Origin of the sequence: Colwellia sp. BRX10-1 (genome assembly GCF_014077545.1) — a bacterium.
GTDB lineage: Bacteria > Pseudomonadota > Gammaproteobacteria > Enterobacterales > Alteromonadaceae > Colwellia_A.
The window spans coordinates 1-41787 of the sequence record NZ_JACGWC010000030.1 but is presented as its reverse complement, the minus strand read 5'-3'; the positions used below and the strand labels follow the sequence as shown (position 1 = coordinate 41787).

Annotated in this window: 34 protein-coding genes and 1 riboswitch; of the genes, 21 read left to right on the top strand and 13 right to left on the bottom strand. The window is 39.2% G+C overall.

Annotation, left to right across the window (positions count from 1 at the left end; genetic code table 11):
- The first annotated feature begins 119 nt into the window (after nucleotides 1-119).
- The 14 genes from H4J75_RS17445 (at nucleotide 120) to H4J75_RS17380 (ending at nucleotide 15594) form a co-directional block, all read left to right on the top strand.
- A complete protein-coding gene (locus H4J75_RS17445; protein WP_182245235.1) occupies nucleotides 120-458 on the top strand; it encodes a hypothetical protein in 339 nt (112 codons plus the stop codon).
- Nucleotides 459-770: 312 nt separating this feature from the next.
- The gene (locus H4J75_RS17440) at nucleotides 771-2003 is read left to right on the top strand and encodes a serine hydrolase (protein ID WP_182222811.1); all 1233 of its coding nucleotides are present in this window, start codon (nucleotides 771-773) and stop codon (nucleotides 2001-2003) included.
- A gap of 496 nt (nucleotides 2004-2499) precedes the next feature.
- On the top strand, nucleotides 2500-3153 hold the full coding sequence (locus H4J75_RS17435; protein WP_182222810.1) for a helix-turn-helix domain-containing protein: 654 nt from the start codon (nucleotides 2500-2502) through the stop codon (nucleotides 3151-3153).
- Nucleotides 3154-3627: 474 nt separating this feature from the next.
- On the top strand, nucleotides 3628-4419 hold the full coding sequence (locus H4J75_RS17430) for a DUF3450 domain-containing protein (protein ID WP_182222809.1): 792 nt from the start codon (nucleotides 3628-3630) through the stop codon (nucleotides 4417-4419).
- A gap of 10 nt (nucleotides 4420-4429) precedes the next feature.
- Entirely contained in the window at nucleotides 4430-5824 is a 1395-nt protein-coding gene (locus tag H4J75_RS17425) for a MotA/TolQ/ExbB proton channel family protein (protein WP_182222808.1), read from the top strand.
- A 3-nt stretch (nucleotides 5825-5827) separates the two neighbouring features.
- Nucleotides 5828-6358, top strand: a complete 531-nt coding sequence (locus H4J75_RS17420; protein WP_182222807.1) for a MotA/TolQ/ExbB proton channel family protein — start codon at nucleotides 5828-5830, stop codon at nucleotides 6356-6358.
- 27 nt (nucleotides 6359-6385) lie between these two features.
- Nucleotides 6386-6799 carry a biopolymer transporter ExbD gene (locus H4J75_RS17415; RefSeq protein WP_070376341.1) on the top strand — a complete coding sequence of 138 codons (414 nt, stop codon included), beginning with the start codon at nucleotides 6386-6388 and terminating at the stop codon, nucleotides 6797-6799.
- A 15-nt stretch (nucleotides 6800-6814) separates the two neighbouring features.
- Nucleotides 6815-7432, top strand: coding sequence for an energy transducer TonB (locus tag H4J75_RS17410; RefSeq protein WP_070377222.1), 618 nt, complete (start codon nucleotides 6815-6817; stop codon nucleotides 7430-7432).
- 10 nt (nucleotides 7433-7442) lie between these two features.
- The gene (locus H4J75_RS17405) at nucleotides 7443-8780 is read left to right on the top strand and encodes a lipopolysaccharide assembly protein LapB (RefSeq protein ID WP_182222806.1); all 1338 of its coding nucleotides are present in this window, start codon (nucleotides 7443-7445) and stop codon (nucleotides 8778-8780) included.
- Between the two features lie 233 nt (nucleotides 8781-9013).
- Nucleotides 9014-10549 carry a Re/Si-specific NAD(P)(+) transhydrogenase subunit alpha gene (locus tag H4J75_RS17400; RefSeq protein WP_182222805.1) on the top strand — a complete coding sequence of 512 codons (1536 nt, stop codon included), beginning with the start codon at nucleotides 9014-9016 and terminating at the stop codon, nucleotides 10547-10549.
- An 11-nt stretch (nucleotides 10550-10560) separates the two neighbouring features.
- The gene (pntB, locus tag H4J75_RS17395) at nucleotides 10561-11964 is read left to right on the top strand and encodes a Re/Si-specific NAD(P)(+) transhydrogenase subunit beta (RefSeq protein ID WP_182222804.1); all 1404 of its coding nucleotides are present in this window, start codon (nucleotides 10561-10563) and stop codon (nucleotides 11962-11964) included.
- Nucleotides 11965-12117: 153 nt separating this feature from the next.
- Entirely contained in the window at nucleotides 12118-13521 is a 1404-nt protein-coding gene (locus tag H4J75_RS17390; protein ID WP_220465352.1) for a sodium:alanine symporter family protein, read from the top strand.
- A gap of 79 nt (nucleotides 13522-13600) precedes the next feature.
- A complete protein-coding gene (locus H4J75_RS17385; RefSeq protein ID WP_182217431.1) occupies nucleotides 13601-14920 on the top strand; it encodes a DEAD/DEAH box helicase in 1320 nt (439 codons plus the stop codon).
- Nucleotides 14921-14940: 20 nt separating this feature from the next.
- Nucleotides 14941-15594, top strand: a complete 654-nt coding sequence (locus H4J75_RS17380) for a hypothetical protein (RefSeq protein WP_070376346.1) — start codon at nucleotides 14941-14943, stop codon at nucleotides 15592-15594.
- A 10-nt stretch (nucleotides 15595-15604) separates the two neighbouring features.
- On the opposite strand, the gene H4J75_RS17375 is transcribed toward H4J75_RS17380, so the two are convergent.
- Nucleotides 15605-16495, bottom strand: a complete 891-nt coding sequence (locus H4J75_RS17375; RefSeq protein ID WP_182222803.1) for a GGDEF domain-containing protein — start codon at nucleotides 16493-16495, stop codon at nucleotides 15605-15607.
- Nucleotides 16496-16745: 250 nt separating this feature from the next.
- Here H4J75_RS17375 and H4J75_RS17370 point away from each other — a divergent pair, with 250 nt between their 5' ends.
- Nucleotides 16746-18713, top strand: coding sequence for a monovalent cation:proton antiporter family protein (locus H4J75_RS17370; RefSeq protein WP_182222802.1), 1968 nt, complete (start codon nucleotides 16746-16748; stop codon nucleotides 18711-18713).
- A 165-nt stretch (nucleotides 18714-18878) separates the two neighbouring features.
- On the opposite strand, the gene H4J75_RS17365 is transcribed toward H4J75_RS17370, so the two are convergent.
- The 10 genes from H4J75_RS17365 to H4J75_RS17320 all read right to left on the bottom strand — a co-directional run bounded on the left by H4J75_RS17365 (nucleotide 18879) and on the right by H4J75_RS17320 (nucleotide 29613).
- Complete coding sequence (locus H4J75_RS17365) at nucleotides 18879-20033, bottom strand: patatin-like phospholipase family protein (RefSeq protein ID WP_182217439.1); 1155 nt, start codon at nucleotides 20031-20033, stop codon at nucleotides 18879-18881.
- Nucleotides 20034-20231: 198 nt separating this feature from the next.
- Complete coding sequence (locus tag H4J75_RS17360) at nucleotides 20232-20591, bottom strand: DUF3718 domain-containing protein (RefSeq protein ID WP_220465351.1); 360 nt, start codon at nucleotides 20589-20591, stop codon at nucleotides 20232-20234.
- A gap of 63 nt (nucleotides 20592-20654) precedes the next feature.
- Nucleotides 20655-20754: riboswitch (cyclic di-GMP riboswitch) on the bottom strand.
- Between the two features lie 252 nt (nucleotides 20755-21006).
- Nucleotides 21007-21663, bottom strand: a complete 657-nt coding sequence (locus H4J75_RS17355; RefSeq protein ID WP_182217441.1) for a 3-oxoacid CoA-transferase subunit B — start codon at nucleotides 21661-21663, stop codon at nucleotides 21007-21009.
- Nucleotides 21664-21683: 20 nt separating this feature from the next.
- Nucleotides 21684-22391: a CoA transferase subunit A gene (locus H4J75_RS17350; RefSeq protein ID WP_182217443.1), complete on the bottom strand. Its 708-nt coding sequence runs from the start codon at nucleotides 22389-22391 to the stop codon at nucleotides 21684-21686.
- A 68-nt stretch (nucleotides 22392-22459) separates the two neighbouring features.
- Complete coding sequence (locus H4J75_RS17345; protein WP_182217445.1) at nucleotides 22460-23377, bottom strand: hydroxymethylglutaryl-CoA lyase; 918 nt, start codon at nucleotides 23375-23377, stop codon at nucleotides 22460-22462.
- Complete coding sequence (locus H4J75_RS17340) at nucleotides 23377-25401, bottom strand: acetyl/propionyl/methylcrotonyl-CoA carboxylase subunit alpha (RefSeq protein ID WP_070377225.1); 2025 nt, start codon at nucleotides 25399-25401, stop codon at nucleotides 23377-23379. Before H4J75_RS17340 ends, H4J75_RS17345 begins: the two co-directional genes overlap by 1 nt.
- 34 nt (nucleotides 25402-25435) lie before the next feature.
- A complete protein-coding gene (locus H4J75_RS17335; protein WP_182217447.1) occupies nucleotides 25436-26260 on the bottom strand; it encodes an enoyl-CoA hydratase/isomerase family protein in 825 nt (274 codons plus the stop codon).
- 11 nt (nucleotides 26261-26271) lie between these two features.
- Entirely contained in the window at nucleotides 26272-27879 is a 1608-nt protein-coding gene (locus tag H4J75_RS17330) for a carboxyl transferase domain-containing protein (protein ID WP_182217449.1), read from the bottom strand.
- A 123-nt stretch (nucleotides 27880-28002) separates the two neighbouring features.
- Complete coding sequence (locus tag H4J75_RS17325; RefSeq protein ID WP_182217451.1) at nucleotides 28003-29172, bottom strand: isovaleryl-CoA dehydrogenase; 1170 nt, start codon at nucleotides 29170-29172, stop codon at nucleotides 28003-28005.
- A 39-nt stretch (nucleotides 29173-29211) separates the two neighbouring features.
- On the bottom strand, nucleotides 29212-29613 hold the full coding sequence (locus H4J75_RS17320; RefSeq protein WP_070376356.1) for a MerR family DNA-binding transcriptional regulator: 402 nt from the start codon (nucleotides 29611-29613) through the stop codon (nucleotides 29212-29214).
- Nucleotides 29614-29864: 251 nt separating this feature from the next.
- Between H4J75_RS17320 and H4J75_RS17315 the strand changes: the two genes are divergently transcribed.
- Nucleotides 29865-31049 carry an acetyl-CoA C-acyltransferase gene (locus H4J75_RS17315; protein WP_182222801.1) on the top strand — a complete coding sequence of 395 codons (1185 nt, stop codon included), beginning with the start codon at nucleotides 29865-29867 and terminating at the stop codon, nucleotides 31047-31049.
- A gap of 139 nt (nucleotides 31050-31188) precedes the next feature.
- Here the strand turns inward: H4J75_RS17315 and recQ are convergent, their stop codons facing one another.
- Both recQ and H4J75_RS17305 read right to left on the bottom strand, forming a co-directional pair.
- Nucleotides 31189-32985: a DNA helicase RecQ gene (gene recQ, locus H4J75_RS17310; protein ID WP_182222800.1), complete on the bottom strand. Its 1797-nt coding sequence runs from the start codon at nucleotides 32983-32985 to the stop codon at nucleotides 31189-31191.
- A gap of 305 nt (nucleotides 32986-33290) precedes the next feature.
- The gene (locus H4J75_RS17305) at nucleotides 33291-34214 is read right to left on the bottom strand and encodes an AraC family transcriptional regulator (RefSeq protein WP_182217457.1); all 924 of its coding nucleotides are present in this window, start codon (nucleotides 34212-34214) and stop codon (nucleotides 33291-33293) included.
- Between the two features lie 192 nt (nucleotides 34215-34406).
- Between H4J75_RS17305 and H4J75_RS17300 the strand changes: the two genes are divergently transcribed.
- The 5 genes from H4J75_RS17300 (at nucleotide 34407) to gmhB (ending at nucleotide 41587) form a co-directional block, all read left to right on the top strand.
- Nucleotides 34407-37787: a methylmalonyl-CoA mutase family protein gene (locus H4J75_RS17300; protein WP_182217459.1), complete on the top strand. Its 3381-nt coding sequence runs from the start codon at nucleotides 34407-34409 to the stop codon at nucleotides 37785-37787.
- Nucleotides 37788-37900: 113 nt separating this feature from the next.
- Nucleotides 37901-38944, top strand: a complete 1044-nt coding sequence (locus tag H4J75_RS17295; protein WP_182217460.1) for an oxidoreductase — start codon at nucleotides 37901-37903, stop codon at nucleotides 38942-38944.
- A gap of 49 nt (nucleotides 38945-38993) precedes the next feature.
- Nucleotides 38994-40100: an enoyl-CoA hydratase/isomerase family protein gene (locus tag H4J75_RS17290; protein WP_182217462.1), complete on the top strand. Its 1107-nt coding sequence runs from the start codon at nucleotides 38994-38996 to the stop codon at nucleotides 40098-40100.
- Nucleotides 40101-40119: 19 nt separating this feature from the next.
- Nucleotides 40120-40881: an SDR family oxidoreductase gene (locus H4J75_RS17285; RefSeq protein WP_182217464.1), complete on the top strand. Its 762-nt coding sequence runs from the start codon at nucleotides 40120-40122 to the stop codon at nucleotides 40879-40881.
- Nucleotides 40882-41050: 169 nt separating this feature from the next.
- Nucleotides 41051-41587: a D-glycero-beta-D-manno-heptose 1,7-bisphosphate 7-phosphatase gene (gene gmhB / locus H4J75_RS17280; protein WP_182217466.1), complete on the top strand. Its 537-nt coding sequence runs from the start codon at nucleotides 41051-41053 to the stop codon at nucleotides 41585-41587.
- The last annotated feature ends 200 nt before the right edge of the window (nucleotides 41588-41787 follow it).

The following is a 41787-nucleotide window of genomic DNA, read 5'->3' as shown; positions in this document are numbered from 1 at the left end:
TTCGAACGGTTTGACTGCAAATATGATAATACGGCGTATCAGATAAACTAATTTGTTGTGAACGAGGCTTGGGCATAACAATCACCACACTTATAAGAGGGTAAATTAAGTGTAGTTTATTGTTGAAAAAACAAACAAGTTATTATGGGTGGCTTGATTGCGGTATTAAAACATATTTTAGATTACATGGTCATAAACGTGTAATTACTATTAATGTTAAATCTATGATTTTTACTGAGTTGGGTGATTCTTTAAAAGTCATCGATCTTAAATTTTCAGAGATTACCGAAGTGTACTTTACCGAAGGTAGGCAAGGGATACCTAGCAATTTGATTATCAAGTATGGTTACGATGGTCACGCCTACATTGCTAAAGATTATTTAAAACATCAATATTTTGAAGCTATTAGTTCAGCTTTTAAAAAAATCCTAAAAATAAATGAGATAAGTGTAAAATAAAATATAGCCAGCTGCTTAAACGGACACAAGCAGCTGGCTATGCTCGTACTTCGGTATTATAGCCAGCCATTTTTAGCCGCTTAGCAAAGCGTTATATGCAGGTTTAAGCCTAAGTAATATGACGAAGTCTATGTTTATTACCTGATGTTTATCGTATTGAAAATTAATTTTTTAGTGTTTTATTTGGATGTTCTCGGCATGATGCTCGCGGGGGAACTAGTTGGATGAATGAGTTGAAAAAAGCTTCATTCAGAATAGCTACAATGGAATTATTTTTCTAATACATAATATTATTTAATAAAGGAACTATCATTGAAATATAAAACTAAAACCACCGACTTTCTCTTTTCTTCGCTTATTTCACTCACTGTATTAATATTTACAAGTGCAGTTTATGCGAGCAGCGAAGCCATTGAGGTCATTGAGAATAATTTAAAAAGTAATATAAAGACTAACAGCGAAACCGAATCGAGTGATTCAATCGTAAATCTTATGAAGCAGTTAAATGTACCTGGCCTTAGTATTGCGGTAATTCATAAAGGAAAAATTGATTGGTCAAAAGGTTACGGTATTGCTACTGGTACAAGAAAGGTAGACTCGACTACGTTATTTCAAGCGGGGTCAATTAGTAAACCAGTTGCAGCACTTGCTGCGCTAAAATTGGTTGAAAAAGGAGAGTTAGATCTTAATGTTGATGTTAATCAATATCTAAAAGGTTGGCAAGTTAAGGGGGACTTATTAACTAAAGAAAACCCCGTTACCTTACGTCACCTCCTTACCCACACTGGCGGTATTAGTGTTCACGGCTTTCCCGGATATGCAACAGGTAGTGAAATACCAAGTACAACTGATGTGCTAAGTGGTAAAGGAAATACCGATAAAGTTGAGGTCAATGAAGCGCCGGGAAGTAAATGGCGGTATTCAGGTGGTGGCTATACTATAATGCAAAAAATAGTAGAAGATGTCACAGGAATGCCATTTTCTGAATATGCTGACAATCAAATTCTTAAACCTATGGGCATGTTCAATAGTACCTTTCAACATGTGTTACCCAAAAAATTAAAACAACATACCAGTGCAGCTTATGACTCTAATGGTGAAATGTATCCAGCAATATACAATGACTACGCAGAGAAGGCCGCAGCGGGATTATGGACTACCCCGTCAGATCTAGCGATTTATGCTATTCATATGCAAGAAATAATGGCAGGAAAGAATGACGGAATAGTAAAAAAATCGACAGTAACCGCTATGTTCAGTATGCATCAAGGAAATTGGGGGCTAGGGCCAGCGATGAGTGAAGTTAACAATCAACTTGTTTTTTCTCATTCTGGAAAAAACCTTGGTTTTACTAATGAATTTAAAGCCTTCGTGAATAGAGGCGAAGGGATGGTAGTAATGAGTAATGGTGATAATGCGCGGCAAATTAATCAAAAAATTATGAGCGCTATCTCCAAATATTATAAAATGGGCTTTCACTCACGAAAGAGTATAGAACCGTTAACTTTATTTATGAACAATCTCAAGGGCTTTATAGGAGAGTAGAAACTGATAACTGGTGGCTTCATTGTGGAGGTCAAAATTATTGATGGGCTGCCTAAAGTTAAAGAAAAACATGAAGCGCTGTTTTCACGACTAATACCTTCCAATAAGGTGACATTTATTAATGTTGAATCTGAAATGAACCCGTTTGTATTCCATCGGGATCAAGCTGATAATGTCAGTGGTTTATTGGTAGCTGAAAGGTTTAGACTTTATAAAATTAAATAACGAGCTTTGCTCTATGGTGTTTAATACGGATATGGCTGCAAATAACAAGTTGCTTAAACGGATAATAACAGTTGGCTATCGCTTCGCGATTATAGCCAACCCTTTTTACCGGCTTAATGGAGCGTTATGTCAGATACACCACTCAATATTCGATTATTACTAATTATCAGTTAGATAGTGAAGTAGGCGGGGTATTGGCGGTGAAGTGGCGTAACAGAAATTGATAATATTAGGGTAGTTTCATTCCTCTATTTAACTGAGGTTATGAATTATGGATATGAAAGTAAAATCATCACTTATTAGAAAATACAGAACGGAAAGACTCTGGTCGCAAGAGCATTTATCAAAAGTAAGTGGGCTTGGCTTAAGAACTATTCAAAGGTTGGAGTCTCGCGGAAGTTGTTCATCCGAAACAATAATGTCACTAGCATCTGTTTTTGAAGTAGATGCAGCTACTCTTGTCTGGCGTGATGGGTGTTACCAAGCATATAAGCACAAGCAATGGGGAATTGTTACATTCACCGCTATAGTTATTTTAGCGGCTGCAATACTAGGAATAAATGACTTATATAAATTTTTACCATCGGAAGCTCTAGGGATTATTTTCGGTGTGCTAACTATAGTTGCTATTATATTTAGCTCCATGACAATTGAAGTTAATGAAAGTGAAGTAAGGTGGTATTTTGGTCCGGGAGTATTTAAAAAACAAATATCACTGGAAGAAATTGCGAATTGCAATAATGTGAAAAACCCAATATGGATGGGATTCGGTATACACTCATTTGGAACTGGTTGGATTTATAATGTTTCGGGGCTTTTAGGTATAGAAATTGAACTAAAGGGTGGTTCATTTATTAGGTTAGGAACGAATCAGCCAAACTATCTTATTCAAGCTATTGTCGATGCTAAAGATAATGTAGAGTAATTTTAAAGTAACAATTACTTAGTATCAAGGTTGAAGTACGACAAAATAGCGATGCAAAACCTGAATCGAATCAACTTTAACCTACAAGAGTTAATGACCCCAGTTGAGGTAATAATAACCGTACGCTTGCCTGCTTAATCGTCCGCTGCTCGCGCAAGGTTGTCGTTTAAATGACAAGTACCAACGCCAGCTATTATCTTGAAGCAGTCATTAACTCAAGCATCGTGTGCAATGATAAAATTCTGATTTATTGACACGATTTTAATTTTAATGACTCCTCCGCATTCCCTCAAGATAAATTATTAATATCAATCTGAATTTCCACAGTAAGAAAAATGTCACAACCTTGTCATTTAATAAATCGGCAATATTCCTGAAACTTAATTGTCATATTTAGCCATTAATATTATCGACATTAATTTTAGGGGTAATCAAATAAGATCTGATTAGCTCAAACAAAGGCAAAAGGTTTTTATGACTCTTTCGAAAATTGCACAAGCTTGTTTATTACTGAGCTTAAGCACAACTAGCTTAATTAGCGATGCAACACCCACACTAGCGGATAATGATAAACAGCTCAGCCAAGTCGTTGATGCTGGTAAAGAAATTAACCAATCGGCCAGTCAGTCTCAACAGCGCGTTAATGCTATTAACGAGCAAATACAAACGAAGTCACAACAGTTTAAAACCATTAACAAGGAAATTGATGGCTTAACTGTTTATAACCAGCAAATGAAAACCCAAGTGGCGAACCAATTGAAAGAGCTTGACCAAATAGCCGTGTCAATGGAACAAGTGAGTATTATAGAACGACAAGTTTCACCGTTAATGGCGCGTATGATTGAAACCTTAGCAAACTTTATTACCTTGGATGTGCAGTTTTTAACAACCGAGCGTAATAAACGTATTGCTGATTTACACAGTATGATGGAACGCGCTGATGTTGCTATTTCTGAAAAGTTTCGCCGAGTACTCGCCGCTTATCAAATTGAAGTTGATTATGGGCGAACAATAGAGGCGTATTCTGGCTTAATTGATATTGACGGTAGTGAGCAAAATGTTGATTTCCTCAGAATTGGCCGCGTAAGTCTAGTGTATCAAACACGTGATGGTCAAAAGTTAGGTTTGTGGGATAACGCTTCTAAATCATGGCAGCCTCTTTCAGCGCAATATCGTTTAGATATTAATAAAGGTTTACGCATTGCTCGTAAACAACTTGCCCCCGATTTAATTATTGTCCCCGTAACGCAAAACTCGGCCGAATAAGGAATAACCCATGAAAAAATTACTTCTATTAATATCGGCAATAACTTTGTCAGCTTTTTCAGTATTCAGTGGCAATGCCATCGCGCAACAAGCAACGAGTTTAGATGACTTACTGTCACAATTAGCGCAAGGAAAAATTGCACAAAGTAAGCAAAATCAAGATAGAGAAGCAGAGTTCAATGCGAAAAAAAGCCAACAAACCCAATTGTTAAACCAAGCAAGACAGCAGCGAGATCAAGCGATTAACTTAAGTACACAACTTGAAAAAAACTTTCAAGATAACGATGTAACCTTAGGTAATAATACCGATGCGCTCAATAAGCGTATGGGTGAATTAAAAGAATTGTTTGGTGTATTACAACAAGTCGCTGGTGATACGCGCAGTAAATTTCAAACTTCTGTTATTTCGGCACAAATTCCTGGTCGAGGTCAGTTTCTTGATGAGTTTGCGCAAAGTATGGGCTCCTCATCAAAATTAGCCTCGATTGAAGAAATTGAACGTTTGTGGTTTGAATTACAACGTGAAATGACACAAAGTGGAAAAGTACATAAATTTAGCCGAGAAATTGTGTTAGCAAACGGTGAGAAAAGCCAAGCAGATGTGGTGCGTGTTGGTGGTTTTAATCTAGTTTCACAAGGAAAGTATCTTGAATATATTGATGAAACAGCTTCTGTTGCACAATTAATGAGACAACCATCGAGTCGTTATTTATCAAGTGCTAATGCACTCACCTCAAGCACTAATCAAGTCGTTCCTTTTGCTTTAGACCCAACAGGTGGTTCAATCTTAGGATTGTTAGTACAAGCACCTGACTTACAAGAACGCGTTGAACAAGGTGGTGCGGTTGGTTATGTTATTTTAGCGATTGGTCTCATTGGTTTACTGATTGCGATTGAACGTTTTATCACACTCTTTTTCATTGGCAGTAAAGTCAATCGTCAATTAAAGAGCGATCAAGCATCAAATGACAATCCACTGGGTCGGGTTATGTTAGTCCAAGATAAAAATCCCCTTGATAACGTTGAAACCTTAGAGTTAAAGCTCTCTGAAAGTATTTTAAAAGAAGTCCCTGTATTAACAACTCGGCTCACTTTCATCAAAATCATTTCAGTAGTTGCGCCTTTAATTGGTTTGTTAGGCACAGTTACAGGGATGATCAATACCTTTCAAGCGATTACCTTATTTGGCACAGGTGACCCTAAACTAATGGCAGGTGGTATTTCTCAAGCATTAGTAACAACGGTACTGGGCTTAGTTGTTGCTATTCCCATGGTCTTTATTTCTACACTGCTCAACACCCGAAGTCGCGGTATTATTAATATTTTACAACAACAAAGTGCAGGGATTTTAGCTGAACGCTCAGAAAGCTCTGAAAAACCGCTGACATCAAAGCAAGGAGCATAAACCATGATCCTCTTCATCGAAATGATGAATCGTATCCAAGAATTTTTGGATACGGGGGGGCTAGTGTTAAGCGTTATCGCCGCGGTTATTTGTTTAATGTGGTTACTTATTTTTGAACGATTGTTTTTTTACTTGCACAGTTATAAAACGGTGAAAGAAAACATCATTAAAAGTTGGTTTAAACGCCCAGAACGAAATTCGTGGAATGCCCAGCATATAAGAATTGCTCATATATCAAGAGCCACTGAAATGCTTAAAACTAACGTTACCTTAATTCAATGTTTAGTTGTCTTGTGTCCACTGCTTGGTTTGATGGGCACGGTAACCGGTATGATTGAAGTGTTTGACGTTATGGCAATTTCGGGCAGTGGTAATGCACGGTCAATGGCTTCAGGCGTTTCGCGCGCGACTATTCCAACAATGGCTGGCATGGTCGGCTCTTTGTCTGGTGTATTTATGGTGACATGGTTACAGCGTAAAACTAAACGTAGAACTGAGCAAATGGAAGACAGTCTTCCGATGGCTCACCAATAATTAGCAGTTTAATTAAGGAGTAACGCTATGCGTTCTCAACTATCAAATATTTTACAAGAACAAGAAGAAGCTGAAGAAATTAACATGACGCCTATGTTAGACGTGGTCTTCATTTTATTGATATTTTTTATTGTTACCGCCTCGTTTGTTAAAGAAGCGGGTATTGAAGTGAATCGACCAGAAGCGGCTACTGCCGTTAAAAAGGAACGAGCCAATATTTTAGTGGCAATTAGTGATAAAGGCGATATTTGGATCAATAAGCGTCGTATTGATATTCGAGCCGTACAAGCCAATATTGAGCGCTTAAAGGCAGAAAATCCACAGGGTACTGTTGTTATTCAAGCCGATAAAGCATCGACAACTGATACGTTAATTAAAGTGATGGACGCTGCTCGTTCAGCGGGTGTTTTTGATGTTTCAATTGCTGCTCAAGAGGGCTAAGTCATGGCAACCGTGATGAATACTCCTGCCCGTTACAGCATAGGTTTATTACTTGCTGTGGTGATGACTTTCTTTCTTTTATGGGGGATGCAAGCGCTTATTTCTGGTGGTAATAATGCCTTAACTGAAGCGCCTCGCGGTAATGTGCTCGATTTTATTAGATTGAAAAAAGAGCAGCAACTTACAAAAAAAGAACGTAAACCGCAAAAACCACCAGCACCTAAAGCACCTCCACCGCAAATGCAGCAACCACAAATGCAGCAAGCTAATCCCAATGCATTAAGCACTGCTAGTGGGTTTGGTGCTGATATTCAAACCGATTTAAGTTTAGCTGGGGGGTTAAGTTTAAGTGGCGGTGATGGCGACTATTTGCCCATAGTGAAAGTCTCACCTATTTACCCACGTCGTGCTCAATCTCGGGGCATTGAAGGGTATGTTATTGTTGAATTTATTGTCACTAAAAATGGTTCAGTGCGAGACGCTATAGTTGTTGAAGCTAAACCTGAAGGGATTTTTGATCAAGCGGCAATGGCGGCAGCATTAAAATTTAAGTACAAACCACGGGTAGTTGATGGTGTCGCTATGGAAGTTGCTGGCGTGCAGAATAAAATTTCTTTCCAAATAGAAGGTTAAGGAGTCGGAGATGACTAAAATGACAATATTAAAAAGAAAAGCGCTATCTTGCCTTTCAATCGCGTTTCTCTTTAGCGCTCCGGTAATACTTAACCAAAATATGGGTGGCAGTATTGCAAATGCGCAATCATCAGCACAGTTGGGTAAAGAAACAACCTCAGTGAAAGTACCCGCGATGCGTAACCGTGTTTATACGCAATTGGCAAGAGCACAAAAACTTGCTGATGAGGGTAACGGTTTAGAGGGCTTTGATGTACTTGATGAAGTGCAAGACCGCATTGATAGTTTAAACAGTTACGAACGTGCGATGTTATGGAATTTTTATGGCTTTATGTATTATGGTAATGACGATGTCGCTTCAGCCATTGATAGCTTTGAAAAAGTTATCGATGAAAAGGCGATCCCTGAAACATTAAGGCTGTCGACACTTTACTCTTTAGCGCAATTATCAATGCAAATGCAAAACTTTCCGCAATCTTTAAAGTTTTTAGTTTTGTGGCAAGCAACTAACGACAAAGCCATTACCGATACTCAACAAGTCTTATTTGCCCAAGTTCATTATCAAAATAAACAATATCAGCAGTCTCTGCACTATGTTTCACAGGCTATTGAACAAAGTATCGCAGCCAATGAAATTCCTAAAGAAAATTGGTTGATTTTACAACGTGCAAATTACTTTGAATTAAAGCAGCCAATTGAAGTAACCGCTGTGATAGAAAACCTGGTTCGTTATTACAATAAACCTAAATATTGGTTACAGCTTTCAGCAATGTATGGTGAAATTGGCCAAGAAGATAAGCAGCTTGCGGTGATGGAAAGCGCTTGGCAAGCGGGCTATGTGACTCAGTCAACTGACATTATCACCTTAGTACAGCTGTATCGCTTTCATAACGTGCCAATTAAAGCGGCAAACTTACTCGCTGAAGCAATAGACAGTGGTCAAGTTATCGCCCAAGAAAAATATTTAGAGATGCTGGCTAATGCATACATAGCGGCAAAAGATGATGAAAAATCAATTCCGGTATTAATTAAAGCAGCAGAAATTTCTGAAACAGGTAAGTTTGATGCTGCTTTAGCACAAGCTTATTTAAACTTAGAAAAATGGCAACTTGCTATTAATTCAGCTAATGAAGCACTAAGTCGTGGTGACTTAGCTTCAGAAGTTAGCCTAGGTAATATGTATTTAGCCAAAGGTATGGCGGAATTTAATCTGCAAAAATTTGGCGAATCTTTATCTGCCTTTGAACAAGCCAAAAAAATTAAAAGTTCGGCTAAAACAGCGAAACAATGGTTTCAGTATGTTGAAAAAGAGCAAGTTGCTAAGCAAAATTTGGCGATGTTAAATTAATTATTCCGTAGTTTTACCTTATTCTCCTCTGCGAACATCCCCTTGACGGACAAAAAGTTAGTTCAGGGGGAGCTGGCTATATTTATTATGAAAATAGCCGTTATTATTTTTAGGTGTATGAAATTCATTCAATTGATGGTAAAACATTAATTATAAAACCCATAAGAAAAGTAATATGTTGCAGCTTTATCTTAATTTACGTTGAAGTTGCAACCTTTTAAAAAAGGTGGCTTATGAATATTGGAATACCTAAAGAAACACTAACAGGGGAAAACCGAGTAGCAGCATCGCCAAGCTCGGTAGTTGCTCTACTTAAGCTTGGCTTTAGTGTCCAAGTACAAAAAGGAGCTGGCACAAAAGCCAGTTTTACTGATGAAGAGTTTGCCGACGCAGAAGCTTCATTAGTCACTAAAAAAATATGCTGGCAGTCAGATATTATTTTTAAAGTAAATGCACCTTCACTTGATGAAGTTGCACAAATGAAAGATGGCGCACATTTAGTCAGTTTTATTGCACCAGCGCAAAGTCCAGAGTTACTCGAAGCCTTACGCGAAAAATCAATTACGACCTTTGCCATGGAAATGGTGCCACGTATGACTCGCTCTCAGTCAATGGATGCACTAAGTTCAATGGCAAATATTGCCGGCTATCGCGCTGTTATTGAAGCAACCCATCTTTTTGGACGCTTCTTAACAGGACAAATTACAGCTGCGGGTAAAATGCCTCCTGCAAAAGTAATGATCATTGGTGCGGGTGTTGCAGGTCTTGCTGCTATTGGTACCGCTGGAAGTTTAGGCGCTGTGGTTCGCGCTTTTGATACGCGCCCCGAAGTAAAGGAACAAATTGAAAGTATGGGCGCAGAGTTTCTTGAGCTTGACTACGAAGAACCCGAAGATACGGGATCAGGCGATGGTTATGCAAAAGAAATGAGTAAAGCATTTATTGATGCTGAAATGGCACTCTTTGCAGAACAAGCCAAAGATGTTGATATTATTATTACCACAGCGATGATCCCAGGCAAACCAGCGCCTAAGTTAATTACAGAAGCCATGGTTCATTCAATGAAACCCGGTTCAATTATTGTTGATTTAGCGGCCGCGGGTGGTGGTAATTGTGCCTTAACCGTTCCGGGTAAAGTTTCTAATGTTGGTGGTGTTAAAATTATTGGTTACACAGATTTAGTTTCTCGTTTACCCAATCAAGCATCACAGCTCTATTCAAATAATTTGGTTAATTTAACTAAATTAGTGTGTCCAAATAAAGACGGTACCATTACGGTTGATTTTGAAGATCAAGTGGTTCGAAATATGACCGTCGTTAATCATGATGAAATTACCTTTCCGCCACCACCAATTCAAGTCAGTGCGGCACCCACTAAACCTGCTCCAGTAAAAATTAAAGCAGTCGATGTGAAAGAAGAACCCGCATCACAAACTAAAAAGCATCTGTTTATGGCAATAGGCGCGTTATTGTTTGCTTGGGTGGCCAGTGTTGCTCCCGCGGATTTTCTCTCTCATTTCACTGTTTTTGTGCTTTCTTGTGTTATTGGTTACAACGTGGTGTGGAATGTCAGTCATTCGCTGCATACGCCTTTAATGAGTGTTACTAATGCCATTTCGGGCATTATTATTGTTGGCGCTTTGTTACAAATAGGGCAAGACAATATATTGATACAAATACTTGCGGGGATTGCGGTGCTCATTGCCACAATAAATATTGTTGGTGGCTTTGTAGTGACCAAACGTATGTTAAAAATGTTTAGAAGATAAGGGGCGCATTGATGGAATTTTCTCAAGGGTTAATTAGCGCAGCTTATATTGTTGCTGCATTATTATTTATTTTTAGTCTTTCAGGGTTAAGTAAGCAAGAAACGGCTGAAACAGGTAATTGGTATGGCATCACGGGTATGGCCGTTGCTTTAATCGCAACCATTGCCGACCCACGTGTCGATAATGTTTTAGTGATATTTATTACCATGTCAGTTGGCGCTTTTATTGGTTTACATTTAGCCAAAAAAGTTGAAATGACGCAGATGCCAGAGCTGGTCGCTATTTTACATAGTTTTGTTGGCCTAGCGGCGGTACTTGTTGGCTTTAACAGTTATTTTGAAATGGACCACTCTTTAGCGTTAAACCTAACCGATACCCAACAAATGGAGACCAACATTCATTTAGTTGAAGTATTCTTAGGTGTTTTTATTGGCGCGGTAACCTTTACCGGTTCAATTGTCGCTTTTGCTAAATTACGCGGTGTTATTAGCTCTTCAGCATTGATGTTGCCACATCGCCATAAGTTAAATTTAGTCGCAGGTATTGTTACTTTAGTTTTACTTATTAGCTTTGTTCAAAGTGATGGCGCTATTAATCCATTGTACATGATGACTTTTATTGCACTTGTCTTTGGTTGGCATTTAGTCGCTTCAATTGGCGGTGCTGATATGCCTGTTGTTGTCTCTATGCTCAATTCATATTCTGGATGGGCAGCCGCAGCCGCAGGTTTTATGCTTAACAACGATTTGTTAATTGTAACCGGCGCTTTGGTGGGGTCATCAGGGGCAATACTGTCATACATTATGTGTAAGGCGATGAATCGTTCTTTTATTAGTGTTATTGCTGGAGGTTTTGGTACCGATGTTGTTATTGATAACGATACTGATTATGGCGATCACATTGAAATAAATGCCGAGGCTGTTGCTGATCTGTTGCGCGGAGCTAAATCCGTTATTATTACGCCAGGTTATGGTATGGCTGTAGCGCAAGCTCAATATCCTGTTTATGAAATGACTCAAGCGTTAAAAGCGAAAGGGATCGATGTGCGCTTTGCTATTCATCCGGTTGCAGGGCGCTTGCCTGGACATATGAATGTTTTATTAGCGGAAGCAAAAGTTCCATATGATATTGTTTTTAGTATGGATGAAATTAATGATGACTTCCCTACAACCGATGTTGTTTTGGTGATTGGGGCAAATGACACGGTAAATCCTGCAGCTGCAGAAGATCCAACCAGCCCTATTGCCGGTATGCCAGTGCTAGAAGTATGGAATGCTAAACAAGTTATTGTCTTTAAACGTTCAATGAGTACCGGTTATGCTGGGGTTCAAAACCCATTATTCTTTAAAGAAAATACTCAGATGTTATTTGGTGATGCTAAAGACTCTGTTGAAAAAATATTTAAAGCGCTGTAATTAACTTTACATTGAGTAATAAAAACCAGTGATCGTTCACTGGTTTTTTTTGCTTAGTACTATTTTTTTTCTTAACACTAATAGGGTCTAACGCTGGTAGTACTTTGTTTGTTATGATAATTAGTAATAATCTAAAAAGGTGAGAAAGATATTTTGATAGAACAATGGATAGGTACGATCAATGGTTATTTATGGGGCAGTGTGCTTATCTATTTACTGACCGGTTGTGGTATTTGGTTTACTTGGCGATTAAAGTGCCTGCAAATAACTCACTTTACTCACATGTTTACGTTACTTAAATTAAGTCGTAAAACAGACAGCCAAGGCATCTCTTCTTTTCAAGCATTATGTACTTCGCTTGCCGCCCGTGTCGGCACCGGAAATTTAATGGGGGTAGCTGTCGCTATTACCTTAGGTGGCGCTGGTGCTGTTTTTTGGATGTGGCTTATTGCTCTTGTTGGTATGGCAACTGCCTTTGCTGAAAGTGCATTAGGCCAACTCTACAAAGAAAAAGACGCCAACGGAAACTTTCGTGGTGGTCCTGCTTATTACATGAGCAAAGGCTTAAAAAGTAGAAAACTTGCGGTGACTTTTTCGCTGTGTTTATTTTTCGGATATGGTTTTGTTTTTAGCTCAGTGCAAGCCCATTCAATTACCAGTGCTTTTGACGGCTCTTTTGGTATTAACCCGTTATTTACCGGCATTGTCATTACTATAGCAACGGCCTTTATTGTTTTTGGTGGTTTGAAAAACATCGCTCGTTTTGCGGAAATAACGGTACCTTTTATGGGGCTTGCTTATTTATTAGTCTGTCTAGCGGTCATCTTTTTAAATATTGAAAAAATCCCTGCCATTATTAGCGATATATTTGCTTCTGCTTTTGGTTTAAAAGAAGCGGGCAGCGGCTTAGTTGGTGCGGCAATAGTCCAAGGCATAAAACGTGGACTCTATTCTAATGAAGCGGGGATGGGGAGCTCACCCAATGCCGCTGCCGCCGCAGTACCTTATCCTCCTCATCCTGTTTCACAAGGTTATATACAAATGCTTGCTGTGTTTTTTGACACTATTGTTATTTGTTCTTGTACCGCTTTTCTTATTTTATTATTCAAAGAAACAGGTAGCGATGCACAAGGGATACAATTAACTCAGCAAGCGTTAGCTTATCAAGTGGGCGCATGGGGTAGCGATTTTATTACTATCGCTATATTACTGTTTGGTTTCACCTCAATTGTTGCCAACTTTGCTTATGCTGAAAATAATTTGAAGTATTTAAATATGGATAATCCACTTGGACATTGGTTTTTACGTTGTGGATTTTTGGCGATGTTGATTTTTGGTTCAGTAGCGAGTTTACCTCAAGTTATTGCTTTAGCTGATTTATCTACAGGGCTTATGACGGTAGTTAATGTCACGGCTTTATTACTCTTGTCTAAAGTTGTGGTGAGTATTACTCAAGACTATCATCAGCAACATAACCAAGGAAAATTGCCGAGCTATAAGCCAAGTGAAAGCGAGCATAATCGTTTTAATTTGACGAAAGGGATCTGGCAAAAATAGTCTGATGAATAATCTTTAAACTATGCTAGAATGCGCGCCTTAATTTTGGGTTTCGTTTTTTTTTGATAAGTGGTGATATATGAGTGTTGATGCAATAGGGTTGTCGGCTGAACTATTAAAGGCAGTTAAAGCCTGTGGTTATAAAACGTTGACGCCTGTTCAGCAGCAAGCTATACCGCTTATTCGGTCTGGGGTTGATCTACTGGCAAGTGCGCAAACAGGTACCGGTAAAACAGCCGCTTTTAGTTTACCTATACTAGAGGCTTTAGCTAAAATTCCAAGTGATAATAATTCATCAAAAACCATTCGCGCACTTATTTTAACGCCAACGCGTGAGCTTACTCAACAAGTTGCCCGTAATATCGAAAGCTATAGTGAATTTTTACCATTAAGCTGCGGTGCTGTTTATGGTGGTGTAAATATGCCACCACAAACTAGAATGTTAAAGCAAGGTGTTGATGTACTTGTTGCTACACCTGGGCGTCTACTTGAGCATGTAGTGGCGAGAAATGTAGATTTATCACAAGTTAAATTTCTTGTTTTAGATGAAGCTGACCGCATGCTAGATATGGGTTTTTTAAATGACATTCAGCAATTAATCAGTGTTATTAAGCAAAAACATCAAACATTGATGTTTTCAGCAACATTTTCAAATAAAGTGAAAACGTTAGCTAAACAAGTCTTACATACGCCAAAAACCTTAGAAGTTTCACGCCAAAATTCAACATCAGGCAAGGTTAAACAATCAGTTTATTGGGTATCAGAAACACGTAAATGTGAATTGTTATCAGAATTGATTGGTATTAATAATTGGCAGCAAGTACTTGTTTTTGCAGGTACCAAAGAAAGTGCAAATATACTCGCCAAAGAACTTAAGCTTGACGGAATTAAGTCGGCGTTGTGTCATGGTGATAAAACACAAGGCGCAAGAAACAAAGCCCTTGAACAATTTACGGAAGGAAAAGTTCGCGTGCTTGTTGCTACCGATGTTGCAGCTCGAGGATTAGATATTCCTGATTTACCTTACGTTGTTAACTTTCACTTGCCTTATCTTGCTGAAGATTATGTGCACCGTATTGGCCGTACAGGCCGAGCAGGAAAGTCTGGTACGGCAATTTCACTAGTTAGCCCTAAAGATGAACAGTTTTTAGAAAATATCGAAGCATTAATTGGTCGAACTTTTGAACGAACAATTGTCCCTGGATATGAACTAGAACGTGCTTTACCAGCACAATATGCTGAAAAAGAAGATAAACCTCTAAAGAAAAGCCGTTACAAAGCGACACAAGAGAAAAACCAATTAATAGCCCGTAAAAAGGCAGACAGTACGCCTGCGGCTAAACGACGTGCAAAAGTGGCCAAAAAAGCCAAACCAGCGCCTACCGGCAAACGTAGATAATTTATTGTTGAACAGTACTTATGGCACACACCTTAGTTGATATACCCTTTGAACAACGCCATCAGTGCTGGTTTTGTGGCGAGCCATCTGAATTAACATTTGGCTTTCCGCATCAATATTTTCTAGTTTTTGATTGCTCACATCCACCATTATCTGTACCTAGTTGTCGTGAATGTACTTCTTTAGCGAGAAAGGCAAAGCAGCATTCTATTTGGGCTGTTGCCAATAATGTTAAGCACTTTTTAGCACAAACCTATCAAAAAGATTTAGCGATAGGTATCAATTGGACGAAAGAAGAGCTTGCCGATAGTGAGTTTGAAAGCGGAAATTTTGTTGGCTTTCAAAAAAGTGCTTGGATGATGTATGAAATAGCCAAACAACGCTTAAATTATCAAGGCTGGTTATTGTCGCTTGAGGGCGTCGAACTCGATGTTGATTATATTGGCACTGAGTTTACTTTTGATGGGGTAACCTACCCAAGTGTTGATCTTGCTATTGAACACTTTATAGAAACCTATGACTTGTCGGCTGAAAACTTTAAAAAAGCACTATCAATTGTCGGCATTGACAAATTTGGCAAAGCGGTAAGGTTTTGCCGCCTGCTTATTGGCAGAACGCCAGAGCAACAAAAATTAGCGCTTCGCTATTTTGCAGAAGACGAAAAGTTAAGCTAAGTTAACCTCACTAGACTAAACTTAGCTTACGGTCTTTAAATATTTTTCTTTGATATAGCGCTTTGTCGGCGCGTTTAAAAAAACTTGCTTGCGTATCCATCCTGTCCATAAAAGTATGTCCTAAACTACAACTGACTTGATATTTTGATAATAAAGGATCACGAGTCATTGCGCTGTATATCCGCTGTTCAATAACGAGTAGAGAATCTAGCGTGGCATTTTCAACAATGATTGAAAACTCATCACCACCAAATCGAAATAAACTATCAGAATCTCGAACACTTTCTTTAAGCGCCAAAGAAAACTGAATCAAGACTTCATCACCTAAATTATGGCCATGACTGTCGTTAATTAATTTAAACTTATCGAGGTCGCAGACGATTAAACCGACTTTACTATTTTGGCGGTTCGCATGGTGCATAGCACGCTTTAACTGCTCATCAAAACATCGACGGTTATTTAAAGAGGTTAATCCATCTTGCATCGCTAACAGCAAAGCTTCCTGATACTGTAAAGCATTATTTAATGGGTGAATTAAATACTGGTGTAACTCATTAAGTATCTTATAATTAGTAATGCTTATTGGTGAATTAATGGCGTAGGTCAAAATACCAACAAACTTTTGGTTTAGTTTTAATTCAAAACTACGTTCATTTTTACCTTGTCTACTCCCTCTAATCGAAGCGGTCATATCACCTTTTTTGAAATATAGACCTGAAAAATCGACATACTTAGCTGCTTCCATTGCAAAAATATTGAGTAAACGATCAAGCTCTAGCGATGTTTGGAGTTGTTCCATTAACGCTAATTTTCTATTAGATTTTTCATGGTCAGGACTATCAAACACTTTAAAAGCGTTATATTGAAAAGCCTGATTATCTACTAAATTTAATGTCTGCATATCATCACCTGATTATTTTATCAGATATGATTAAGCAATTTTTATACCTAAATTTATTTTAAAGTGGTTGTTTTTATAGTATTGATATTAAATGAGTTTATATTAATAAAATCTTTGACGAATTTTTGACAATTCATTAATGGCAAGGAGTTGCCGCTGTCAAACTACCGATAATTGCTTTAGACTCAGTAGTGCTCACTCTATTTTTATAAATTTAATACCGATGCGAATGATAAAATAAGGATTTTTTGTGACAGGTCATTTTGAACTCTTAGCTATTCTATCAAGTGCTGTACTTATTGTTTGGTTATTTCGCCGTTTACACTTACCGGCAATTTTAGCCTACTTAGTGGCAGGTATGCTGGTTGGTGATCATGGTTTATCTTTGGTTCAAGACCAAGTGGATTACGATCACTTTGCTGAGTTAGGTATCGTCTTTTTACTTTTTACCCTAGGCTTAGAATTTTCATTACCTAAATTAATCGCCATGCGCCATCTGGTCTTAGCGGTTGGTAGTCTTCAAGTAGGTATTTCGCTAGCTTTTTTTATGGGCATTGCTTTGTTGTTTGGTCAGACATTTGCTAGTGCTTTGATTATTGGTGGTATTATAGCGCTTTCTTCAACAGCCATCGTTATTCGGCAATTGAGTGAAACGGGCGCAATGAAAAGAAAGTCTGGGCAGCTCTCTGTTGCTATCTTACTTTTTCAGGATGTAGCCGTTGTTCCCTTATTAATTATCATCCCGATGTTTGCCCAAGAGTCTGATAGTTCAATGGTTGTTGAGCTACTGATCGCTCTAGTTAAAGGCGTCTTTGTCGTTACCTTGTTAATGTTTGCCGGAAAATGGTTGCTACCACGTTTATTTAATTTAGTGGCGCAAGTTAGAACCGATGAATTATTTGTTTTAACAACCTTATTAGTTACCTTAGTCGCATCATCATTGACGCAATGGTTTGGCTTATCTATGGCTTTAGGGGCTTTTCTCGCAGGTATGATGTTAGGTGAAAGCCAGTACAAGTATCAGCTTGAAGCCGATATTCGGCCTTATCGTGATATCTTGCTAGGTTTATTTTTTGTAACGGTCGGTATGAAACTCGACATCGGCATCGTTTATTCCTCACCATTGGTTATTATCGGCGTTATGGTCAGCTTTATGGTGGTTAAGATACTCATTATCGCCTTCTTAGCAAAACGCGCAGGAGAAGCGGCTAAAGATGCTTGGGCTGCAGGTATTATGTTGGCACAGATGGGTGAATTTGGTTTTGTGCTTATCGCTTTAGCCAATCAGGTTAAATTGTTACCGGTTGAAACTGCTTCTATCTTGTTAGGCGCAGGTGTATTGAGTATGGCGATAACACCTTATATGATTAACAATGCTCGTCGTTGGTCGTTGATGTTGAGTAACGAAAAGCCCATAGATACCGATCATTTAGCTGAACTTCCCGAGCAAACAGAGTTAAGTGACCATGTCATTATTTGTGGTTTTGGTCGAATTGGCCAAACGGTGAGTCGCTTTTTAAAGCAAGAGTCGATTAAGTTTGTTGCTATCGATATTGACCCACTTAGGGCAACAAAAGCGCGTGAAGCAGGAGAAAATGTGCTTTTTGGCTCATCAAGACAAACTGAATTATTACAAGCAGCTCACTTATCGCAAGCTAAGCTTGTTGTTATTGCTTTTGGTGAGGACAAACAATCACTTGAGGTTATTCAAAAAGTTAGATCATTATCACCCGATGTTCCTATCCTTGTCCGCACTCGAAATGACGATCAACTACAAGCATTGCAAGAAGCGGGTGCTAATCAAGTGGTACCAGAGAGTTTAGAGGGCAGTTTAATGCTGGTCTCTCAAGTGTTATCTTTAACCGGAGTGCCTTTCTCTCGCATTATTCGCCGTGTACAAAAAGAACGTAAAGACCACTACAGCCATTTGCATGGGTTTTTTCAGGGTGAGCATACTGACATGAGTCCTGAAGCTATGGATCGCATTGAATTCGCTAATGGGATTATATTAACGGAAAACTCTTATGCTAATGGGCATTCTATAGCGTCACTGAATTTATCGGCAAAACGGGTCACGGTGGTTGCGCTTCGCCGTAACAATATTGAATCAGAGCAACCCGATGAAGCCACTATTCTTCAAGCTCAGGATACCCTGATTGTACGCGGAAAGCCTCGACGAGTAGAACGAGCAGAGCGCTTTGTTCAAAAGGGGGTTTAGCTTTTCCTTTGACTGTCCGCAGTGTTGTTAGGTCTAGATGAGTATAACGAGCAGGACATTTCATCCAAGAGAGGGGGAATTTTTTTCTTGGTTGTCCGCAGTGTACTAAGCCAATAAACGCCTTGTTCAACAAGGCGTTTACTTTATTACTTTAGCAATGGATCGCTATTCAAGAGATAAAAATTTTCTAATCGCAGTCTCTTGCTCCATAGCATCTTCAAATCCCAGTTTAATTAACTGCCGACAATAATTTTTTTCAAATAATAAATAACTGACAATACTTGATTCAGAGTCATTAGAGATACCTACGCTGCGTAATAATAAACGTATCGATAGTGGTAGATCTGAAAAATACTCTACCGCCATGGCATTAAAGTCATGACTGGGATTAAGGAGAAATGATGATATCGGTTTTAAACCATCTTTTTCTTTTCTAAGTTCTGGTGGTATAAGTTTTATTGTTTCATTAATTCGTTCTAGACGTTCAATATCGCTGTGTAATGTATCTGAGAAAATAGTATCAAGTAAATGACCGGCAACAGTAGAGGTTGTCGGAGGATGAGGATTATTCACTTTACTATGAAGTGGTGCTTTAGGTTGATCAACACCAACAATAAACAAATTTTCTCCACCTAAATGTATCGCAGGGCTTAACGGTGAAAGTTGATGTATAGACCCATCACCATAATGCTCTTGGCGAATTTTGATTGAAGGAAACACAAGGGGAATAGCGGCAGAAGCCATTAAGTGCTCACTATTAATTTGGCAAGGCTCACCACGACGTTTAGCGCGAAACCAAGGAGAAATAGACTCATCAGATTGATAAAAACTAATCGAATCGCCATTACTGTAACTTGATGCAGTAATAGAAACTGCAGATAAATAGCCACGTAAAATATTGGTGTCGATACGTTTAAAGTCAACCACCATATTCAGTAAGTCACGAAGTGGCGCGTTGTTTAGTAAACTACGCGCACTTTTATTGGCATAATCTGCTTGGAAACTTGCCAGCATACCTTTCGCCAAATGTGAGAAAACCCGAATACCATCACTATGGTATATTCGACTGGTATTAATATTCTTCCAAACCCATTCTAATTTTTTTACCCCCAAATGAAAGCATGAAGAATAACAGGCTAGCGCTGTGGTATTTATAGCACCAGCAGAGGTGCCACATATAATGGGAAAGGGGATGCCATGATTTCTAGGGACAAATTTTGATATGGCAGAAAGCACACCTACTTGATAAGCCGCTCGAGCGCCACCGCCAGTAAGTACTAAAGCATTCTTACTGTCTTTATAACTTCTTTTATTCAACATGTATATCGCAGTCTTCTTCGTATAACTTAAGTGTAATCAGTTTTTTAACTTGGTGCTAGCTTAACGAGTCAAAAAATAGATTGAAATGACTAAGGCAAAAAAAAGCCTGCAGAAGCAGGCTTTTTAAAATGACATAGAATTATTATCTAGTAAAACAGTACACTTGATTGAACAAATAACATCTACTAAAAAATAAGTTTAGCTGCTAACGCGTTCGTTAGCTGCGTCTATCAATGGTTGCGATCCGGTTTGCAAAATAGCTAAGTTTTCAGAAACAACTTTCTTTGGTAACTTTGAAATCATCAAAGAACCTGTTTTAACTGAACCATTAGACGATGCAAACGCCAACAGATTCTGTCCATTACACTCAATACCATGAAAGATACTGCGAATTTTTAATCTATTCGTTTTTAAGAACGAACGCATGCGTTTCTTGTCGTCTGCAGCTACATACTGGCAAACGCTTTGAGCGATGTCAGCAGCTTGTGCTTTCGGCGCCGATACAACAGACGTTAATGTTAAAATAGTGATGGTAGAAGCTAGTAATAATTTTTTCATTTTAGTAACCTTGTAATTAATTTAGTTAGTAAAGGAAAAAACCACGGGATGTACCTTGTATAACGAGGTGACTCCGCTGTCATAGAATTTATATATAAAACATAAATCCCTTAGACCGGTGGTTTTGCGTAACACGATTTCACGTGTTTTGCCTTTTCTTTGTCCCTTTTAGTATTGCGAATTGAGCCAATAAATGCAAGAAAAATGTGTAATAGGCTAGTGACATGCGTAAAGAAATTTAATAAAAAAAACACTTTTATCAATTTTTTTTCAAATAGAACATGTGCTTAATCGAATGGTTGACTATCAAAATCATTAAGTGAACTTTAATGTAATGTTAAAATATAGGGTAAAAAAAAAAGAGCTTAAGCTCTTTTTTTTTATTTAATCGTATGATTAATATGCCGCTAGGTTATTAAAATTTCATTTCAGGGACATGTTCAGGAACAATTAATTCACCTTCAGTGAGTTTTATTATTTCCTCAATACTGACCCCTGGCGCTCGCTCTAATAAATGAAACTTGCCGTCTTTAATTTCGATAAAGGCTAAATCAGTTAGTACTCTTTTAATACAACCCTTACCTGTTAACGGTAAAGTGCAGTTAGATAAAAGTTTTGAAACACCATGTTTAGAAGCGTGAGTCATAGTAACAATAATATTGTCAGCACCCGCAACTAAATCCATAGCACCGCCCATACCTTTAATCAGCTTGCCTGGGATCATATATGAAGCAATGTTACCGTTTACATCGACCTCAAAGGCACCTAGTACGGTTAAGTCGACATGTCCGCCACGTATCATTGCGAATGACTCGGCACTATCAAAGATAGAGGCACCTTTTGCCATCGTGACCGTTTGTTTACCGGCATTAATTAAATCTGCATCAATTTCGTCTTCGGTGGGAAACTGTCCCATGCCAAGTAAACCATTTTCAGATTGAAGCATCACTTCTATTCCCGCAGGAATATAGTTAGCAACTAACGTTGGAATACCTATACCTAAGTTAACGTAATAACCGTCTTGTAATTCTTGTGCTACACGTTGTGCTAGCTGTTCTCTTGTTAAAGCCATTGTTTAGTCTCCGGAATTATTTATGACTGAGCAGTACGAACAGTTCGTTGTTCAATGCGTTTTTCAAATGTACCTAAAATCAATCGATTAACATAGATACCTGGTGTATGGATTTGGTCTGGGTCCAGCTCGCCAGGTTCAACTATCTCTTCAACTTCAACGACGGTAATTTTTCCTGCCGTGGCTGCCATAGGATTAAAGTTACGTGCTGTTTTTCTAAAAACCAAATTACCGTAACGGTCGGCTTTCCAGGCTTTAACAATGGCAAAGTCGCCTTTAATTGCGGGCTCAAGGATATACATTCTACCGTCTATTTCACGCTCTTCTTTACCTTCTGCTACCGGTGTTCCATAACCTGTTGCCGTAAAAAAAGCAGGTATACCAGCACCACCAGCTCGCATTTTTTCAGCTAAAGTGCCTTGTGGTGTGAGTTCTACTTCTAATTCGCCATTCATCATTTGACGTTCAAATTCAGCGTTTTCACCAACATATGATGCAACAATTTTTTTGATTTGACGGTCTTGCAGTAACACACCTAAACCAAAATCATCGACACCACAGTTATTTGAAACCATCGTTAATGCTTTAGTGCCTTTGCGCTTTATTTCACTAATTAGATTTTCTGGGATACCACATAAACCAAAGCCACCCGAGATAACGGTCATGCCGTCTTCAAGTCCTGCCATCGCTTCTTCATAGCTTGCTACTACTTTGTCAAATCCGGCCATTATTTAATCCTCATTACATTTATTTCTATAGAGTATTTATCATACATCGTCATTTATTATTATATTTATTACTGTGCACGGTAGGCATTAGAAACTTTAGATGCCGGGGTTTTACCTAATTTATCACTGATAAACCAACCGGCATGGACTAACTTATCTAAATTAATACCGCTATTAATACCTAAACCATTGAGTAAATAAACCACATCTTCAGTGGCAACATTACCTGAAGCGCCCTTAGCATAAGGGCAACCACCCGATCCAGCAATGGCACTATCAATAACGGCAATACCATTTTGTAAAGCGGTGTAAATGTTAGTTAACGCCTGACCATAGGTATCATGAAAATGAACCGCTAGTTTAGCCTTAGGTACACGGGCACTAACCGCTTGTAACATCTTCTGTACATTAACAGGTGTGCCTACACCAACCGTATCGCCAAGCGATATTTCATAACAGCCCATTTGGTAAAGTTTTTCAGCCACTTCAGCCACTTTTTCTGGTGATACTTCACCCTCGTAAGGACAACCGACAACACAAGAAACATAGCCTCGTACCGGAATGTTTAATTTTTTGGCTGCAGCCATTATCGGTTCAAATCGCTCAAGGCTTTCAGCAATTGAACAGTTAATATTTTTTTGACTAAACGCTTCAGAGGCCGCGCCAAAAATGGCAACTTCGCTGGCATTAACCGCTACAGCCGCTTCAAAACCTTTCATATTTGGCGTGAGGGCAGCGTAAGTGACCCCTTTTTTACGTGCTATCCCATTGAAAACATCAGTCGATGTTGCCATTTGAGGCACCCATTTCGGAGAAACAAAGCTGCCACTCTCAATGTAAGTGACTCCGGCATCACTGAGCAGATTAATTAAGGCAATTTTATCTTCGGCACTAATTTGTTGTTTTTCATTTTGTAGGCCATCACGCGGGCCAACCTCAACGATTTTTACTTTTTTAGGTAAGGTATTATTAGCAAGGGAGCTCATTATGACTCCTGTGGCGTAAAAGCAAGTAATTCACTGCCGCCATCAACCATGTCACCTTCGGCGTAGAATAAGGTATCAATGGTACCGTCTTCAGGCGCTCGAATGGTGTGCTCCATTTTCATCGCTTCCATGATCATTAAGGGTTGGTCCTTAGTCACACTATCGCCGGCTTTGACTAACACGCTGACCATAGTACCGTTCATCGGTGCTAATAGGCCACCATGATTATCATCAGCATTATTGTCACCACAATCAGGTTTAATATGAATAAAGTTAAAAACGCCATTTTGACGATATAAGCTAATTTGATCACCTGAACTGTCAATGTTGTGGGCGATAGTGGCTTGACTGCGATAGCCATCAATACTGACATGGAGTGTGTCACCGGCAATTCGACCTTGGCAATCAACGGTTCGTCCTGCAACTGAAATTAAATAGTAACTACGATTACCTTGACGTTTCTGTTCAACAGTCACTGGATATTCAATATCATTATGAGCGAGAACTACTCGGTGATTATGCGCTTCGTTAGAGCGCCACGCCGAGGTATTATTCCAAGGAGAAAAAGGATCTTTGGTCGTTGCTGCTTTTTGTTTCGCTTGTTCAGCCAGTGAAAGCACTAAATACAAAGCTGCCATCGGTAATTCGTCGGCTAACGCTTGTTTGTTATCATGAAATATTTCACTGTCGTATTTCTCGATAAAACTAGTATCTATTTCTTCATTAATAAACGGTTTTGATGTCGCTAAGTTATAAAGAAAATCAATATTGGTGGTAACACCTTTAATACGATATTCCGACAAGGCTTTTGTTAAGCGTTGCAATGCTTTTTCACGATTTTCATCCCAGACAATTAGCTTAGCTATCATAGGATCGTAAAATACACTCACCTCATCACCTTGACGAACACCGGTATCAACACGAACATGTGCGCTTTCTGCTGGCGGTTGTAAAAAATCTAGCGTGCCCGTTGCGGGTAAAAAATCATTATTTGGGTCTTCAGCGTAAATTCGCGCTTCAAAAGAGTGGCCATTAATGACTAACTGTTCTTGTGTTTTTGGTAAAACTTCACCAGCAGCAACTCTTAATTGCCATTCGACTAGATCTTGGCCACTGATCATTTCAGTCACCGGGTGCTCTACTTGTAAGCGAGTGTTCATTTCCATAAAGTAGAATGAACCGTCAACATCCAGTAAAAATTCTACCGTGCCTGCGCCTTGATAACCAATAGCCTGGGCAGATTTTATCGCAGATTCGCCCATCGCTTTACGTAGCTTTTCACTCATTTTAAAGGCTGGCGCTTCTTCAATAACTTTTTGATGACGGCGTTGCACTGAACAATCACGTTCAAATAAGTAAACGGCATGTTGATGATTATCACAAAACACTTGAATTTCAACATGGCGAGGTTGTGTTAGATACTTTTCAACCAGCATTCTATCATCACCAAAGGATGACATTGCTTCACGTTTAGCTGCAGCAAAACCTTCACTAAACTCAGCTTCGCTCCACACTTGTCGCATGCCTTTACCACCACCACCGGCGGTAGCTTTTAACAATACCGGATAGCCCATATCGTCAGCCGCTTTTTTAATGATGGCTTCGGATTGATCATCACCATGATAACCAGGGACTAAGGGAACATTGGCTTTTTCCATAATGTTTTTAGCGGCAGACTTTGACCCCATCGCTTCAATGGCCGCAACGGGCGGACCAATAAAAACGATGTTTTCATCGCTACATCGACGACAAAAGTCAGCATTTTCTGAGAGAAAACCATAACCAGGGTGAATGGCTTGAGCGCCAGTACGTTTTGCTGCTTCAATCACTTTCTCTGATAATAAATAGCTTTCGCGAGAGGGCGATGGACCAAGGTAAATGGCTTCATCAGCCATGTTGACATGAAGCGAGTCAGCATCAGCATCAGAATATACGGCAACGGTTAAAATACCCATTTTACGAGCAGTTTTAATTACGCGACAGGCGATTTCACCACGGTTGGCAATAAGAATTTTAGTAAACATTTTAGCTGTTTTAGTTGTTAGTTGAGACATGTTTTTATCCTTCACTCGTCGGTTCTTTTTGCCAGCTTGCTGGTCGTTTTTCAAAAAAAGCAGTTAAGCCTTCTTGGCCTTCTGCAGAAACGCGAATTGATGCGATGCGTTCACTGGTCATGCTAAGTAATTCAAGATTAATTTCTTGATAAGCGACATCTAAAGCAAGTTGTTTTGCTTGACGAACGGCTTTCGGGCCGTTGCTCAATATTGTACTCACCATATCAATAACGGTGCTTTCTAAAGCTTCTAACGAAACAATCTCATCAACTAAGCCTAATTGTTGCGCTTTGTCTGCAAAGAAACGTTCTGCCGTTTGAAAGTATCGACGACTGGCTTTTTGGCCAATAGCATTGACGACATAAGGGCTGATGGTCGCAGGAATTAAACCTAATTTAACTTCACTGAGACAAAAGCTGGCTTTATTGCTGGCGATAACAATGTCACAACAACTGGCTAAACCCACTGCGCCGCCAAAAGCAGCACCTTGTATTTGTGCAATAGTGGTTTGCGGTAGAAAATTAAGTGCATGTAACATCTGAGCAAGCGCGTTAGCATCACGTAAGTTTTCTTCATATGAGTAACTGGCCATGCGCTTCATCCACGCTAAGTCAGCCCCAGCAGAAAAACTTTTGCCAGTCGATGCGAGTATCATCAGGTGAATATCGTCGCGTTGGGCTATTTCGATAAATATCATCGTTAATTGGGCGATAATTTTGTCGTCAAAAGCATTGTGCTTGTCAGGATTATTTAAGGTAACTGTTGCTACCCCATAACGGTCGACGTTAAATAATACTTGACCGGTATTGATCTCTTTTAATGGTGTCATCTTGTTCAGCCCTACATTCTAAAGATACCAAATTTGGTATCCTCAATAGGTTTATTCAACGAAGCAGAAATGGCTAAACCTAATATTTGACGAGTATCGGCAGGGTCAATAATACCATCATCCCATAAGCGAGCTGAAGCATAGTAAGGGTGGCCTTGATGCTCATAAGTATCAATAATCGGTTGTTTAAAGTCAGCTTCTTCTTGCTCGCTCCACGGTTCACCGAGTTTGTCTTTTTGGTCACGTTTAACTTGTGCTAAAACGCCAGCCGCTTGTTCACCGCCCATCACTGAAATACGGGCATTTGGCCACATAAATAAGAAGCGTGGATCGTAAGCACGACCACACATACCATAGTTACCTGCGCCGAAACTACCACCAATTAGCACGGTAAATTTGGGGACTTGTGCCGTGGCAACGGCGGTGACCATTTTTGCACCATGCTTAGCTATACCGCCTGCTTCGTATTGCTTACCGACCATAAATCCGGTGATGTTTTGTAAGAAGACTAAAGGAATTTTTCGTTGTGCACATAATTCAATAAAATGAGCACCTTTTTGAGCTGATTCGCCAAAGAGAATGCCGTTATTGGCGATAATGCCTACGGGGTAGCCAAATATCCGTGCAAAACCACACACTAAAGTCGTGCCATAAAGGGCTTTAAATTCATCAAAATTACTACCATCAACGACACGGGCGATAATTTCACGAATATCAAAAGGTTGGCGGGCATCTTTGGGTACCACACCGTATATTTCTTGTGCGTCGTAAGCGGGCTCAACAATAGGTTGAATATTCATGGTTACCGGTTTAACACGATTTAAATTACCAACGATACTGCGGGCAATTTCTAAAGCGTGATGATCATTTTGTGCGTAATGATCGGCGACACCAGAGGTACGACAATGTATGTCTGCGCCACCTAAGTCTTCAGCACTAACGACTTCGCCAGTCGCGGCTTTAACTAACGGCGGTCCAGCTAAAAATATAGTGCCTTGTTCTTTAACTATAATAGATTCATCGGCCATTGCGGGTACATAAGCGCCACCTGCAGTACAAGAGCCCATAACAACAGCAATTTGCGGTATGGCTTGTGCTGACATATTTGCTTGATTAAAGAATATGCGACCAAAGTGTTCTCTATCAGGGAAAACCTCGTCTTGGTTAGGCAAGTTAGCGCCACCAGAGTCGACTAAATAAATACAGGGTAAGTTGTTTTCTTGGGCAATCGTTTGTGCGCGAAGATGTTTTTTTACCGTTAGCGGAAAATAGGTTCCGCCTTTTACGGTAGCGTCGTTAGCGACAATAACACATTCTTGTCCACCAACTCGGCCAATGCCGGTGATAATACCAGCAGCGGGAACATCTGCTTCATAAACTTCATAAGCGGCTAGTTGAGATAATTCTAAAAATGGTGAGCCAGCATCAAGTAGGGCATTAACGCGATCGCGTGGTAATAATTTACCGCGAGATAAATGACGATCACGGCTGCGCTGTCCTCCACCTAATTTTATTTGCTCAAGCTTTACTTTTAAATCGTCTACTTGAACTTGCATATGAGCAGCGTTTTCAATGAATTCTGGGCTGCGTACATTGATTTTTGAAATTATTTTAGCCACGATATTTGCCTTTATTATGGAATTTTATCAGTAAGAACATTAGCTTTAATGTTACGCGCTAAACAAGAGCAGTGTGGCTCTCATCAGCCTCTCTAAATCAAGAGGCTGTAGCAAGTTATAACCTTATATAGACTCGGCGAATAACTCTCGACCTATTAGCATACGACGAATTTCTGAAGTACCTGCGCCAATTTCATATAATTTAGCATCACGTAACAAACGACCTGCTGGAAATTCATTGATGTAACCATTACCGCCAAGTAATTGAATAGCATCTAAGGCCATTTTTGTCGCAAGTTCTGCAGCAACTAAGATAACACCGGCCGCATCTTTACGTGTGGTTTCACCTCTGTCGGCCGCTTGTGCACATAAATAAGCATAAGATTTAGCCGCATTCATTTGGGTGTACATATCGGCAATTTTACCTTGGATCAATTGGAACTCACCAATGGATTGACCGAACTGTTTGCGGTCATGAATATAAGGAACAACTAAGTCCATACACGCATCCATAATACCTAAAGGTCCACCGGTTAATACGATACGCTCGTAATCAAGGCCAGACATTAAGACTCGAACGCCTTTACCTTCTTCACCTAAAATGTTTTCTGCTGGTACTTCACAGTCTTGGAAAACTAATTCACAGGTGTTTGAACCGCGCATACCTAATTTGTCTAATTTTTGATGACGAGAAAAACCTGGGTAATCACGCTCAACGATAAAAGCAGTAATGCCTTTTGAACCCGCTGAAGTATCAGTCTTTGCGTAAATAACATAAACGTTGGCATCAGGACCATTGGTGATCCACATTTTGTTGCCATTTAAAATATACTTGTCGCCTTTTTTGTCGGCGCGCAATTTCATGCTGACTACATCAGAACCTGCATTAGGTTCACTCATCGCTAATGCGCCAATATGCTCACCGCTACAAAGTTTTGGTAAATATTTAGCTTTTTGTTCATGCGAACCGTTTTTGTTTAATTGGTTTAAACAAAGGTTAGACATAGCACCGTAACTTAAACCAACAGAAGCAGACGCACGTGAAATTTCTTGCATTGCCACCATATGTTCTAAATAGCCTAAGCCTGAACCGCCATATTCTTCGTCAACGGTCATGCCTAATAAGCCTAAATCACCAAATTTGCGCCATAAATCATTTGGGAATTCGTTATCAATATCTATTTGTGCGGCACGTGGAGCAATTTCGTCACGAGAGAAAGCGTTAACTGACTCGCGGATCATCTCAACGGTTTCGCCTAGATTAAAGTTTAATGATGAAAAAGTAGAAATCATGTTATTTCCTTAGCTTAGTTAGCTACGTAAAGTTATGCGTTAGGTTTTTGTATTGTCGATAGCTGATAAAGTAGCTAAACAGCTTTCTTCTAAATTTGTTAATTCCATCAACACCACTTTTATATCGTCGAGTTGTTGATGTAAGTCTGATTTTTTTTGTTCAATAATATCCATCATCAGTTTTAATTGGCTGGCGCTGGTATTGTCTAAATCGTATAATTCAAAGATGCGACCGGTTTCGGCTAATGAAAACCCCAAGCGTTTACCGCGTAAAATTAACTTTAGTCGAACTTTATCTCTTTGGTTATAAATTCGAGTTTGTCCTTTGCGAGTCGGGGCAAGCAAGCCTTGATCTTCGTAAAAACGAATACTGCGAGTCGTAATATCGAACTCTTTAGAAAGATCGCTGATTGAAAAAGTCCGTGCTTTTAATTCTGCCATGAAAAACTCTACATTTATGTTATGCACTCACCTTACAGGAAGTTTACGTTAACGTAAAGTAAGAGCTTTTTTCATCAAGCTGCTAATAAATATCCCGTCAATAATTTACCCGCTCAGTTAAAATCGTTACTATATAAATTGGCTATAATTGTGTCCTTACTATTAAAGTTTACGTTGGCGTAAACGTCAAATATAAGTTATGGTGTTAATCATTAATTTATCCCTTTTTATTTTTATCTCGGAGAGCTTTCATGTCTACTACAGATCCTATTGTTATTGTTTCAGCGTCTAGAACCCCTATGGGTGGTTTTATGGGCGGATTATCTGCTGTAACTTCACCTGACTTAGGCGCAACGGCTATACGCGGCGCACTTGCTGCGGCAAATATTGCTAACGATCAAGTTGATGAAGTAATCATGGGGTGTGTATTGCCTGCAGGTTTAAAACAAGCGCCTGCTCGTCAAGCAGCTTTGGCGGCTGATTTGGCATTATCAACAGTTTGTACCACCATTAATAAAGTCTGTGGCTCTGGAATGAAAGCTGCAATGCAAGCACATGATTCACTGATGGCTGGCTCTATTAATGTTGCTGTTGCCGGTGGTATGGAAAGCATGACTAATGCACCGCACCTTTTACCTAAAGGTCGCAGTGGTATAAAAATGGGACATGGTCAAATTCTTGATCATATGATGACTGATGGTTTAGAAAATGCCTATGATGGTATAGCTATGGGGTGTTTCGCCCAAGAAACTGCCGATGATGCTGGGTTTACTCGTGAAGACATGGATGAATATGCTATTCGCTCATTAGCACGTGCCAATGCAGCGATTGCTGCCGGTGCTTTCGAAAATGAAATATCGCCAGTAACGATTAAATCTCGTCGTGGCGACTCTGTCTTTGCAATAGATGAACAGCCGGGTAATGCCCGCCCTGATAAAATACCTTCATTACGTGCCGCTTTTAAAAAAGACGGGACTATTACGGCTGCAAACTCTAGCTCTATTTCAGATGGTGCTGCGGCATTAGTGATGATGAAACAGTCAGAAGCAGAAAAACGTGGTCTACGCCCTTTATGTAAAATTGTTGCTCATGCAACGCATGCACAAAAACCTGAAGAGTTTACGGTAGCACCCGTTGGCGCAATGAATAAAGTTTTAGCAAAAGCAAACTGGACGGCTGCAGATGTTGATCTATGGGAAATTAATGAAGCATTTGCCATGGTTACCATGTTAGCGATTAAAGAATTAGCCTTAGATGTTGAAAAAGTCAATGTCAATGGTGGCGCTTGTGCACTGGGTCATCCTTTAGGTGCTAGTGGTGCTCGTATTATGGTAACGTTAATCCATGCATTGAAAAACAAAGGTTTATCAAAAGGTTTAGCCTCTCTTTGTATTGGTGGTGGTGAAGCTACAGCGATTGCGGTTGAAATGTTTTAGACCATTAAGTTCGCTGTTATTTTCAGGTAATGCTGATAAAAATTAAATTTTTAAAGCCGCTATGTTAAGTCATTGCGGCTTTTTTATTAATGTTCGATTGATTGCACAGAGGTATTTTGAACAAAGACAAGGGTTTTAGCTAGTGGAGTAGTGCGATAATTTTTTCACCATAAAGCTCAAGTTTTGTTTTACCTATACCATTAACGTTTAATAGTTGCGCTGAGTTTTTGGGATTAGCTCTGGCTATATCCATTAAGGTAGCGTCATGAAAAATAACGAATGATGGTACATTTCTCTCTTTTGCCCATAATGCTCTTTGTTGCTTGAGCTTTTCAAATACGGTTTCTTCTTGTGCTGATAAATTGCTGGCATTAGGTTGTTTTGATTTTCGCGCAAGCTTTGCCTTACCGTATTCTTTTACCTTGAGTTGTATGGTCAGTTCGCCTTTTAATAAAGGTCGAGATTTTTCAGTGAGTTTTAAAGCGCCATATTCCATTTCTACGGCTAAATATCCCATTGAGATGAGTTGTCTAAACACCGTTTGCCATTCCTCTGCTTTGTGCTCTTTACCAATACCATAGGTAGAAAGTTGTTGGTGATTGACCTGGGTAATTTTAGGGGTTTGCTTACCTAGCAAGACATCAATTTGGTGGCCTACGCCAAATCTTTGGCCCGTTCGATAAACCGTTGAAAGCGCTTTTCTAGCGGCAGCAGTGCCATCCCATGTTATGGGGGGATTCAAACAGTTATCACAATTCCCACAAGGCTCAGCTAACGTTTCACCAAAATAATTGAGTAATACTTGCCGGCGGCAAGAGCACACTTCGCAATAACCAAGCAGGGCATCAATTTTACGTTGAGTTATAAACTTGAACTGTTCATTACCAGTACTTTGACTTGTCATTTGTTTTAGCTTAATAACATCTTGCATGCCATACGCTAACCAAGTATTGGCGGGCATACCATCACGGCCTGCTCGGCCAGTTTCTTGGTAGTAGGCCTCAATACTTTTAGGCAAATTTAAATGGGCAACAAACCTAACATCGGGTTTATCAATACCCATACCAAAGGCAATGGTGGCAACGATTATGATGCCGTCTTCTCTGAGAAAACGTTGTTGATTGCTATCTTTAATATTATTAGCCAAACCTGCATGATAAGGCAAAGCAACTTTTCCTTGTTCACTCAGCCATTTAGCTGTGGCCTCAACAGATTTTCTTGAAAGACAATAAACGATACCGGCATCATTGTTATGTTCGGTATTGATAAATTTAAGGAGCTGTTCTTTGTTATTTTTTTGTTCACTGATCCGATACTGAATATTGGGTCTGTCAAAACTATGAACAAAGATTTTAGCAGCCGTTAAATTTAATACTTGAACAATTTCATCTCGCGTTTTCATATCCGCTGTCGCTGTTAAGGCAATTTTAGGCGTGTGGGGATATCGCTGGCTGATAATGGACAGTTGTTGGTATTCAGGTCTGAAATCGTGACCCCATTGTGAAACACAATGTGCTTCATCAAAGGCAAAGAGTGCAATGGTAATATTATCAATAAGGTTTAGAAAATAATCACTCAATAGTCGCTCTGGCGCAACGTACAATAAGTCGACATTGCCTGATATTATTAGCTGCTCGACACGATTTTGTTCTTCATGGTCCTGCGACGAATTTAAAAACTCTGCTTTTACGCCTTGTAGTTTTAGCGCATCAACTTGATCTTTCATTAACGCTATTAGTGGCGACACCACTATGCCTACGCCATCACGGACTATCGCTGGAATTTGATAGCATAATGACTTTCCACCACCGGTTGGCATAAGCGTAAAAACATCTGCGCCACTGATTAATTCACTAATTATTTTCGCTTGTTGATGTCGAAAGTCAGCGTAACCAAAGGTATTTTGTAAAACCGATTTTGCCGTATTGATATCCATATTGATTTCCTTTTTAACGCTAGACAAGTCAGTGAAATTAAATAGCATAGATTAAGTGATATTAAGTGGTGAGTATTAAATAGCGGGTTAAAAGTTAAGTATAGATGATGTTATCGCGTAACCTTGAGTATAGCAGGCAATGATTATTTACTTTTAACGAGCAATTATATGATAAAGGTATCATCAACGCCCTTATAAATGAAGGTGAGTAAAATTAGACTACTATAGTGAACCCTTTGCTATTGTGGTCAACAGTTAGCTATTGGCTAAATAAATTGCTAATACTCGTACTGCTAGTTATTTTTTTAAGCACTGTGACGAGAGTCACGATATTGCTTTGGTGACATTCCTAGCGACTTTTTAAACAGGCGTGAAAAATAGTAAGGGTCGCTATATCCCAAGCCCTCACTAATATCTTTAATAGTCTGTGAGCTATTATCAAGCTCAGAGCAGGCGCGTTGAATTTTCATATTAATAAAGTGCTGTATTGGTGATGTATCGGTGAGTTCTTTAAACTTCTTTGAAAAATGAAATTTAGATAGCTGGCTGTAATGCGCTAATGTATCCAAACTCAATTCTTGATGAAGATTATTGCGCATTAAACGTTCGACCGCATCAATATCAAAAGTAGAACTTTTATTAAAGTCAGTTAAACGCAACTGTAATGCCAAAAAGCTTAAGGTTTGCTGTAAAATATGTACCGCGTGAATAACATTAGTAGCGGTATAGCCGCGGCGACCTAGCGCTAATAAATTGTCAAAATCTCGGATCACTTCATCTACATTCCCAACGTGTGCTAGGCCATCATCCATTTTCATTAATAAACGTTCGGCAAAATTACTGGCGAGATCGCCTTTAAAATTTAACCAATAGACTTTTCCTGACTTGTTTTTAATTTCACTGTTATTTTCTCTGTTAATGGCGGTAAATTTAAAACTCGCATTGGCTGGTATAATAACAAGATCGCCCGATTTAACTTCTCTGACTTTGTTTTTATAGTCTAGAGTTGCGCTAGTTGATTGACAATAAAGTAAGCTGTGATGGTCACTGTTTTTTTTATTTATTTGATAAGAAATATCTGAATGCTTCCCAAGCGATAACGGATAAAGACTGGAGGTTAGCGGATGAACTTGCAATTTTTTCAATAAAAAAACGGGAATAAGTAAACGAATATCATCAATGATAGTTGCTGTTTTTATCGGCTTTGCTGACTTTGATTGTTGAAGCATAATTAATAAGCTACGCGTTTTTATTCCATAACAAGATAGTCCATCAAATTAGCAATAAAATCAATGTTAATACCATTTTCTTTATGATTTAATATTATTAATAAAAAATTTAAATAGCAATTCAGCACCAAAAATTACACCTACAAATATTACACCTATAATGGTGAGTAAGTTAATAAAAGAGAATTCAAAATGACAACTGAAAGATACCAACTCAAGAATAAAATTAGAATTGTCACTGCCGCATCACTTTTTGATGGGCACGATGCTGCGATTAATATTATGCGCCGAATTTTACAATCAAGTGGTGCTGAAGTTATTCATTTGGGCCATGACCGCAGTGTTGAAGAAGTGGTTAATACCGCGATTCAAGAAGATGCTAATGCTATTGCGATGACTTCTTATCAAGGTGGGCATAACGAATATTTTAAATATATGTACGACTTACTTAAAGAACGAGGTTGTGAACATATTCGTATCGTTGGCGGCGGCGGTGGCGTGATATTACCTGACGAAATTAAAATGCTACAAGATTATGGTATTACCCGTATTTATTCTCCGGATGACGGTCGTGCACTAGGTTTATTAGGCATGATTGATGACATGTTAGAGCGCTGTGATTTTAAAACTGGCGTCAATGTTAAAAAAGACGATGTTGCTAATTTAAAGAAAAATGACAAACAAGCCATTGCGCGTTTAATTTCAGCGGCTGAAAATGCGCCAAAAGAAAATAAAGCCGACTTAGAGAAAATTCGTAAAATTGCCTCAGCAAGTAAAACACCTGTATTAGGTATTACTGGTACCGGTGGTGCGGGTAAATCTTCGCTGGTTGATGAATTAATCCGTCGCTTTTTAATGGCGACAGCAGACAGCAAAATTGCCATTGTTTCGGTTGACCCGTCTAAGCGTAAAACCGGTGGTGCATTACTCGGTGACCGAATTCGTATGAATGCGGTAAACAATGATCGCGTTTACATGCGTTCGTTAGCCACACGTCAGTCAAACTTGGCGTTGTCTGTTTATGTTAATGACACCTTAGAAATTTTAAAAGCGACCGATTTCGATTTAATTATTCTAGAAACTTCGGGTATTGGTCAATCAGATACCGAAATTGAAGAACATTCAGATGTTTCTTTATATGTAATGACGCCAGAGTATGGCGCGGCAACACAATTAGAAAAAATCGATATGCTCGATTTTGCTGATATTATTGCGCTCAATAAGTTTGATAAACGGGGCGCTTTAGATGCCCTGCGTGACGTGAAAAAACAATATAAACGTAACCGTGGCATGTTTGAAGCCGGTGATGATGAAGTACCAGTATATGGAACGATAGCTTCACAATTTAACGACCGTGGTATGACCGAATTATATAATGCGGTGATCACAGCATTAAACACTAAAGCGGGCTTAATTGTTGGCGATATTCTCTCTACCGAAGGCACATTAGCCAATAAAAGTAGCGTGATCCCAGGTAATCGTATTCGTTATTTATCTGAAATATCAGAAAGTAATCGCGGTTATGATGCTTGGGTTGAAAAACAAACAACGGTTGCACAAAAACTTTATGGTATTCATCAGGCGATTGAAACGGCAAAAGACACTGAAACGGTGGTTTCTGCTGATTTAGTGACGCAACTTGAAGCGCTTTATACTCAAGTCGAATTAGACTTAGACCCTAAAAACAAATTATTACTCGAGCAATGGGCGACTAAAGTTCAGCGTTATAAAGACCCTGAATTTAAATTTAAAGTACGAGACAAAGAACTGTCGATAGCCACTCATTCAAAATCACTTTCTGGTAGCGATATCCCTAAAATTAGTATGCCTAAATATCAGGGGTGGGGCGATATCTTAAAGTGGAACTTACAAGAAAATGTACCGGGTGAATTTCCGTATACCGCTGGTTTATTCCCCTTTAAGCGTGAAGGTGAAGACCCAACACGTATGTTCGCGGGTGAAGGCGGCCCAGAAAGAACCAACCGTCGTTTTCATTATGTTTCAAAAGGTATGCCGGCTAAACGCTTATCAACAGCATTTGATTCAGTGACCCTATACGGTAACGATCCGGCTATTCGTCCTGATATTTATGGAAAAATAGGTAATGCCGGCGTTTCTATTTGTTGTTTAGATGATGCCAAGAAACTGTATTCTGGTTTTGACTTAGCCCATGCGATGACGTCGGTTTCCATGACCATTAATGGCCCTGCGCCGATGTTGTTAGGTTTTTTCTTGAATACCGCTATCGATCAACAATGTGAGCGTTTTATTACCGAAAATGGTTTGGAAAAAGAAGTAGCCGCAACCATAGCTAAAATTTATAAAGACAAAGGTTGTGAACGTCCAAGCTATCAAGGTGAATTACCCGATGGCAACGACGGTTTAGGTTTGATGTTAATTGGTGTTACTGGCGATCAAGTTTTACCTCCAGCGGTATATCAAGCGATAAAAGCTAAAACCTTAACGCTAGTGCGTGGCACGGTACAAGCCGATATTTTAAAAGAAGATCAAGCGCAAAATACCTGTATTTTCTCCACTGAATTTGCCCTACGTTTAATGGGTGATGTGCAAGAGTACTTTATTGAAAAAGGTGTGCGTAATTTCTATTCAGTGTCTATTTCTGGCTATCATATAGCAGAAGCTGGTGCGAATCCGATCACTCAATTGGCGTTAACGTTGGCAAACGGTTTTACTTTTGTTGAATATTACCTAAGCCGCGGTATGGACATTAATGAATTTGGTCCTAACTTATCGTTTTTCTTCTCAAACGGTATCGACCCAGAATACGCTGTCATTGGCCGAGTGGCTCGTCGTATTTGGTCAAAAGCGATGAAGAATAAATATGGTGCCAATGCTCGTGCACAAATGCTGAAATATCATATTCAAACATCGGGTCGTTCATTGCATGCTCAAGAAATTGATTTCAATGATATTCGTACCACATTACAAGCACTTTATGCGATAAACGATAACTGTAACTCTTTGCATACTAATGCTTATGATGAAGCTATTACCACGCCTACCGAAGACAGTGTTCGTCGCGCGATGGCGATTCAATTAATCATCAACCGTGAATTAGGACTTTCTAAAAATGAAAACCCTATTCAAGGCGCGTTTATTATAGAAGAGTTAACTGACTTAGTTGAAGATGCGGTATTAACTGAATTTGATCGTATTAACGAACGTGGTGGTGTACTTGGTGCCATGGAAACTATGTATCAGCGTGGAAAAATTCAAGAAGAAAGTATGTATTACGAGCATTTAAAGCACTCAGGTGAATATCCTATTATAGGCGTAAATACTTTCCTTAGTTCAACGGGCTCGCCAACGATTGTGCCTGAAGAAGTTATTCGCGCTACCGAAGAAGAAAAAACTTATCAAATTGATATGTTAGCGAGTTTAAACAAAGCTAATGCAGCAGAAGTAGAAGTCTTACTGAAGCGTTTACAAACAGCCGCCATTAATCATGAAAATATTTTTGAATTAATGATGGATGCTTGTAAGGTTTGTTCTTTAGGGCAAATTGTCAGTTCATTATTTGAAGCAGGCGGTCAATATCGTCGCAATATGTAACACGAGTAGATAGTCAGTTTATTAGATTAGAGTAAAGTAGTGCCTGTGCACTACTTATGCTTTGATGTTAATTCTTCATACACCTTTATTTAGATAATTGAATAGGAATAATTATGTCAACGTTGATCACGGAGTTAAGGCAAGTACCAGAAAAATTTACGGCTTTTCGTATTCATCAAATACAAGAGGGTGATAAGAAAAAAATCACCAGTGGGTTTGAGCAAGTTGGTATTGATGATTTAACCGCAGGTGAAGTGGTTATTAAAGTCGCCTATTCAGACATTAATTATAAAGATGCTCTAGCTGCCACAGGGAAAGGAAGAATCTTACGTACTTATCCCTTAGTAGGCGGTATTGATTTGTCGGGTGTTGTGGTTAGCTCTGTTGATGACAGGTTTGAAGCCGGCGATAAAGTGCTGGTTTGCGGCGCACAATTATCTGAACTCTATGATGGTGGTTACAGTGAGTATGCGCGGGTAAAAGCAGATTCAGTCGTGGCATTGCCAACAGGCATGAGTTTACGTGATGCGATGGCACTCGGTACCGCAGGATATACTGCCGCTCTTGCTATTCAGCGTATGGAAGATAATGGTCAAATTCCAGAGCGAGGTCCTATTGTCGTCACTGGCGCTACCGGTGGTGTTGGTAGTTTTGCTATTAATATGCTGTCAAATATTGGTTATGAAGTGATTGCTTTTACGGGTAAAACAGAACAAGAAGATTATTTAAAAGCGCTCGGTGCGGCTAAACTTATTAGTCGTCATGATATTGAAATGGGCAGCAAACCGCTAGAAAATGCACAGTGGGGTGGGGCGGTCGATAGTGTTGGCGGTGAAACGTTAGCTTGGTTAACACGCACCACTCATGTTTGGGGAAATATTGCTTCAATTGGTTTAGCCGGTGGCTTCAAATTAGAGACCACTGTTATGCCCTTTATATTAAGAGGCGTGAGCCTACTTGGTATTAACTCAGTCGAAATGCCACTTTCAGTGCGCACGCAAGGATGGAAAAGATTAGCAACAGATTTAAAACCAACAAAACTTGATCTGATTTCTCCTACGACCATTGAATTTCGAGACTTAGGGAATGCATTTGACGCTTACGTCGATGGCACGGTTACCGGACGAACTGTCGTAGCGATTGATGCTAGTCTTTAAATAGCTATCAAAGAGAACATTAACCCGTAAAAAATCGGAGCTAAATTAAATGACAGATGTGATATTTAAAGAGTTAAGCAGCAATAATAATAAACTGATAGCTATAGCAGAACTTAATGCGCCTAAATCGCTTAATGCATTAAATCTTTCGATGATTAAGCTGTTAACCAAAAAACTGTCGTCTTGGCAGCAAGATGACAATATCGCGATGGTTATTTTACAGGGCGCGGGTGAAAAAGCGTTTTGTGCTGGTGGAGATGTTGTTAGCCTGTATCACTATTTACACGAACTAGACACACCAATAGATGATGATGTCATTACATCAGGCTTCGCTAATGAATTTTTTAGTGAAGAATATGTACTTGACCAATTAATTCATAATTTTAATAAACCCATTATGATCTGGGGAGATGGTTATATCATGGGCGGCGGCATAGGTTTATTTGCTGGTGCCAGTCATCGTGTAACCACAGAGCGCACTTTGATGGCAATGCCAGAAGTATCAATAGGGCTATTTCCTGATGTAGGGTCGAGTTGGTTTTTAAATAAAACACCAGAAGATCTTGGTTTGTTTTTAGGGATCACCGGTGCTGTGTTTAATGCCGTAGATGCTAATTATCTTGGCTTGTCGGATTATATTATTGATAGTTCATCTAAAAATGGTGTTTTTGATCACTTACTAACAGTTGACTGGCAAGACAATAATCGAAATCACTCTCTGCTAAAGCAAGCATTGACCGAGTTTTCGAACCGTTTTGAACACCATTTACCCAATGAGGTAAAAAACAATGAAGTGGCTATAGCAAAATTATTAGCTTTCGATAATATTGCTGATATACACACAGCGATTTTAAATGTACAAACAGACAATAATTGGCTGAATAAGGCAAAAAACAAATTACTGGCGGGTAGCCCATTGAGTGCTTGTATTATATATAGGCAGTTACAAACGACTAAAACGCTAAGTTTGAGTGAATGTTTTACTTCAGAGTTAAATTTAATCCTTCGTTGTTGTCAGTATACTGAAGCTCGCGAAGGTATTAGGGCATTATTAGTCGATAAAGACAAAAATCCAAATTGGGCTTTTTCAAATATTAGTGATGTTGACCATAAATTAGTTGATTGGTTTTTTAGCGCTATCAACGAAAAAATATAATAGAGATAAAGGAAAAACAATGGATTTGAATGATAAAGTTATCGTCATCACCGGCGGTGGACAAGGCCTAGGACGTTCTATGGCTATTAGCTTAGCAACGAATGGTGCTAAATTAGCGTTAATAGATTTAAATGAAACGTTACTACAAGAAACAGTAAAACTTATTGAAGCAGCAGGTTCATCGGCAAAGTATTATTTAGCCAACGTCACCAATGAAAGTGAAGTAGAAGCTATTTTTAGCCAGATTAATGATGATTTTTCGGGTATCGACGGCTTAATTAACAACGCCGGCATTTTACGTGACGGTATGTTCGTTAAAGCTAAAGATGGAGTCGTTGCTAAGAAAATGTCATTGGATCAGTTTCAATCAGTCATCGATGTTAATTTAACGGGGGTTTTCTTATGTGGTCGCGAAGCTGCTGTTCACATGATTGAAGGTAAACGTAAAGGTGTCATTATTAATATGTCGTCCATCGCAAGAGCCGGTAATATGGGACAAACCAATTATGCTGCATCTAAAGCGGGTGTTGTCGCGATGACCGTTACTTGGGCGCGCGAGTTAGGGCGTCATGGTATTCGCGTTGGTGCTATTGCCCCTGGTGTTATTCGCACCGCAATGACTGATGCGATGAAACCAGAAATGCGTGACCGTTTAGAAAAAATGAAACCTGTTGGCCGCTTAGGTGAAGCAGATGAAATTGCTCACACCGTAAAGTATATTTTTGAAAATGAGTTTTTTACCGGCCGTGTCGTAGAAATTGATGGCGGTCTTTGCATGTAACAATTATCTGCTGTTTATTAACAGCAGATATTGAGCAAAATGTCGTTCTTAGATATCTATGCTGCAAAGCATTTGTGAATTCGTGCAGCAAAAGATTTAAGAACGATGGCTTAATTAATTAATCTATCAAAAAACCTATCATTAGCCGCTGAGTCAAAAGAAATTAACTATGAAAAAAGCACTGTTTTTAGACAGGGACGGCATTATCAATGTTGACCATGGTTACGTTTATAAAAAAGAAGCATTTGAATTTGTCGAAGATATCTTTACTGTTTGTTTGGATGCGCACAATAAAGGTTATGAAATATTTGTCATTACTAACCAATCGGGTATTGCTAGAGGCAAATATACTGTTGAGCAATTTAATCAACTGACTCTGTGGATGGTAAAGCAATTTAAATCGAAAGGGATCGTAATTGCAGATGTCTATCATTGCCCTCATCATCCAGATAAAGGCGTTGGTGAATACAAGGTGGCCTGTGATTGTAGAAAACCAGAACCTGGTATGATTTTATCAGCTGCTAAAAAGCATGACATTGATTTGGCAAAGAGTATTTTTATTGGTGATAAAGTATCAGATATGCAGGCTGCTGAGCGTGCTGGTATAAAAAGTAGGATATTGCTTGTTGATCAATATAGCGATAATGAGGCGATTAAAGCAGACCGTATCAATAAAATTAGCGAAGCTAGCGCGTATATTAGCTAAATTGTTCGATAAATAAGCGAACAAACGTTTATTTCAAAGTTATTACAAAAAAGGGTTGACGCCCAGCGAGAAATGTCTAGAATGCGCTCCAGTTCCAAGGGGTTCAGTCAAAACGAACCACGAAAGAGCTGTTTTGATAAGTTATCTACATCACTTTAGGGTAAAGTAGTTAACTTAACGTTTTATAGATAAGGTTTGAA

Coding starts and splice junctions, on each gene's coding strand:
- H4J75_RS17405 (WP_182222806.1), top strand. CDS start 7,443: ATGACTAAAATGACAATATTAAAAAGAAAAGCGCTATCTTGCCTTTCA.
- H4J75_RS17355 (WP_182217441.1), bottom strand. CDS start 21,663: ATGGCTTTAACAAGAGAACAGCTAGCACAACGTGTAGCACAAGAATTA.
- H4J75_RS17380 (WP_070376346.1), top strand. CDS start 14,941: ATGGCACACACCTTAGTTGATATACCCTTTGAACAACGCCATCAGTGC.
- H4J75_RS17375 (WP_182222803.1), bottom strand. CDS start 16,495: ATGCAGACATTAAATTTAGTAGATAATCAGGCTTTTCAATATAACGCT.
- H4J75_RS17425 (WP_182222808.1), top strand. CDS start 4,430: ATGAAAAAATTACTTCTATTAATATCGGCAATAACTTTGTCAGCTTTT.
- H4J75_RS17290 (WP_182217462.1), top strand. CDS start 38,994: ATGACAGATGTGATATTTAAAGAGTTAAGCAGCAATAATAATAAACTG.
- H4J75_RS17340 (WP_070377225.1), bottom strand. CDS start 25,401: ATGTTTACTAAAATTCTTATTGCCAACCGTGGTGAAATCGCCTGTCGC.
- pntB (WP_182222804.1), top strand. CDS start 10,561: ATGGAATTTTCTCAAGGGTTAATTAGCGCAGCTTATATTGTTGCTGCA.
- gmhB (WP_182217466.1), top strand. CDS start 41,051: ATGAAAAAAGCACTGTTTTTAGACAGGGACGGCATTATCAATGTTGAC.
- H4J75_RS17415 (WP_070376341.1), top strand. CDS start 6,386: ATGCGTTCTCAACTATCAAATATTTTACAAGAACAAGAAGAAGCTGAA.
- H4J75_RS17345 (WP_182217445.1), bottom strand. CDS start 23,377: ATGAGCTCCCTTGCTAATAATACCTTACCTAAAAAAGTAAAAATCGTT.
- H4J75_RS17320 (WP_070376356.1), bottom strand. CDS start 29,613: ATGGCAGAATTAAAAGCACGGACTTTTTCAATCAGCGATCTTTCTAAA.
- H4J75_RS17400 (WP_182222805.1), top strand. CDS start 9,014: ATGAATATTGGAATACCTAAAGAAACACTAACAGGGGAAAACCGAGTA.
- H4J75_RS17315 (WP_182222801.1), top strand. CDS start 29,865: ATGTCTACTACAGATCCTATTGTTATTGTTTCAGCGTCTAGAACCCCT.
- H4J75_RS17360 (WP_220465351.1), bottom strand. CDS start 20,591: ATGAAAAAATTATTACTAGCTTCTACCATCACTATTTTAACATTAACG.
- H4J75_RS17300 (WP_182217459.1), top strand. CDS start 34,407: ATGACAACTGAAAGATACCAACTCAAGAATAAAATTAGAATTGTCACT.
- H4J75_RS17285 (WP_182217464.1), top strand. CDS start 40,120: ATGGATTTGAATGATAAAGTTATCGTCATCACCGGCGGTGGACAAGGC.
- H4J75_RS17410 (WP_070377222.1), top strand. CDS start 6,815: ATGAATACTCCTGCCCGTTACAGCATAGGTTTATTACTTGCTGTGGTG.
- H4J75_RS17335 (WP_182217447.1), bottom strand. CDS start 26,260: ATGACACCATTAAAAGAGATCAATACCGGTCAAGTATTATTTAACGTC.
- recQ (WP_182222800.1), bottom strand. CDS start 32,985: ATGGATATCAATACGGCAAAATCGGTTTTACAAAATACCTTTGGTTAC.
- H4J75_RS17420 (WP_182222807.1), top strand. CDS start 5,828: ATGATCCTCTTCATCGAAATGATGAATCGTATCCAAGAATTTTTGGAT.
- H4J75_RS17325 (WP_182217451.1), bottom strand. CDS start 29,172: ATGATTTCTACTTTTTCATCATTAAACTTTAATCTAGGCGAAACCGTT.
- H4J75_RS17430 (WP_182222809.1), top strand. CDS start 3,628: ATGACTCTTTCGAAAATTGCACAAGCTTGTTTATTACTGAGCTTAAGC.
- H4J75_RS17385 (WP_182217431.1), top strand. CDS start 13,601: ATGAGTGTTGATGCAATAGGGTTGTCGGCTGAACTATTAAAGGCAGTT.
- H4J75_RS17350 (WP_182217443.1), bottom strand. CDS start 22,391: ATGGCCGGATTTGACAAAGTAGTAGCAAGCTATGAAGAAGCGATGGCA.
- H4J75_RS17305 (WP_182217457.1), bottom strand. CDS start 34,214: ATGCTTCAACAATCAAAGTCAGCAAAGCCGATAAAAACAGCAACTATC.
- H4J75_RS17295 (WP_182217460.1), top strand. CDS start 37,901: ATGTCAACGTTGATCACGGAGTTAAGGCAAGTACCAGAAAAATTTACG.
- H4J75_RS17435 (WP_182222810.1), top strand. CDS start 2,500: ATGGATATGAAAGTAAAATCATCACTTATTAGAAAATACAGAACGGAA.
- H4J75_RS17365 (WP_182217439.1), bottom strand. CDS start 20,033: ATGTTGAATAAAAGAAGTTATAAAGACAGTAAGAATGCTTTAGTACTT.